The organism is Ideonella flava, assembly GCF_051857595.1.
In the GTDB taxonomy this organism is placed as follows: Bacteria; Pseudomonadota; Gammaproteobacteria; order Burkholderiales; family Burkholderiaceae_C; genus Ideonella.
In genome coordinates, this window is the sequence record NZ_JBPZHD010000018.1 from 1 (window position 1) to 55475 (window position 55475).

At 70.6% G+C, this 55475-nt stretch carries 50 protein-coding genes (1 of these 50 running past the window's edge); 28 read left to right on the forward strand and 22 right to left on the reverse strand.

Annotation, left to right across the window (positions count from 1 at the left end; all coding sequences use genetic code 11):
• Positions 1 to 478: 478 nt before the first annotated feature.
• On the forward strand, positions 479 to 1921 hold the full coding sequence (locus ACS5PM_RS30720; protein WP_439391856.1) for a sulfatase-like hydrolase/transferase: 1443 nt from the start codon (positions 479 to 481) through the stop codon (positions 1919 to 1921).
• Positions 1922 to 1943: 22 nt separating this feature from the next.
• On the opposite strand, the gene ACS5PM_RS30725 is transcribed toward ACS5PM_RS30720, so the two are convergent.
• Positions 1944 to 2858 carry an alpha/beta hydrolase gene (locus ACS5PM_RS30725; RefSeq protein WP_439391857.1) on the reverse strand — a complete coding sequence of 305 codons (915 nt, stop codon included), beginning with the start codon at positions 2856 to 2858 and terminating at the stop codon, positions 1944 to 1946.
• 249 nt (positions 2859 to 3107) lie between these two features.
• On the opposite strand from ACS5PM_RS30725, the gene ACS5PM_RS30730 reads away from it, so the two are divergent.
• Complete coding sequence (locus ACS5PM_RS30730) at positions 3108 to 3662, forward strand: ECF-type sigma factor (RefSeq protein ID WP_439391858.1); 555 nt, start codon at positions 3108 to 3110, stop codon at positions 3660 to 3662.
• 238 nt (positions 3663 to 3900) lie between these two features.
• Here ACS5PM_RS30730 and solA read toward each other — a convergent pair whose 3' ends face one another.
• The gene (gene solA / locus ACS5PM_RS30735; protein WP_439391859.1) at positions 3901 to 5022 is read right to left on the reverse strand and encodes an N-methyl-L-tryptophan oxidase; all 1122 of its coding nucleotides are present in this window, start codon (positions 5020 to 5022) and stop codon (positions 3901 to 3903) included.
• A gap of 40 nt (positions 5023 to 5062) precedes the next feature.
• Here solA and ACS5PM_RS30740 point away from each other — a divergent pair, with 40 nt between their 5' ends.
• The 7 genes from ACS5PM_RS30740 to ACS5PM_RS30770 all read left to right on the forward strand — a co-directional run bounded on the left by ACS5PM_RS30740 (position 5063) and on the right by ACS5PM_RS30770 (position 12330).
• Positions 5063 to 5410: a hypothetical protein gene (locus tag ACS5PM_RS30740; RefSeq protein ID WP_439391860.1), complete on the forward strand. Its 348-nt coding sequence runs from the start codon at positions 5063 to 5065 to the stop codon at positions 5408 to 5410.
• A 78-nt stretch (positions 5411 to 5488) separates the two neighbouring features.
• Positions 5489 to 6874 (forward strand): hypothetical protein, encoded by a 1386-nt coding sequence (locus tag ACS5PM_RS30745; protein WP_439391861.1) that lies wholly within the window; start codon positions 5489 to 5491, stop codon positions 6872 to 6874.
• Positions 6875 to 6888: 14 nt separating this feature from the next.
• Positions 6889 to 7809 carry a metal ABC transporter substrate-binding protein gene (locus ACS5PM_RS30750; RefSeq protein ID WP_439391862.1) on the forward strand — a complete coding sequence of 307 codons (921 nt, stop codon included), beginning with the start codon at positions 6889 to 6891 and terminating at the stop codon, positions 7807 to 7809.
• The gene (locus tag ACS5PM_RS30755) at positions 7806 to 8579 is read left to right on the forward strand and encodes a metal ABC transporter permease (protein ID WP_439391863.1); all 774 of its coding nucleotides are present in this window, start codon (positions 7806 to 7808) and stop codon (positions 8577 to 8579) included. Before ACS5PM_RS30750 ends, ACS5PM_RS30755 begins: the two co-directional genes overlap by 4 nt.
• 14 nt (positions 8580 to 8593) lie before the next feature.
• Entirely contained in the window at positions 8594 to 9730 is a 1137-nt protein-coding gene (locus ACS5PM_RS30760) for a threonine aldolase family protein (RefSeq protein ID WP_439391864.1), read from the forward strand.
• 15 nt (positions 9731 to 9745) lie between these two features.
• On the forward strand, positions 9746 to 10090 hold the full coding sequence (locus ACS5PM_RS30765) for a hypothetical protein (protein ID WP_439391865.1): 345 nt from the start codon (positions 9746 to 9748) through the stop codon (positions 10088 to 10090).
• 146 nt (positions 10091 to 10236) lie between these two features.
• Complete coding sequence (locus ACS5PM_RS30770) at positions 10237 to 12330, forward strand: TonB-dependent receptor (protein ID WP_439391867.1); 2094 nt, start codon at positions 10237 to 10239, stop codon at positions 12328 to 12330.
• Positions 12331 to 12390: 60 nt separating this feature from the next.
• On the opposite strand, the gene ACS5PM_RS30775 is transcribed toward ACS5PM_RS30770, so the two are convergent.
• From ACS5PM_RS30775 to ACS5PM_RS30785, 3 genes are all read right to left on the reverse strand, one after another.
• On the reverse strand, positions 12391 to 12837 hold the full coding sequence (locus ACS5PM_RS30775) for a hypothetical protein (RefSeq protein ID WP_439391868.1): 447 nt from the start codon (positions 12835 to 12837) through the stop codon (positions 12391 to 12393).
• Positions 12838 to 12968: 131 nt separating this feature from the next.
• A complete protein-coding gene (locus tag ACS5PM_RS30780; RefSeq protein ID WP_439391869.1) occupies positions 12969 to 14264 on the reverse strand; it encodes an NAD(P)/FAD-dependent oxidoreductase in 1296 nt (431 codons plus the stop codon).
• Positions 14265 to 14408: 144 nt separating this feature from the next.
• Complete coding sequence (locus ACS5PM_RS30785; protein WP_439391870.1) at positions 14409 to 15833, reverse strand: glutamine synthetase family protein; 1425 nt, start codon at positions 15831 to 15833, stop codon at positions 14409 to 14411.
• Between the two features lie 91 nt (positions 15834 to 15924).
• Between ACS5PM_RS30785 and pdxR the strand changes: the two genes are divergently transcribed.
• The 7 genes from pdxR (at position 15925) to ACS5PM_RS30820 (ending at position 24266) form a co-directional block, all read left to right on the forward strand.
• Positions 15925 to 17448, forward strand: coding sequence for a MocR-like pyridoxine biosynthesis transcription factor PdxR (pdxR, locus tag ACS5PM_RS30790; RefSeq protein WP_439391871.1), 1524 nt, complete (start codon positions 15925 to 15927; stop codon positions 17446 to 17448).
• 495 nt (positions 17449 to 17943) lie between these two features.
• Complete coding sequence (locus ACS5PM_RS30795) at positions 17944 to 19179, forward strand: PQQ-dependent sugar dehydrogenase (RefSeq protein ID WP_439391872.1); 1236 nt, start codon at positions 17944 to 17946, stop codon at positions 19177 to 19179.
• 252 nt (positions 19180 to 19431) lie between these two features.
• Positions 19432 to 21435, forward strand: coding sequence for a hypothetical protein (locus tag ACS5PM_RS30800; RefSeq protein WP_439391873.1), 2004 nt, complete (start codon positions 19432 to 19434; stop codon positions 21433 to 21435).
• Positions 21436 to 21489: 54 nt separating this feature from the next.
• Complete coding sequence (locus tag ACS5PM_RS30805; protein ID WP_439391874.1) at positions 21490 to 22074, forward strand: TMEM175 family protein; 585 nt, start codon at positions 21490 to 21492, stop codon at positions 22072 to 22074.
• Positions 22075 to 22125: 51 nt separating this feature from the next.
• A complete protein-coding gene (locus tag ACS5PM_RS30810; RefSeq protein WP_439391875.1) occupies positions 22126 to 23037 on the forward strand; it encodes a PHP domain-containing protein in 912 nt (303 codons plus the stop codon).
• Positions 23034 to 23981 (forward strand): DMT family transporter, encoded by a 948-nt coding sequence (locus ACS5PM_RS30815; RefSeq protein ID WP_439391876.1) that lies wholly within the window; start codon positions 23034 to 23036, stop codon positions 23979 to 23981. Before ACS5PM_RS30810 ends, ACS5PM_RS30815 begins: the two co-directional genes overlap by 4 nt.
• 12 nt (positions 23982 to 23993) lie before the next feature.
• The gene (locus ACS5PM_RS30820; protein WP_439391877.1) at positions 23994 to 24266 is read left to right on the forward strand and encodes a hypothetical protein; all 273 of its coding nucleotides are present in this window, start codon (positions 23994 to 23996) and stop codon (positions 24264 to 24266) included.
• A 1-nt stretch (position 24267) separates the two neighbouring features.
• Here the strand turns inward: ACS5PM_RS30820 and ACS5PM_RS30825 are convergent, their stop codons facing one another.
• The 3 genes from ACS5PM_RS30825 to ACS5PM_RS30835 all read right to left on the reverse strand — a co-directional run bounded on the left by ACS5PM_RS30825 (position 24268) and on the right by ACS5PM_RS30835 (position 28015).
• The gene (locus ACS5PM_RS30825) at positions 24268 to 24930 is read right to left on the reverse strand and encodes a hypothetical protein (protein WP_439391878.1); all 663 of its coding nucleotides are present in this window, start codon (positions 24928 to 24930) and stop codon (positions 24268 to 24270) included.
• Positions 24931 to 24956: 26 nt separating this feature from the next.
• Positions 24957 to 27425 carry a M4 family metallopeptidase gene (locus ACS5PM_RS30830; protein ID WP_439391879.1) on the reverse strand — a complete coding sequence of 823 codons (2469 nt, stop codon included), beginning with the start codon at positions 27423 to 27425 and terminating at the stop codon, positions 24957 to 24959.
• Between the two features lie 200 nt (positions 27426 to 27625).
• Positions 27626 to 28015, reverse strand: coding sequence for a hypothetical protein (locus ACS5PM_RS30835; RefSeq protein ID WP_439391881.1), 390 nt, complete (start codon positions 28013 to 28015; stop codon positions 27626 to 27628).
• A gap of 119 nt (positions 28016 to 28134) precedes the next feature.
• Between ACS5PM_RS30835 and ACS5PM_RS30840 the strand changes: the two genes are divergently transcribed.
• Positions 28135 to 28758 (forward strand): L-threonylcarbamoyladenylate synthase, encoded by a 624-nt coding sequence (locus ACS5PM_RS30840; RefSeq protein WP_439391882.1) that lies wholly within the window; start codon positions 28135 to 28137, stop codon positions 28756 to 28758.
• 1 nt (position 28759) lies between these two features.
• Here the strand turns inward: ACS5PM_RS30840 and ACS5PM_RS30845 are convergent, their stop codons facing one another.
• Both ACS5PM_RS30845 and plsY read right to left on the reverse strand, forming a co-directional pair.
• Positions 28760 to 29110, reverse strand: coding sequence for a RidA family protein (locus ACS5PM_RS30845; RefSeq protein WP_439391884.1), 351 nt, complete (start codon positions 29108 to 29110; stop codon positions 28760 to 28762).
• Positions 29111 to 29120: 10 nt separating this feature from the next.
• Positions 29121 to 29816: a glycerol-3-phosphate 1-O-acyltransferase PlsY gene (plsY, locus tag ACS5PM_RS30850; RefSeq protein WP_439391885.1), complete on the reverse strand. Its 696-nt coding sequence runs from the start codon at positions 29814 to 29816 to the stop codon at positions 29121 to 29123.
• Between the two features lie 204 nt (positions 29817 to 30020).
• Between plsY and ACS5PM_RS30855 the strand changes: the two genes are divergently transcribed.
• Positions 30021 to 32303 (forward strand): hybrid sensor histidine kinase/response regulator, encoded by a 2283-nt coding sequence (locus ACS5PM_RS30855; protein WP_439391886.1) that lies wholly within the window; start codon positions 30021 to 30023, stop codon positions 32301 to 32303.
• Positions 32304 to 32520: 217 nt separating this feature from the next.
• Here the strand turns inward: ACS5PM_RS30855 and ACS5PM_RS30860 are convergent, their stop codons facing one another.
• The 3 genes from ACS5PM_RS30860 to ACS5PM_RS30870 all read right to left on the reverse strand — a co-directional run bounded on the left by ACS5PM_RS30860 (position 32521) and on the right by ACS5PM_RS30870 (position 34827).
• Positions 32521 to 33027 carry a cupin domain-containing protein gene (locus tag ACS5PM_RS30860; RefSeq protein WP_439391887.1) on the reverse strand — a complete coding sequence of 169 codons (507 nt, stop codon included), beginning with the start codon at positions 33025 to 33027 and terminating at the stop codon, positions 32521 to 32523.
• A gap of 74 nt (positions 33028 to 33101) precedes the next feature.
• Positions 33102 to 33593 (reverse strand): aminoacyl-tRNA deacylase, encoded by a 492-nt coding sequence (locus ACS5PM_RS30865; RefSeq protein ID WP_439391888.1) that lies wholly within the window; start codon positions 33591 to 33593, stop codon positions 33102 to 33104.
• Between the two features lie 175 nt (positions 33594 to 33768).
• Positions 33769 to 34827, reverse strand: a complete 1059-nt coding sequence (locus tag ACS5PM_RS30870; protein WP_439391889.1) for an aldo/keto reductase — start codon at positions 34825 to 34827, stop codon at positions 33769 to 33771.
• 123 nt (positions 34828 to 34950) lie between these two features.
• Between ACS5PM_RS30870 and ACS5PM_RS30875 the strand changes: the two genes are divergently transcribed.
• From ACS5PM_RS30875 to ACS5PM_RS30885, 3 genes are read left to right on the forward strand one after another with little or no spacing between them, the layout of a single operon-like run.
• On the forward strand, positions 34951 to 35523 hold the full coding sequence (locus ACS5PM_RS30875) for a DUF2975 domain-containing protein (RefSeq protein ID WP_439391890.1): 573 nt from the start codon (positions 34951 to 34953) through the stop codon (positions 35521 to 35523).
• Positions 35523 to 35750 carry a helix-turn-helix domain-containing protein gene (locus ACS5PM_RS30880; protein WP_439391891.1) on the forward strand — a complete coding sequence of 76 codons (228 nt, stop codon included), beginning with the start codon at positions 35523 to 35525 and terminating at the stop codon, positions 35748 to 35750. The genes ACS5PM_RS30875 and ACS5PM_RS30880 overlap by 1 nt, the downstream gene beginning before the upstream one ends.
• Positions 35725 to 36339 carry a hypothetical protein gene (locus ACS5PM_RS30885; RefSeq protein ID WP_439391892.1) on the forward strand — a complete coding sequence of 205 codons (615 nt, stop codon included), beginning with the start codon at positions 35725 to 35727 and terminating at the stop codon, positions 36337 to 36339. The genes ACS5PM_RS30880 and ACS5PM_RS30885 overlap by 26 nt, the downstream gene beginning before the upstream one ends.
• Before the next feature lie 5 nt (positions 36340 to 36344).
• Here the strand turns inward: ACS5PM_RS30885 and ACS5PM_RS30890 are convergent, their stop codons facing one another.
• On the reverse strand, positions 36345 to 38153 hold the full coding sequence (locus tag ACS5PM_RS30890; RefSeq protein WP_439391893.1) for an acetate--CoA ligase: 1809 nt from the start codon (positions 38151 to 38153) through the stop codon (positions 36345 to 36347).
• 91 nt (positions 38154 to 38244) lie between these two features.
• Here ACS5PM_RS30890 and ACS5PM_RS30895 point away from each other — a divergent pair, with 91 nt between their 5' ends.
• Positions 38245 to 39243, forward strand: coding sequence for a tetratricopeptide repeat protein (locus tag ACS5PM_RS30895; protein ID WP_439391894.1), 999 nt, complete (start codon positions 38245 to 38247; stop codon positions 39241 to 39243).
• A gap of 1 nt (position 39244) precedes the next feature.
• Here the strand turns inward: ACS5PM_RS30895 and ACS5PM_RS30900 are convergent, their stop codons facing one another.
• Positions 39245 to 39736, reverse strand: a complete 492-nt coding sequence (locus ACS5PM_RS30900; RefSeq protein WP_439391896.1) for a GNAT family N-acetyltransferase — start codon at positions 39734 to 39736, stop codon at positions 39245 to 39247.
• 63 nt (positions 39737 to 39799) lie between these two features.
• Here ACS5PM_RS30900 and ACS5PM_RS30905 point away from each other — a divergent pair, with 63 nt between their 5' ends.
• Positions 39800 to 40744 (forward strand): alpha/beta fold hydrolase, encoded by a 945-nt coding sequence (locus ACS5PM_RS30905; RefSeq protein WP_439391897.1) that lies wholly within the window; start codon positions 39800 to 39802, stop codon positions 40742 to 40744.
• Here the strand turns inward: ACS5PM_RS30905 and ACS5PM_RS30910 are convergent.
• Together ACS5PM_RS30910 and ACS5PM_RS30915 are read right to left on the reverse strand one after the other, a co-directional pair.
• Positions 40719 to 42872: a sodium:solute symporter family protein gene (locus ACS5PM_RS30910; RefSeq protein WP_439391898.1), complete on the reverse strand. Its 2154-nt coding sequence runs from the start codon at positions 42870 to 42872 to the stop codon at positions 40719 to 40721. The genes ACS5PM_RS30905 and ACS5PM_RS30910 overlap by 26 nt on opposite strands.
• Positions 42872 to 43147 (reverse strand): DUF4212 domain-containing protein, encoded by a 276-nt coding sequence (locus ACS5PM_RS30915; RefSeq protein WP_439391899.1) that lies wholly within the window; start codon positions 43145 to 43147, stop codon positions 42872 to 42874. Before ACS5PM_RS30915 ends, ACS5PM_RS30910 begins: the two co-directional genes overlap by 1 nt.
• A gap of 86 nt (positions 43148 to 43233) precedes the next feature.
• On the opposite strand from ACS5PM_RS30915, the gene ACS5PM_RS30920 reads away from it, so the two are divergent.
• The 5 genes from ACS5PM_RS30920 (at position 43234) to ACS5PM_RS30940 (ending at position 49066) form a co-directional block, all read left to right on the forward strand.
• Positions 43234 to 43443, forward strand: a complete 210-nt coding sequence (locus ACS5PM_RS30920; RefSeq protein WP_439391916.1) for a hypothetical protein — start codon at positions 43234 to 43236, stop codon at positions 43441 to 43443.
• Positions 43360 to 44464 (forward strand): peptide chain release factor 2 gene (gene prfB / locus ACS5PM_RS30925; protein ID WP_439391901.1). Its coding sequence is split into 2 segments (ribosomal slippage): positions 43360 to 43440 and positions 43442 to 44464, totalling 1104 coding nucleotides; the frame shifts between segments, so codons are not numbered across the junction. Before ACS5PM_RS30920 ends, prfB begins: the two co-directional genes overlap by 84 nt.
• Before the next feature lie 61 nt (positions 44465 to 44525).
• Positions 44526 to 47198, forward strand: a complete 2673-nt coding sequence (gene pepN / locus ACS5PM_RS30930; protein ID WP_439391914.1) for an aminopeptidase N — start codon at positions 44526 to 44528, stop codon at positions 47196 to 47198.
• 16 nt (positions 47199 to 47214) lie between these two features.
• On the forward strand, positions 47215 to 48228 hold the full coding sequence (locus tag ACS5PM_RS30935; RefSeq protein ID WP_439391903.1) for a class 1 fructose-bisphosphatase: 1014 nt from the start codon (positions 47215 to 47217) through the stop codon (positions 48226 to 48228).
• Between the two features lie 106 nt (positions 48229 to 48334).
• A complete protein-coding gene (locus ACS5PM_RS30940; protein WP_439391904.1) occupies positions 48335 to 49066 on the forward strand; it encodes a hypothetical protein in 732 nt (243 codons plus the stop codon).
• A 20-nt stretch (positions 49067 to 49086) separates the two neighbouring features.
• Here the strand turns inward: ACS5PM_RS30940 and ACS5PM_RS30945 are convergent, their stop codons facing one another.
• From ACS5PM_RS30945 to ACS5PM_RS30965, 5 genes are all read right to left on the reverse strand, one after another.
• The gene (locus tag ACS5PM_RS30945) at positions 49087 to 49779 is read right to left on the reverse strand and encodes a DUF3047 domain-containing protein (RefSeq protein ID WP_439391906.1); all 693 of its coding nucleotides are present in this window, start codon (positions 49777 to 49779) and stop codon (positions 49087 to 49089) included.
• Between the two features lie 81 nt (positions 49780 to 49860).
• The gene (locus ACS5PM_RS30950) at positions 49861 to 50916 is read right to left on the reverse strand and encodes a YopJ family acetyltransferase (protein WP_439391908.1); all 1056 of its coding nucleotides are present in this window, start codon (positions 50914 to 50916) and stop codon (positions 49861 to 49863) included.
• 192 nt (positions 50917 to 51108) lie between these two features.
• A complete protein-coding gene (locus tag ACS5PM_RS30955; RefSeq protein ID WP_439391909.1) occupies positions 51109 to 52095 on the reverse strand; it encodes a hypothetical protein in 987 nt (328 codons plus the stop codon).
• Between the two features lie 384 nt (positions 52096 to 52479).
• Positions 52480 to 53811, reverse strand: coding sequence for an HlyD family type I secretion periplasmic adaptor subunit (locus ACS5PM_RS30960; protein ID WP_439391910.1), 1332 nt, complete (start codon positions 53809 to 53811; stop codon positions 52480 to 52482).
• Positions 53808 to 55475 carry the 3' portion of a type I secretion system permease/ATPase gene (locus ACS5PM_RS30965; RefSeq protein ID WP_439391911.1) on the reverse strand. It continues 96 nt past the right edge of the window, so 1668 of the gene's 1764 nt are visible here — the last part of the coding sequence; its start codon lies off the right edge, out of view; its stop codon occupies positions 53808 to 53810. The genes ACS5PM_RS30960 and ACS5PM_RS30965 overlap by 4 nt, the downstream gene beginning before the upstream one ends.

Genomic DNA, 55475 nt, shown 5'->3' on the forward strand with positions numbered 1-55475 from the left:
CGGCCTCGCCGGCCTGCGCGAACATGCGCCGCAGCGCCGGCTGGTAGGCCCGGTCGGACTCGGCCAGGCCCGCCAGCCAGTCCTGCCGCTGCTCGGGCGCCAGCGTCAGCGCCTGCTCCAGCAGCTGGCTCAGGCGAACCAGGTCTTGCGCACCTAACGCCATGTTTCCTGCCACCGTACGCGCCGCCCCTGGATCCACCACTGCCCCCTGCCTTGACCAACGTCAAAGGCTACGCGCCGCCTCGGCGCAAGTCAAAACACAAATGACGCCACAACCGCCAGGAGATGTCCTCAACGCCTGATGCATTGCGTCTGGGCAAACAGGGATCACGAACACCTTCCGCCTATCCGGCGCGTTAGGCCGCCTCGCTCCCCGACGCCCTCCCGGGCGACCCATCCCCAGGCGACCCGCTCTCAGCCCCGATGGCCGCGAGAAGGCCTGGCTTTGCCTACCTCCTGCTTTCAAGGGAGTGACCGCATGAACCGAACCCCTGGCGCGACCCGCGCCAAGACCCCCGTGCGCCCCACGCGCCGCGATGTCCTCAAGACCATGGCCACGGCCAGTCTCACCGGCCTGGCGGGGCTGACCAGCCTGCCCGGCCAGGCCCGCGTGAAGAGCGCCGGCGACTACAACATCCTCTGGCTGATGGCCGACGAACACAATCCCTTCGTTGCAGGCTTCGCAGGCGACCGCATCGTGCAGACGCCGGCCCTCGACGGCCTCGCGGCCAGGGGAACGGTCTTCGGCTGCGCCTACACGCCGGATCCGATCTGCGAATCCGCGCGACGGGCCTTCTGCGCCGGGCGGATGTCGTCCAACATCCGCCTCGACGAGCCCAACTACGAGGCCCTGGGGCCGTATTTCAGCCGCATGGGCCTTCGCACCGGATGGTTCGGAAAGCAGCACTGGGACGAGCTGAAGAACGCCTTCGATGAAGTGGGCGAGGACTGCGACAGGGTCGTGCGCCAGCGCTTCATCGACGCCGGCCTGCCCTACCCGGAGCAGACGCGGCTGGTCCGCGAGGCCTCGACCGCCTACTGGGGCACCGACCTGAACGAGGACACCGTGGCCACCGAGCAGGCCCTGGCCTTCCTGGACGCGAACGCTGGCCAGCGGTTCTTCCTCGGCGTCTCGTACGTGAAGCCGCACTTCCCCTACTGCATCCAGCCCGAGTACTTCGCGCGCTACGCCGACGTCTCCATCCCCCGCCCCCGCGTGACCCAGGCCATGCTGGACGACCTCAGCACGGCGATGAAGGGCGATCGCACGCTGTACGAGATCGACAAGCTCACCCGGGCTGAGGCGGACCGTGCCCGGCGGATGTACTACGGCATGGTCAGCTACATGGACGACCAGGTGGCCCGGGTGCTCGCCCGCCTGGACGCCCTCGGCCTGCGCGAGCGGACCATCGTGCTGTACATGTCCGACCACGGCGAGATGCTGGGACAGCACGGCATCTGGTACAAGAACACCTTTCTCGAAGGCTCGGCACGGGTCCCGGTGATCGTGTCTCTGCCCTCGGCGCTGGGCGCCCAGCTGCGCGCCGTGGACGTGCCGGTCAACACCATCGACCTGTTCCCCACGCTGTGCGAGCTCTGCGGCCTGCCACCGCCCGCCACGCTGGAGGGGCGCAGCCTGGTGCCGCTGATGAACGGCCAGGATGCCGGCCTGGACCGCGTCGCCTTCTCGGAGAACAACCGGCGCGACATCCCGGCCCGGATGATCCGCACCCGCCGCTTCAAGTACTGCTGGTACGGCGACGGCATGGAGCAGCTCTACGAGATGCGCGGACCGGAGCGCAACGCCGAAGCGAATGACCTCGTGGCCGATCCTGCGTACGCGAGCATCGTCACGAACCTGCGCAGGCGGGCATTGGCGGGCTGGAATCCCGCCGGCCTGTGGGACGGCGGCGGCGGTTGAGCGCCCCTGCAGCGTCGCCTCGCTAGCGCACGTATTGCAGGAAGAAGTCGACGACGCCGTCATAGGCCTGGCCCCGGGGAATCTGGTCGACCGCCGTGCAAGGCGCGGAAGGCGTCCGCAGCAGCAGCGTATGGCACATCGCAAGGCCGGAATCCGGGTGGTGCTCGGTGAACTCGGATGCCGTCACGAGCCGGCGGTAGAACGCGTACTCGTAGTGCAGCAGGATGGGGGGATTGGCCACCCCCGATTCGGCCACCGCGGACCCGAACAGCTCATGCTGCGGATGCCGGGCCTCATAGTCCGCCACGAAGCCGGCGCGGTCGGGCTCGACCAGGAAGCGCTCGGCCATCTCGTTGCCGCGGTAGGTGATCTGGGCGTTGTAGCCGTAGACCGCGTTGACACGCACTTGCGTGTCGCGCTGGTAGCGCAGGGCCGTCCACAAGGCGAGCGTGCCGCGCGAATGGCCCAGCAGGAAGACGTTGTCGGCGTCCAGGTTCAGTGATTCGGCATGCCCGCGGATCCAGCGCACGGCTTCCGCGATGTCATCGTGGGGAGGTGGGACGATGTAGTCGTCCTTCACCGGGTGGCGGTACTCCACGCTGATCACCGACATTCCGGCCGCGCGGGCCGGCTGCACCATCGTCAGGTAGGTGCCCTGGGTGAGGCCGATGTACTTGGTCGTCATCGCCGCATGGGCGTAGACGATCACCGGAGTCGGCGCCTGGTCGCGCGCGACGGGAAAGTAGTCGAGATCCTGCTTCAGGACCTGGCGCACCTCGGGCTCGAACCACTCGACGGCGCCCCAGGCCATGTTGCGGTAGCACTGGCAGCCTTCATTCCAGCCGTCCGCGGCCGCCGCCAGGGCCGGCATGGCGGCCAGGGCCCCGGCGGCCGCGAGCTTGCGCCCCAGCCGCGTATTCGTGGGGTCTCGACGCATGATGTCCCTCCTCGCCTGCGGAAACTTCGTCCTGTCCCAGTCAGACGCATTCGCGCCGTCGACGAGGACATGGCCGGGGCGAAAAAACGACGAATGGCCAGCATGACACCCGGGTTCCCACGGCGTCATGCCTGCTCGCCCTTGATCAGGTTGCACCCGCCACAAAGAAATGACACATGGACCTTTTCGGGGGACGCACAATCCGGGCATTGGCGCCCGTGGGCGGGCGCTCACGGGAGGAGGCTCCGCATGACGAGCCTGACTCAGCTCATCCAGCAGGTCGGCAGCGACCACCCCGCGGCCCGCGACGAACTCTTCGCCGCGGCCTACCCCGAGTTGCGCAAGCTCGCCCGCGCGCGCCTGCGCAGCGGCGGGCGCAACACCATGCTCGAGACCACGGCCCTGGTGCACGAGGCCTACCTGCGCTTCCTGGCCGCCGGCCACCTGCGTCTGGAAGATCGCAAAGCCTTCTTCGCCTATTCGTCGCGGGTGATGCGTTCGGTGATCATCGACACGGTGCGCGAACGCCAGGCCGAGCGGCGCGGCGGCGGCCAGCCCGACCTGACGCTGAACACCCAGATCCGCGACAACCTGCCCGGCGGCGAGACCGAGATCCTGCAGGTCAACGATGCCCTGCTCGCGCTGGAGCAGGCCGAACCACGCATGGCGGTGGTGGTGGAGATGCGCTATTTCGGCGGCTACTCGGACGACGAGATCGCCGAGGCGCTGGACCTCAACAAGCGCACCGTCCGGCGCGACTGGGAGAAGGCGCGGCTGCTGCTGTTCGCAGCATTGCGCGCCTAGGGCCTTCGGCCCTAGGCGCGCAAGCGCGCCCTCAACACAGCTCCCCCGAGCCCCCTCCGGGAGTGGGCTCCAGCGGCCTCTGGCCGCTGGCACTGGCCGAACGTTCGGCTCCCCCGAGCCCCCTCCGAGAGTGGGCTCCAGCCGGTTCGACAGCACCTCCCAGCCCTCCTCCATGAGGAGGGCTCCAGAGTGAATGACGAGGTCCTCAGCCAGCGGCTGGGAGCCAAGCTTCCGGCCTTCAGCGACGCGCGAAGCGGCTCAGGTCGACGCCGGGTTCGCCGTCGATCAGCCAACGGGCCAGTGCGAGGCCGAGGACGCTCGCGAACTTGAAGCCGTGGCCGGAGCAGGGGCTGGCGATCAGCACTTGGGGGTGCCCGGAGTGGCGGTCGATCCAGAAGTGGCCGTCCGGCGTGTTCGTGTACAGGCATACCGAGCTGGCCCGGAGCGGGCCGTCGGCGGCGGGGATGAAGCGGCGGACCAGCCGGCGCATCTCGTCGATCTCGGCCGGGTGTACCTCGCGGTCGACAGCGTCGGCCGTGGTCGTTCGGCCTTCGTGGTGGATGCCGACCTTCACCCCGTCGCCGACGTCGGGCAGGCCGTAGAAGTACCGGCTCGGCGACTTCTCCCACAGGTGCACCGGGCAGCGCGAGATGTCGAATGCCGGCGCCTGGGCGGCGGGCTCGAACCAGTGGAACACCTGCCGCTCGACGCTGACCGGCAGCACCTCGGGCGGCAGCAGCGTGCCGGCCCAGGCGCCGGCGGTGATGAGCAGTTGACCGGCCCGGTAACAGCCACGGTCGGTCTCGACCTTCACGCCTTCTCCATCGGCCTGCCAGCGGAGGACGCGCTCGCCGAAAGACATCTGCGCACCGTGTGCGCGTGCCAGCGCGAGCTGCGCCTCGACGCACGCCTCTGCGAACAGCACGCCGGCCCGCGGCTCCCAGACCGCCACCATGCCGGGTTCGGGTCGCAGGACGGCAAAGCGCCGGGTCACCTCGTCCGCATCGAGCATCTCGTGCGCGAGACCGTGCCGCTCGGCGCTCAGGCGTGCCCCCCGCACGAGGACGCCGTCCTGCGGGCCGATCATCAGGGCGCCGGTCTGGCGCAGCAGCGTGCGGCCGCTTTGCGCCTCCAGCTCGCGCCACAGAAGGTAGGCCTGCTGCACCAGCGGCACGTAGAGCGGATCCTCGAAGTAGGCCTCCCGGATGATGCGGGTCTGGCCATGCGAAGAACCCCAGGCATGCGGCGGCGTGAAGCGGTCGATTCCCAGCACCCGGGCGCCGCGCTGGGCCAGGTGAGAGGCGGCCGAGCTGCCCATCGCGCCCAGGCCGATGACGATGACGTCGAGCTTGGTGTGCATCGGCCGATCCTACGGCCGGGCGTAAGATCCGCGGCTTGCCATGAACCGCCCACTGCCTCGCCGACTGCCGCGCATCAGCCTGCCCTGGCTGCTGTGGCTGGCCCTGCTGCTGCCCCTGGCGCAGACGGCCGCGGCCTGGCATGAGCTGTCGCACGCCGCCTCCCAGGCGGCCGAGCAGGATGGCGACCAGAAGGCCGTGCACGCCGCCGCTTGCGGCTTGTGCCTCGCGTCTGCCGCGGTGCATGGCGCCGGCACTGCCTCGGCCACGCCCCACCTGCGGCATCCGGCCCTGGTGCAGTGGCTGCAAGCCCGGATCGGCCTGGCGGCCGCGGGCACCGCGCCGGTGCTGGGCTACCTCAGCCGCGCGCCCCCCGTCTTCTCCCGCTGATCGTTCGCACAACGCGCCGGCGTCGCCTCACAGCGGCGAGCCCGCGCCTTCCGATCCGTCCGCTGGAGTCGACCGTTCATGAACAAGCTGTTGCCGGTGGGCCTGGTGCTCGCCTTGGCGGCGCCCTGGAGCGCGCACGCCCAGACTTCCCCCGCCACCGCCGACCTGAAAGCGCTGCGCGAGGAGATCGCCGCCATGCGCAGCGCCTACGAGGCGCGCCTGCAGGACCTCGAGGCCCGGCTGAAGGCCGCTGAAGCGCAGGCTGCCAACGTTCAGCCGGCGGCCCCCGCGACGCCCGCGACGCCCTCGACTGCGGCTGCGCCCGCCCCGTCGGGCGGCGCCGGTGGCGCCAACGCCTTCAACCCCGCCATGTCGCTCATCCTCTCGGGCGGCTACACCCGCAGCTCGCAGGATCCGGCGCAGTGGCGCCTCAGCGGCTTCCAGCGGCCGCAGGCGGGCGAGATCGGCCCCGGCGACCGCGGTTTCAACCTGGCCGAATCCGAGCTCGGCCTGGCCGCCAGCATCGACCCCTGGCTGCGCGGAGTGGCCAACATCGCGCTCGCCCCGGACAACGAGGTCGAGGTCGAGGAGGCCTACATCCAGACCACCGCCCTGGGCGAAGGCTTCAGCCTCAAGGCCGGCCGCTTCCTGTCCGGCATCGGCTACCTGAACTCGCAGCACAGCCACACCTGGGACTTTGCCGACGCGCCGCTGGCCTACCAGGCCTTCCTGGGCGGGCAGCACGGCGACGACGGCCTGCAGCTGAGCTGGCTGGCGCCCACCGACCAGTTCATCGAGCTGGGCCTGGAGCTGGGCCGCGGGCGCGGCTTCCCGGGCGGCGACAACAGCCGCAACGGCATCGGCATGGCGGCCTTCAGCGCCCACACCGGCGGCGACGTCGGCGACAGCCACAGCTGGCGCGCCGGGCTGTCGGTGCTGAATGCCCAGGCCGACGGCCTCGGCCTGGTGGGCGACGGCGCCGACGGCAGCCCGCTCGCTGCCGCCTTCAGCGGCCACACCCGCGTCTGGGTGGCCGACGGCGTGTGGAAGTGGGCGCCCGACGGCAACGCCACGCGCACCAACTTCAAGCTGCAAGGCGAGTACATGCAAAGCCGCCGCAGCGGCGAGCTGACGCCCGACGGCGCCAGCACCGCCGCCTACCGCTCGACCCAGTCCGGCTGGTACCTGCAGGGCGTGTGGCAGTTCGTGCCCCGCTGGCGGCTGGGCGTGCGCACCGAGCAGCTCGACGGCGGCACGCCGGACTACGGCGCCAACAGCGCCCTTTACGCGCTGCCCAGCTACACGCCGCGCAAGACCAGCCTGATGCTGGACTTCAACCCCAGCGAGTTCTCGCGCGTGCGCCTGCAGTGGGCGCAGGACCGGTCGCGCCAGGGCGCGGCCGACAACCAGCTGATGCTGCAGTACCAGATGAGCCTCGGCGCGCACGGCGCCCACAGCTTCTGAACGAGGAGTCCCCGATGAAGAAGTCCTTCCTGACTCTTGCCCTGGCGACTTCCTCGCTGCTGCTTTCCCTGCCCGCCCAGGCGGCCCTGCGTGTCTTCGCCTGCGAGCCCGAGTGGGGCGCGCTCGCGCAGGAGCTCGGCGGCGACCTGGTCGACGTGAGCGTGGCCACCAGTGCGCTGCAGGACCCGCACCAGATCCAGGCCAAGCCGAGCCTGATCGCCCGCACGCGCAATGCCGACCTCGTCGTCTGCACCGGCGCCGAGCTCGAGATCGGCTGGCTGCCGGTGCTGCTGCAGCAGGCCGGCAATGCCAAGGTCCAGCCGGGGCAGCCCGGCCACTTCGCCGCGGCGGACGTGGTGCGCAAGCTCGAGGTGCCCACGCAGCTCGATCGCGCCCAGGGCGACGTGCACGCCGCCGGCAACCCGCACATCCAGACCGATCCGCGCAACATCGCCCAGGTCGCCACCGCCCTCGCCGCGCGGCTGCAGCAGGTCGACCCGGCTCACGCCGCGGACTACGCGCGGCGCGCAGCCGACTTCAGCCAGCGCTGGCAGCAGGCGATGGCCCGCTGGAACACCCAGGCCGCGCCACTGAAGGGCCTGCCCGTCGTCTCGCAGCACAAGGCCTTCGTCTACCTCTACGACTGGCTGGGCCTGAAGGAGGTGGCGGTGCTGGAGCCCAAGCCCGGCGTAGAGCCAAGCGCGGCCCATCTGCAGGGCGTGCTGGCCACGCTCAAGGGCACGCCGGCGCGGATGGTGATCCACGCGGCCTACCAGGACCCACGCCCCTCGGAGTGGCTGAGCAGGAACGCCGGCATCCCGGCGGTCAAGCTGGCCTTCACGGTGGGCGGCACGCCGGGCGCCAAGGATCTTTTCGGCCTGTTCGACGACACGCTGTCGCAGCTGCTGGCCGCGGCGGCAGGCCCGGCGAAATGAACTGGAGCGCGCTCGATGCGGGCATCCTCGGCCCGGCCCTCGCCGCCGGCCTGCTGGTGCTGCTGACCCACGTCCCGCTCGGCACCCAGGTGCTGGACCGAGGCATCGTCTTCATCGACCTCGCGATCGCGCAGATCGCCGGCCTCGGCGTGATCGCGGCCGATGCGATGGGCCTGCCCGAAGGCGGCGTGGCCGTGCAGGCGGCTGCCGTCTGTGCCGCTCTTCTGGGCGCGCTGCTGCTCACCTGGACCGAGAAGAAGCTGCCCGAGCAGCAGGAGGCGCTGATCGGCGTGATGTTCATCCTCGCCGCGTGCGCCGGCATCCTGCTCCTGGCCGGCAACCCGCACGGCGGCGAGCACCTCAAGGAGCTGCTGGTCGGACAGATCCTGTGGGTCACCACCTCCCAGCTGGCCTGGCTGGCGGGCCTTACCGCGGTGCTGGTCGCGGCCCTCGGCTTCGGGCTGGTGCGGCGTCTCGGCCGCTTCGGTTTCTACGGCGTCTTCGCGCTGGCGGTGACGGCGTCGGTGCAGCTGGTCGGCGTGTACCTCGTCTTCTCCAGCCTCATCATCCCGGCGCTGGCCACTCGCGGGCTGCAGGGCCCGCGCCGCCACTTCGTCGGCTATGCGCTCGGCGCAGCCGGCTACGCGGCCGGACTGGCCCTGTCGGCGCTGTGGGACCTGCCCTCTGGCGCGGTGATCGTCTGGGCGCTGGCGGCAGCGGGCTTGGTGGTCGCGCTGCTGATGCCATCGCGCGCGGCGCGCGCTGCCTGAAGGATGATCGATCGATGCAAGCTCCACTGACCCGAAGCGCCGCCGACCTGAACGCCGCCCGGGATGCCTGCTCGGCCTGGCTGAGCGGCCACCTGCCGCGACGCTCGATGCGCGAGGCGCTGACTGAACTCGCGGCGCTGCCGCAGGCCGAGGGCGGCCTCGACCAGTACGGCGAGGGCGCGCTGATCGACCTCCTGCAGCGCCGCGTGGCGACTCTCGTGGGCAAGCCGGCGGCGCTGTTCATGCACAAGGGCGTGGCCGCGCAACTGGCCGCCCTGCGCGTGTGGGCCGCGGATCGGCCGCACGCGCCCGTGGCGCTTCATCGCCAGTCCCACATCGAGCTGGACGAATCACTGGCCTACGAGCAGCTGATGGGCCTGCGCAGCCTGCGGGTCGGCGGCATCGACCAGCCGCTGCAGGTCGACGACCTGCGGGCCCTGGCTGTCGAGCGGCCTTCGGCGGTCGTCGCCGAACTCCCGCTGCGCCGCGGCGGCTACCGACTGCCCCCTTGGGACGATCTGGTCGCGCTGAGCCTGTGGTGCCGCGAGCACCAGGTGCCCTTGCACTTCGACGGCGCCCGGCTGTGGGAGGCCTCGCCTTTCTACGGCCGCGAACCGGCCGCGATAGCCGCCCTGGCCGACTCGGTCTACGTCTCGTTCTACAAGGGGCTGGGCGGCCTGGGGGGCTGCGTGCTCGCCGGATCCGAGGACTTCATCGCCCGCGTCAGGCCCTGGCAGACGCGCCTGGCCGGCAACCTCTACACCGTGTTCCCCTACGTGCTTTCGGCCATGGCCGGCCTGGACCGGCACCTGCCTCGCATGGCCGCCTACCGTGAGCGGGCGCTGGGCCTGGCCCAGGCGCTGGCGCGTGTGCCAGGGGCGCGTATCGCCCCTGAACCGCCGCAGACCAACTCGTTCCAGCTGCACCTGCCGGTGGAGCGGGCGCGGCTCGATGCCGCCCTGGCGTCGCAGGCCCAGGCCAGCGGCTTCTGGGTGGCGGGTCGCAGCGCCCACTCGATCTGGCCGGGCCACGCGATGATCGAGGTGGTCGTCGGCGACGCCGCCGACCACTGGACCGACGCCCAGGCGGCCGGCCACGTCGAGGCGGTCCTGCGGGTCGCCCAGGCGGGCGATGCACGGGCCTCGGGCTAGGCACCGCGGCTTGCGATGAACCCCCTGCGCTCTCGCCATCGACCCCGCATCAGCCTGCCCTGGCTGCTGTGGCTGGCCCTGCTGCTGCCGCTGGCGCAGACCGCGGCGGCATGGCATGAGCTGTCGCACGCCGCCGCGAGGGCTGCCGAAGAGGACGGCGACCAGAAGGCCGTCCACGTCGCCGCCTGCGGCCTGTGCCTGGCCTCGGCCGCTGTGCAGGGCGCCGGCCCGGCCTCGGCCCTGCCGGTCGTGCCGCATCCGCCGCTGGCGCAGTGGCTGCAGGCCCCTCAGGGCACGGCAGCGGCGGGCTCTGCCCCGTCGCTGGGCTACCAGAGCCGCGCGCCGCCCCGGCGCGCCTGACCCTCTGCGCCGCGCCTTCCGCGCGGTTTTTTCGCCATGCCCGACCGCCACGCCTCGCCGCGTGGCGCGTCGGCGAACGCCTCCGCCGCCTTGCGCGGCCCGATCACGCCGTGCCGGTGACGCCCGTCGCCGGCCCGACCACGTCCATGAACACACGCCTTCCTTTCTCCCGCGCTTCCTCCGCTTCCTCCTTCCCCACCCGCCCCCGCGCCGTGGCACTGGCCGCCGCCCTGGCCGCCCTGGTCCCCGCCGCCGGCTGGGCCCAGTCGACGGTCGCTGCCACGGCCTCCGGAGGCACCCAGACCATCGTCGTCACTGGCAACCCGCTGGCGAGCGACGACATCGCCGCGCCCTCCACCACGCTCGGCGGAGACAAGCTGACGCTGCGCCGCGGCAGCTCCCTCGGCGAGACCCTGGACGGCCTGCCCGGCGTGTCCGCCAGCTACTTCGGGCCCAATGCCAACCGCCCGGTCATCCGCGGCCAGGACGGCGACCGCATCCGCGTGATGAGCAACGCCGGTGCTTCGCTGGATGCCTCCAGCCTGAGCTATGACCACGCCGTGCCCATCGATCCGCTGGTGGTCGAGCGCATCGAGGTGCTGCGCGGGCCGGCCGCGCTGCTGTACGGCGGCAGCGCCGTCGGCGGCGTGGTCAACGCGATCGACAACCGCATCCCGCGCGAGTCGATCGACGGCGTCAAGGGCGCCGCCGAAGTGCGGCTCGGCGGCCCGGCCGACGAGCGCGGCGCCAGCGCCCTCGTCGAGACGGGCGGCAACGGCTTCGCGCTGCACGCCGACGGCTTCTGGCGCCAGACCGACGACATGCGGGTGCCCGAGTTCAACCGCCCGATGGACGACGGCAGCACCGAGCGCCGCGACCGCATCCGCGATTCGGCCAGCGAGGCCAAGGGTGGCGCGGTGGGCGGCTCGTTCGTGTGGGATCACGGCTACCTCGGCGCCGCCGCCGATGCCTACCGCAACGACTACGGTGCGGTGGCCGAGGAAGGCGTCGTCATCCACATGAAGCGCGACAAGCTGGCCCTGGCCGGCGAGGTGCGCGACCTGGACGGCTTCTTCACCACCGTGCGCGGCCAGCTGGCGCAAACGAGCTACCAGCACCAGGAGGTCGAGGCCAGCGGCGAGGTCGGCACCACCTTCAAGAACGACGGCTTCGACTACCGCGTCGAGGCCGTCCACCGCAAGCTGACCCTCGCCGGCGGCGAGCTGGAGGGCGTCTTCGGCCTGCAGGGCGAAAGCTCCACCTTCGAGGCGCTGGGCGAGGAAGGCTTCGTGCCCACCACCCACAGCCACCAGGCCGCCTTCTTCGCGCTCGAGCAATGGAGGCTGCAGGCGCTTCAGCTGAGTGCCGGCCTGCGCTACGAGCATGACCACGTCGACTCCGAAGGCGATGCCGAGGACGCCGCGCAAGAGAAGTTCGGCCCGCCGCAGCAGCGCAGCTTCTCGCCGCTCAACGCCTCGGTGGGCGTCACCTATGCGCTGGATCGCGAGTGGCAGCTCTCGTCCAACCTCTCTTACACCGAGCGCGCGCCGGTCAGCTACGAGATCTACGCCAACGGCATCCATGCCGCCACCGGCACCTACGAGCGCGGCAATCTGGACCAGGACATGGAGCGCGGCCGCCACCTCGACCTCGGTCTGCAGTGGAAACGCGGCGACACGCACTTGAAGGCCAGCACCTTCTACAGCCGCTTCAGCAACTACATTGCGCTGCAGGCCACCGGCGAGCCGGATGTCGTGGACGAAGGCGAATCCTTCCCGGTCTACGAGTTCCGCGGCGTTCCGGCCCGGCTCTATGGCTTCGAGCTGGAAGGGCAGACGCGACTGCTGGATGGCGCCCATCGGCTCGACCTCGACGGACACGCCGACTGGATCCGCGGTGACGACCTGGCCAGCCACGAGCCGCTGCCGCGGCTGGCGCCGCTGCGCCTCACGGCGGGCCTGACCTGGCAGTTCGGCGACTGGTCCGCCCGAGCCGAAGTGCAGCACGCCGAGAAGCAGGACCGGGTGCCGTCGAACGACACGGCCACTCCTGCCTGGACGATGCTGAATCTCTCGGCCAGCTACCGCGTGCGCCTGGGCCAGGCCGATGGCCTGGTGTTCGCCAAGCTGAACAACGTGACGGACGAGCTGGCCTACAACGCCACGACCATCTCCACCGTTCGCGACCTGGCGCCCCTGCCAGGGCGCGGGCTGATGGCGGGCTTGAGGATGAACTTCTAGGACCGGCGGGAAGAGGCGCAGGGGCTCGTCCCTTCCGCCCTCTTCTGCGCAGGCTGGCCGCTACTTGAGCTGCAACTCCTGCAGCTGCATGTTGCCGACCAGCTTGCGCATCACCTTGCGCTCGCCCGAGGCCGCATCCATCTTGTGGGCGTCGCTGGCCAGCATGGCCTCGATCTTCTTCTGCAGCGCCAACTGCTGGGCGTTGGAGTAGTAATCCTTGTACTCGACGGCCAGGATCAGGTCGGGCTCGTCCTTGCGTGCGTCATTGACCGTGAAGACGTGGTACGAGACGACCATGCCCTCCTTCTTGCCCAGCTCGTTGATCTTGCGCCAGTTGCCGGCGAGGTAGTCGACGTACTTCTCGAACTGGCCCGGCTCGACCTGGATGCTCGAGAACTGCCATACCGTGCCCGGTGTGTAGCTCGACTCCTGCGCAAGGGCCGACACAGACGTGATCGACAAGGCGGCGGCCAGCATGGTCGCGCCGAAATAACCCTCCAGCTTCATGGCATTGCTCCTCGGGTTGATGTGACGCGCCCGGCGGGCCGCAGGGCGCCATGGCAGTGTAGGCAGCCGCTGCGGGCGAACCAACGCCATCGGACCAGGAGGGGAATGCCGGGGGCGAAACCGGCTGCAGGTCAGACGAGGTCGCGAACCCGGTACCAGCCCATGCCGACGGCCTGCATGAGGCCGCCCAGGCGCTCGCCGCCCGGGAACGGCGGGTTGACGATGCCCTGGAACCAGTCCAGCCGCTCGGTGCGGCCCTGCATGGCCTCGGTGACCAGGGTGGCGGCGACCCGCGTGGGCACCAGGCCGTGGCCGCAGAAGCCCTGGGCCCAGAAGATGCGGTCGTCGCGGCGGCCCCAGTCCGGCATGCGGCGCATGGTGATGTCGATGTGGCCGCCCCAGGCGTAGTCCATCTTCGCGGTCTTCAGCGACGGGAAGGCGCGCAGGATGTTGGTCTTCATCGCCTCGGGCAGGTTCAGCGGCGTGCCGCCGAGGTAGGTGCACTTGCCGCCGAAAAGCAGCCGGTGGTCGGCGGTGGTGCGGAAGTACTCGAGGATGAACTGGTTGTCGTAGACCGCGTGGTTGTGCGGGATGAGGCTGCGGCAGGCCGACTCGCCCAGCACCTCGGTCACGCCGATGAAGGTCCCCACGGGCAGCATGCGGGCGGCCAGCTTGCGCTCGACCTTGTCGACATAGGCGTTGGCGCCCAGCACCAGCTGGTCGCACTTCACCGCCATGCCGCCAGCGACACGGACAGTGACGCTCCCCGGACCCTCTTCGTAGCCCTCGACACGGCTCTGCTCGAAGATCCGCACGCCCGCCGCCTCGACGGCGCGCGCCAGCCCGAGCACGTACTTCAGCGGGTGGATGTGCGCGCCTTCGGGGTCGATGATGCCGGCCTGGTAGCGCGAGGAGTTCAGGAACTTCGGCAGCTCGGCCTTGTCGACGAACTGCAGCCGGCGGTAGCCCCACTCGGTCTCGCATTCCTCGATCCAGTCGGTCAGGTCGGCTACGCGGCGCGGCAGCACCGCCACCTCCAGGTGGCCCTCGACGAGGTCGCAATCGATCCGCTCGTCGGCCATCAGGCCCCGGATCTGCTGCACCGCGCGGCGCGACTCGTCGAACATCTCGCGGGCCCGCTCCTGGCCCATCACGCCCTTGAGCCGCTGCATGCCGCAGGGAAAGCCGATGATCATCTGCCCGCCATTGCGGCCGGAGGCACCCCAGCCCACCCGACTGGCCTCTAGCACCACGACCTTCTTGCCGGCGCGCGCCAGCTCCAGCGCGCAGTACAGGCCGAAGAAGCCGGCACCGACGACGCAGACGTCGGCCGTCATCGACTCGGCCAGCGCCGGGCGCTCGACCTGCCACTCGCGCGAGGTGGCGGCGTAGTAGGTGTCGGTGTGCTGCGGGCTGCTGCGGAACATTGAAGGCTTTCTGACAAAGGCCGACTCACCGTGCATCGGAAGGCGAAACGCACAGGGAACCAAGGGCCTTGCGCGGAACCGGCTTTGCCGGGCCGCTGCAAGAGCCCCCTTGGGGGGTAGCGACCGGAAGGAAGCTTGGGGGCCTCATGCCAGTTCTATGAGGTGGACCAGGTCCCATTGCTGGCGCGGGTCGGCCAGCGCGTGGCGCTCGGCGTGTTCGTGGCGCTTGATGGCGACGTAGGCGTCGACCAGCGGCGCGCCGAAGAGCTCGCGCAGGGCCGCGCTGGCTTCGAGCGCATCGAGCGCCGCGGGCAGCGTGCGCGGCAGGGCGTGAGCCTCGTCGGCACCGGGGTGCGGTGCCTGCGCTGCACGCAGGCCAACCAGGCCCAGCCCCAGCGTGGCCGCGACGGTGAGATACGGATTGGCGTCGCCGCCGGGCAGGCGGTTCTCGACTCGGCGCGAAGCCGGGCCCGACGCGGGGATGCGGAACGCGAGCGAGCGGTCTTCGCCGCCCCAGCTGGCATGCGAGGGCGAGGCGTCCGACAAGGCGATGCGGTCGTAGGCCATGTCGTGCGGCGCGAAGAAAGCCATCGCCGCCGGGGTGTGCCGCTGCAGGCCGGCAATGAAGTGGCCGAGGGCCTCGCTCGACTCGCCGCTCTCGTGGGCGAACAGGTGCGGCCATTCGGCGCCGGCGCCGGCGCCGGCGCTGCCGCCGCGCCGCTGCACGCTGAAGTGCCAGTGCATGCCGGTGCCCGGCTGGTCGAGGAAAGGCTTGGCCGCGAAGCTCGCCAGGAAGCCATGGCGGGCGGCAACCTCGCGTGCCAGGCGCTTGAAGCGGAACACCGCGTCGGCCTGGGCCAGCGGCGCGCCGGGGTGGAAGTTCACTTCGAACTGCGACAGCGCCGATTCGTGGGCGTGGCCGGACAGCGGAATGCCGAGCGCCTCGCTGGCCGCGTAGAGCTCGTCGAAGTAGGCCTCGAAATGGCTCGCACGTTCGAGCGAGAAGGCCTCGCATGCGGCCTCGCGCGCCGGCGCACCGGGCCTGGCTCGGGCACTGGCGAGGGTGACGCGGCCGGCGGCCTCTTCGCGGTGCAGCAGGAACAACTCCAGCTCGGGCGCCACCCGCGCCTGCAGGCCGGCGGCCTCGAAGGCGGCGAGCACGCGGCGAAGCGCGGCCCGTGGCGACAGTTCGGCGGCGTCGATCTCGCGGCCGTGATGATCGGACCACCAGCGCCCTGCCGGCTCGCAGACCACCGTTGCCTCGCCGGGGCGGCCGGGGCGCGGGGCGAGCGTGGCCAGGTCCGGCCTCAGGTGCATGTCGATGTAGCTGGCGGGCAGCATCGGGCCGAACACCGCTTCCGGCTCGCCGGCCGTCAGCGTCAGACCCAGGGCGACCGAGGGCAGCCGGCAGCCGCCGAGCGACAGGAAGTCCTCACGGTGCACCCGCTTGCCGCGCGCCAGGGAGGTGAAATCTCCCAGGGCGCATTCCACGGCTTTCGCGCCGACGCGCTCCAGCGCCGCCTCGGCCTGGGCACGTTCGAAGGGGGGCAGCGGGCTGATGAAATCCATGGACAGGGGGAACGGATGACGGCGAACCCCGATGATAGGATCCAAGTGGACCAGTGTGATGGTCCACTTTCCATGAACCCGATTGGTCCATTTGAACGACGCTGAGCCCACCGACTCGCTGGCCGAATGGCTCGCCGGCCGACCCACAGCCGCCGGGCAGACGTTGGGTGCGCGCCTGGCGCAGGGGCTGCGCGAAGCCGTCCTGCAAGGCGTGGTCGCGCCCGGCCAGCGGCTGCCAGCGACGCGGGCCCTGGCCGAGCGCCTGGGCGTGGCACGCAACACCCTGGTGGCGGTGTACGCGCAGCTGGCCGCCGAGGGCTTCGTCGTCGCCGGCCAGGGGTCGGGGACCTATGCCTGCCGCGTGACGCCCGAGCAGGTGAGCGCCCGGCCCGCCAGCAAGGCAGCCCCCGCTCCGGGCCGACTCACCGCGCCCGCCCTGTCCGCCCGCGGCCGGCGCTATCAGGGCCATCCTCTGCACCGCTTCTGGGCCCGGCAGCCCTTCTGCCCGGGCGGCTTCGATGCCGAGCTGTTTCCTCACGCGCTGTGGAACCGCCTGCTGGCGCAGCCCCTGCGCCAGGCCGACGCGGCCCTGCTCGCCGCGGGTGAGCCGGGCGGCGCACCGGCGCTGCGGGAGGCCATTGCACAGCACGTTCGAACCACCCGCGGAGTGCGCTGCGAGAGCCGCCAGGTCATCGTCACCGACAGCACCGCGCAGTCGCTGGACCTCATCGCCCGGCTGCTGTGCGATCCGGGCGACGCGGTGTGGATCGAGAACCCCTGCTATTGGGGGGCCAGCCAGGCCTTGGCCGACCTGGGGCTGTCGCTGCAAGCGATGGACGTCGACGACGACGGGATGCCGGTGCCGCCCGCCCCTGCGCGAGGCGCACCCCGGCCGCGGCTGGCCTACCTCACGCCATCTCACCAGTTCCCCACCGGTGCAGTGATGCCGCTGGCCCGCCGGCTCGATTGGCTGGCCCATGCCCGCGAGCACGGCACGCTGCTGGTCGAGGACGACTACGACAGCGAGTACCGCTACACCGGCATGCCCTTCCCGTCGCTGCAGGGACTGGACAGCGACACCGCCGGTGGCCAGCGCGTGCTCTACCTCGGCAGCTTCAGCAAGACCATGTACCCCGGCATCCGGGTCGGCTTCCTCGTCGTGCCGGCCGGCCTGGCGAGCGTCTTCGGCGATGCCTCCGCCGACTTCTACCGCGACGGCGACCAGCTGGTGCAACAGGCGCTGGCCCGCTTCATCGCCGAAGGCCACTATGGCTCTCACGTCCGCGCCCTGCGCCGCGAGTACGGCGCCCGGCGCGAAGCCCTGGTCCAGGCCTTGTGGCGGGCCGTGCCGGAGTTGATGGCCGACCCCTCGCGCCTGCGATTGCTGGGCGGCGCACGGGGGGTCCATCTGGCGCTGGCGCTGCCGGCGCGTGTCGACGACCAGATGCTCGCCACTCGTTGCGCAGCGCTGGGCGTCAGCGTGATCCCGCTGTCGGCTTATTGCGTCGGCCGATCGCACCGCGGCCTGGTGCTCTCCTATGCCGGATGCGCCCCCGAACGCATAGCCCCGCTGGTCGGCCGGCTGGCGCCGGCCTTGCGGGCCACCCTCGGCTGACCGGCTATCGCATCGGCGGTGGCGAAGGCGCCGGGACTGGGGCCGGCACCGGCGGCATGGGTGCCGAGGCGGCCGAAGCGGGAGGCTGAGGCACCACCGGGGTCGGTGACGGCAACGGCGAGGGCTGCGGAACCGGGGTCGGCGTCGGCAGCGGCACCGGTGCAGGATTCGGAGTAGGCACCGGTGTGGGCGTGGGCAGGGGCGAAGGTTGCGGCGGCTGCGGCGTCGGGTTAGGACCCGGAACCGGCGAGGGAACAGGGACCGGCGCGGGGTGCGGGGCGGGGGCGGAGACGGCCGGCATCGAGGCGGCCGCCGCCAGCATCACGGCCGTCGCGATGCGAGGGATGTTTCGGGTGGCGTTCATCAAGGCCTCCATGGTCAATGACCCATGCTGCCGGCGTGCGGTGCGGCCCTCCATCGGCCTGCCGCCCGCGCCGGTGTAGGACAGCCCCTGCTGTTCCCAGGGCCACGCGGCAGTGAGACCATCGAGGCACCATGCCCGCGCTGCCTCCTGCTCCCCAGCCACCCGATGGCGTGGCACGCCGCGAATGGCTGGCCCGGGCTTCGCGGTGGGCCGCCCTGGCCGCTGGCTGGGCCTCGATCGGCAGTGGCTGCGGAGGCGGCGGAAGCGATGGCATGGCGCCGGCCCCGCCTCCGCCATCTCCCCCGCCGCCGCCCGGCTCGACCCGCGTCACGACGCTGACGAGCGCGCTGAGCGCCCCGTGGAGCCTGGCCTTCCTGCCGGACGGGCGCCTGCTGGTCACCGAGAAGGCGGGCCGCCTGCGGCGCCTGTCGGCGGATGGCCGGACCGTGGAGGCCGAGGTCACCGGCGTCCCGGCGGTGGCCAGCGCCGGCCAGGGGGGCTTGCTGGACATCGTGCTCGACCCGGACTTCGCCCACAACAGCCGTGTCTACCTCAGCTATTCCGAGCCCGGGACCGGCAACGAAACCGGCCTCGCCGGCACGGCGGTCGCCAGGGCGCGCGTGGCGGGCAACGCCTTGCAGGAGCTGCAGGTCATCTACCGCCAGGTGCCCAAGGTCGGCGGCATCGGTCACTTCGGCTCGCGCATGGCCTTCGCCTCGGACGGCACTCTCTTCATCTCGCTCGGCGAGCGTATGCAGGGCAGCCCGGCCCAGGACCTGGCGACCTCGCTCGGCAAGATCGTGCGCATCCGGCCCGACGGCTCGATCCCGCCCGACAACCCCAGCCTCGGCGCCGGGGCGCGGCCGGAGATCTGGAGCTACGGCCATCGCAACCCGCAAGGCCTTGCGATCCACCCGGACACCGGCGAGCTGTGGAACACCGAGCACGGCCCGCAGGGTGGCGACGAGCTCAACGCCGTGCAACGCGGCGGCAACCATGGCTGGCCACGGGTCAGCTACGGCTGCGAGTACGGCTCGCCGGTCGGCAATGGCTGCCGCATCGGTGGCGGCACGCACGCACCGGACTATGTGGAACCGGTGGCCTACTGGGTGCCGGTGTCCACGGCGCCGGGTTCGCTGCTGATCTACTCCGGCAGCGGGTTCCCCGAGTGGCGCGGCCATGCCTTCATAGGCGCGCTGGCCGGGCAGACGCTGTGGCGCGTGGTGTTGAACGGCCACGCCGAGGTCTCGCGCGACGAGCCCCTGAAGGGCCAGTTGAACCAGCGCGTGCGCTGCGTCCGCCAGGGGCCCGACGGCTGGATCTACCTGCTGACCGACGAAGGGCAGCTGCTGCGCGTCGAGCGCTGAGCCGGGGCCGAGCGCTCACACGGCGTTGCACAAGCGGCCTACGCGGCGGCCGCAAGCGCGCAGGACATCACGCCGGATGCACGGCGCGCAGGGCCACAATCGGGCGTCCTTCCCGGCACCAGTGGGTCGGACCTTGGTTTCCTGATGAAATGCGCCCGCAGCCCGAGCTGGCGGCGAGCCCGTCCCCGAGGGGGCTCGAGCAGTCCGGCCAGGCCGGGTCTGTTCACGAGACATAAAGACGACGCTTCCACGATGATGGATGACGCATGGTTTCGCCGCCAGGTGGGGCGGCATACCAACAGCTGGCGCGACCAGCCGCGGGAATTCGCGCGCCGCACTTTCCTGGATGCGGCGATGGCGCTCGGCACGCTGGTCGGCCTGGCGCTGCTGCTGCTGCTTTCGGCGCTGCTCACGCTGGTGGTCTGGTGGCGCTCGGACACCGGCTGGCCCTGGCTGCTGTTCGGTCTGCTGATCGCTGCCGCGGCCTGGCCGCTGGTACGGGCGGTGCGCCTGCGCGCGGCCCCCGCGCCCGGCGTGGCCATCGGGCCTGCGCAGGCCAAGGAGATCCACGCGCTGGTCGAGAAGGCGCGCGAAGCCCTGGGCGCCGCCCCTGTCGACGAGCTGCGCTTCGATGTCTCGCTGGATGTCAGGCTCCTGGCCCAGCCGCGCCTGGGCCTGCTCGGCTGGCCGCGCCAGGTGCTGGTCATCGGACTGCCCTTGATGATGGCGCTGGGCACCGAGCCCCTGGCCGCGCTGGTCATGCATGCCCTCGTCCCCCTGCGGCGCGAGTCCGACTGGCGGCGTGCGCTGAAGGAGCCCGCACCGTGGATAGAACGCCAGCGTCGCACCTGGGCTTCGCTGTCGGCCGCGTGGACGCCGTCACGGCTGCTGCCGCGGTGGCAGGACGCTGTCCTCGCCCCGTTCATGACGCGCCTCCTGCCGCGCTTCGAAGCCCGCGCCGTCGTCATAGGCCGCGACGAGGCCGCGCTCGCCGATCGCCTGGTGCTGGCCCGGTGCGGAGCGCAGCCCCTGGCCACGTCGCTGCTGGGCCCGGCCGTGCAGCAGCGCTTCCTCGACGAGGTGTTCTGGCCGCAGCGCTGGGCCGCGGCGCGCGAGTCCCATCTGCCCAACGTCCTGCCCCTGCGCGAGCTGCGTGCCCTGATCGCGGCCAGCCTGCGCCATCCTCAGGCCAAGGGCTGGCTGCACGATGCGTTGCAATCGCTGCCGCCTCGCGGCGACCTGCGCCCCTCGTTGCGGGACCGCCTGGCGCTGACCGGCGACGCCGCGCGCCTGTCCAAGCGCGCCAGCGAGGGCCGCAGCGCTGCAGATTCGCTGCTCGGGCGCCAGCTCGACAGCTGGATCGATCTGCTGGACGCCTATTGGCAGCGCGAAGTGGCCGGCGAATGGGCCGACGTGCACCACGCCCACCGGGAGCGGCAGAAGCTGCTGACCGAGCTGGCCGAAAGCCATGCCGGCCGCCCCGTCTCGCTGGACGACCACCTGCTGTGGATACGCACCGCCAGCCAGGTAGACGGGCCGGCGGCCGCCGTGCCTATCGCCCGCGAGGCGGTGCAGCGGCACCCCCGCAGTCCCGGGGCACGGCACCTGCTGGCCTGCGCGTTGCTCGATGCGCGGGGCCTGCTGCCGTCGCGTCATCTGCTGCCCGATCTGCCGCCCGATGCCAACGAGGCGCTCGGGCTGCTGCGCGACCTGTCGCAACCGGACGGAGAAGGTGACAGCGGCCCGGCCGAAAGCCACGACCGCAGCTGGGCGTTGCCCGCCGCGCGGCGCCTGGAGCGCGCGCTGATCCAGCGCGAGGGCATAGAGGCGCTGCGAGCCGTGCGGCTGCGCATCGCCGAGCTGGAGCGCGAGATGGACCAGGCCATGACGGTGCTGACCGACTTCACCGGCCCGCAGATCCTGACCACGGCGAAGATGGGCGGCCGCACCCTGCGCCCGCTGCTGGAGCGGCTCAAGCGCGAGCGGGCCGTCGGCCGCGCCTGGCTGGTGGCCAAGACCGACACCCGCGCACGCGGCTGGGTGCTGCACCTGCTGGTCATCGAGCGCTCGACATCGCTCGACCAGCCCAGCCCTCACCACGAGTGGGCCGAGTTGCGCGCGCTGCTCGATCCGCCCTTCCCGGCCCATGTGATCGACCTGGCCCATCCCGACTGGACCGGCCCGAAGCGCATGGACCTGGTGCAGCAGATCTTCGATCTCAGCGGCGGCCGCATCCACGCCTCCCGCTCAAGCTGACTCCCCCGCAGCCGGCCGGTGCGACACTCGCGCCCGGCAATCAGGAGCAAGCGGATGGGCAAGAACCGGCTGGAAGCGTTCAGCGACGGCGTGATCGCCATCATCATCACGATCATGGTGCTGGAGATGAAGGTGCCCCACGGCGACACGCTGGCCGAGCTGGCACCGCTGTGGCCGGTCTTCCTGAGCTACGTGCTCAGCTTCATCTACGTCGGCATCTACTGGAACAACCACCACCACCTGCTGCACGCGGTGGGCCATGTCAGCGGCCGCGTGCTGTGGGCCAACCTGCACCTGCTGTTCTGGCTGTCGCTGTTCCCCTTTGCGACCGGCTGGATGGGCGAGAACCACTTCGCCGCCTGGCCCTCGGCCCTGTACGGCTTCGTGCTGCTGATGGCCGCCTGCGCCTACTGGCTGCTGCAGCGGGCCATCATCGCGGTCGACGGCTCGGGCTCGACGCTGGCCCGCGCCCTCGGCAGCGATGCCAAGGGCAAGCTCTCGCCGCTGTTCTACATCGCGGGCATCGTGTCGACCTTCTTCGTGCCCTGGTTGGGCGAAGCGTGCTACGTGCTGGTCGCGCTCTGGTGGCTGGTGCCGGACCGGCGCATCGAGCACGTCCTGGGCGGCGCCGCGCACTGAGCGCAAGTCCCCGCGTCGGCGCGGCCGGGGGTGGCTTCCTACAATGCCGGGGTGCATTCGCTCAACGCCGACCTCCACTGCCATTCGACCGCGTCGGACGGCAGCCTGACCCCCGGCGAACTGGCCAGTCGCGCACGCGAAGGCGGCGTGCGGCTGTGGTCGCTGACCGACCATGACGAACTGGTGGCCCAGCACGAGGCACGCGCCGCGGCCGAATCCCTCGGCCTGGCCTATGTGAGCGGCGTCGAGGTCTCGGTCACCTTCATCGGCGAGACCGTCCACATCCTGGGCTTCGGTTTCGATCCCGACGACGAGGCCTTCGCCGCCGGCCTGGCCGCCCTGCGAGCCGGGCGTGCCGACAGGGCCCGCGAGATGGGCGAAAGCCTGGCCGCGGCCGGCATTCCCGGCGCGTATGAAGGCGCGCTGGCGCTGGCTCCCAATCCTGACCTGGTCTCGCGCACGCACTTCGCCCGCTTCCTGGTCGAGAACGGGCATTGCGCCAACGTGCACGAGGTGTTCACCCGCTTCCTCAAGGAAGGCAAGCCCGGCTTCGTGCCACACCGCTGGGCTTCGCTGGGCGAGGCGGTCCGCTGGATCACCGGCGCGGGCGGCGTGGCAGCCATCGCCCACCCTGCGCGCTATCGCTTCTCGCCGAACGAGGAGTTCGCCTTGTTCAGCGAATTCCAGGGCCACGGCGGCCGCGCGGTGGAGGTCACCTGCGGCAGCCATTTCCCCGACGAAGTGAAGCGGTACGCCGAGACGGCGCTGGAGTTCGGCCTGATGGCTTCGCGTGGCAGCGACTTCCACGCCCCCGGCGAGAGCCGCACGCCGCTCGGCACGCTGCCCGATCTGCCGCCCGGCGTCACGCCGCTGTGGACCGTCTGGGCCGACACCCTCGAAGGCCGGCGCTCGCCGCGGCCCGGCGAGCCGGGTGCGCTGGCCGCGGCCACGGCCGCCGCGTGAAGGGCAGGCTGCCCACCAGCCTGCCGCGCCAGCGCCCGCTGCTGGGCGTCACGCTGATCGCGCTGGCGGCGACCTGTTTCGCCAGCATGGACTCCAGCAGCCGGCTGCTCGGACAGGTAATGCCGGTGCTGCTCTTCTTCTGGGCGCGCTATGCGTTCCAGGCCACGGTGATGGCGGCCTGGCTGGCCTGGCGCGGGGGCCGGCGCGCCTTCGCCACTGCCCACCCGCGCTTCCAGGTGATCCGCGGCGGGCTGCTGGCCGCCACCAGCGCCATGAGCTTCTACGGCGTGCAGCACATGCCGGTGCCCGAGTTCACCGCGATCAACATGCTCACGCCTCTGCTGGTGATCGTTCTGGCCGGCTGGTGGCTGCACGAGAAGGTGAGCGCGCTGCGCTGGGCCCTGGTGGCCGGCGGCTTTGCCGGCGCGCTGATCGTCATCCGGCCGGGCTCGGGCGTGTTCGGCTGGGCCGTGCTGTTCCCGCTGGCGGGCGCGTTCTTCTATGCCAGCTTCCAGGTGCTGACGCGCAGGCTGTCGGGCAGCGAGAGCCCGTACGCGACCCACTTCTACACCGGCCTGACCGGCACCCTGATCCTCACGCCCTTCCTGATCCTGAGCCCGATCCCGGTCCTGGCCACGCTGCAGTCGGCGCCCGGATGGCAGATCGGCCTGATGCTGGCCATAGGCGCGCTGGGCACGGTGGGCCATCTCTTCCTCATCCTCTCGCTCGGCATGGCGCCCACGGCCACGCTGATGCCCTTCGTCTACCTGCAGATCGCAGTGGCCACCGTGCTGGGCTGGCTGCTGTTCCGCCAGGTGCCGGACGGCTGGGCCTTCGTCGGCATGGGCGTCATCGCCGCCTGCGGGGCGGCCGGGGCCTGGCTCAACGTGCGCGCGACCGCCCGGCCGGCCGATCCGGTGGTCGTCGATACCATGGCGGATTGACCCGCCTTTGCCATGGACGACAAGCAACCCGACAACCCGGCCATCGCCCCCGAGGTCGACCCCTTCCGCCCCACCGGCCGACGCCAGAAGCTGGTGATCGTCGCCGTCACCGTGGCCACCGTCGTCGGGCTGTGGGTGCTGCTGCTCAAGCCACCGCACGTCCAGCCGATCCCCGGCTCGCAGCGCGGCCGCTGCCTGCCGGGGCAGACGAGCGGCTGCGTCGGCGGCCAGGCGGACGTCACGCTGGTGCCGGCCCCGACGCCCTCGAGCGGCGCGTCGCGCTGAGCTACTGCGCCGTCAGCGTCCCGACCTGGATCGGGATGTCGACCATCTTCGCCTTCTCCAGCGTCTCCAGGTCGACCTGGAAGTTGCGGCCGCCGATGTCGTCGGGGATGGTCCGCGCCTTCACCACTGCGAGCGCCACTTTCGTGCCCCGCAGCAGGCTGGTGGCTTCGTCGAGCTCCACGACCACCTGCACCACGGGCTTGTCCAGCGGCTTGGCGCCGTGGGTCCGGTCCTTCTGGAAGATGCCGGTCGTCAGCAGCTTGTCGCCCTTCAGGCGCGAGGCGAAGAGCACCGGGTCGGCATCGGTGCCGGCATAGGGCTCGAAGTCCGGGTTGCTGCCCTTGAGCTTGAAGACGCCGGTGTCGTGGGCGTAGGCACCGTCGGCGAAGGTGCCGAAGTGCACGCCCCGGCCCAGGCCGAGGTTGAAGCCGACGCCGCGGCTGGTGGTGTCGCCGGGGCCCACCAGGCCCAGCACGATCCGCTGGTCGGTCGAGCCCTCCTGCCTGACCAGGCGCCAGCCGGTGCCTGTGGGGTCGGTGTAGGCAAGGGTGGTGGCCGGCTTGCGGTCGCCATCATCGCCGCCAGGACGATCGGAGCCACCGCCGCAGGCGGCCATCAGGAGGGCCAGCGCGGCGGCCGCGCCCTGGGTGAAGAGTTTCTTCATGGTGATGCGTTTTCTGTGATGGTGGTTCAGCGGAAGCTCACCGCGTTGCGCAGCGCTTCGAGGATGGCGGTCACGTCCATGCTGTCGGTGAAGCCATCGCCGACGATGCCGTGGCTGGCCTGCACCCAGCCGTCCAGCCCCCACGACAGCGCCACCGCGCCCAGGTCGATGGCGTCGAATTCGGTGTCGCCGTCGGCATCGCCGTTGATCACCCACAGCACGCCCTCGGCGTACTGCAGGGGGTCGGCCTGGCTGGTCACGCTCATCGCGTGGAAGCCCCACTCGGTGGGCGGTGTCCAGCGGCCGTCCTCGGTGGCGACGCCACCGTAGTGGCGAAAGCCGGGGTTGCCGAAGTTGCCCGGCCGTCCGCCGTTGGACCACGACACTCGCTGGTCGTCGGTGTGCTGCACCTCGGCCTGCAATTGAACGGTCGTGTTCATGCCAACGATGGGCATGCGGGCGAACAGGCTCGTGCCCCACGGATTCAGCGGCGTGCCCGGCACGTGCACCACAGGCATGTCTATCCGCACGCGCGGCGGCTGGCCTTCGGCTTCCCCCACATTGATGGCGGCGAACGCATTGCGCACCGCGGCGACGTCCGGCGAGCCCGCGCCGTACAGCGCCGTGGCGGCCTCGATGGCACCGGCGCGGGCCGTCTCGTAGTCGGCGTCCCAGGTCAGGTACTCGGTCAAGGTCTTGTACCAGATGCGGGCCGCGTGGTCGTTGCCGATGCCGCTCATGCCGCCGGGCAGGTACGGGCTGTGGTCTTCCGCGTCCTGCGTGGCCGAAGCGCCTTGCGACAGGAAGTAGAAGGCCCGGTTCATCGGACCGCTGCTGAAGTGCACGTCCAGGTACTTGATGCCGGCGTACCAGCTGTCGGCACTCAGGCCGTCGGTGCTCGGCTTCTTCATCGAGCGCAAGGCCGCGCCTATGGGGGAGACCTGCGCGCCCACCAGCCAGTCCACGCCGTCCGGCGGGATGCGGTCATCGGTGCCCGGCAGCCGCTTGGCGTAGGCCTCGACCATCTTGCCCAGGATGTCGGAGCTCGCCTCGTTCAGGCCGCCGGATTCGTTCTCGTAGGCCAGCCCCGCGGTGTGCGAGGTCACGCCGTGCGTCATCTCGTGGCCGATGATGTCCATCGAGGTCAGCGACAGGAAGCCTTGCGGATCGCCCGCCAGCTTGTCGCCGGTGAAGGGATCGACGTTCACGCCATGGCTGCCGTCGGAATAGAACATGCCGAAGACGCCGTCGCTCCAGAAGGCGTTGTCGTAGTACAGGCCTGAGAAGAACGACAGCGCGTGCACCTCGGAGATGGGCGCGGTGCCGACGCCGTCGATGCCGTCGCGGCCGAAGACGTTCTTGTAGAAATCCCAGGTGGTGGCCATGCCGTGGTGGGCATCGACCGCGGCCGTCTGGCCGTTGGCGCCGGCCTCGGTCCCGTAGGGCCACTTGGCGTACTGCTGGCCGTCGCCCCACTCGTTGACCGGGTTGCCGGTGAGCCAGTGGTCCGCGATCAGCGGCGCCCACGGGTCGGCCTCGTGGATCTCGGTGAGGGTCTGCAAGGCGACGTTCGAGATCGGGTTGCCGTCCTCGTCGGGGATCAGGTTGCCGTAGATGTCCCAGTACCAGTCGTGCAGGAAGGGGTTGTACTTGCTGGCCCGGGTGCGATCGATGAGGGCGTAGCTGCCGTCGGCGCGCCGCACCGTGTCCAGCGTGACCGTTCCGCTGTACTGGCTGCGGCCTATGCCCTTGACGGCAACGTCGCTGTCCTTGAGCGCCGGCGGGTTGGGCGCCTGCAGCGTCTTGATGCCGTTGTCGCTGCGCAGGATGGCGCCGGTGGCGGCATCCACCACGTAGCGCATGTCCTTCAGCCCGTCGAGCTTGTTGTGCGTCAGGGCCCTGACTTCATAAGCCCACACGTAGGCGTCCTTGGGCGCCACGGTCAGCGCCGACGCACGCCGGTCCAGCCCGTAACGGCCGGTGCGCGCGTCCAGCTTGAGCCTGACCTCGCCCATGTGGCGGGTCGGGAAGACGACCAGCTCGGCAGCGGTCTTCACGCGCGCGCCGCGCGAGGCGGCGAAGGCCTTGAGGGCGATGTCGGTGGCGCGGCGGTCGCTCATCGCCGGGCTGCCGGCAGGTTGCACATCCGGCATCAGGCCCTGGGGCAGCACCCGCGTGCCACCCCAGCCCTCGGAGTGGATGATGGCCTGCGCGCCCCACACGCGGTGGCCCTTGTAGGTCTGGTCGGCGTGGACCACCGTGCGGCCCTGGCCATTGGTGAAGGCATGCCGGGCGACGAGATCGCTGCCGGCGCGCAGGCCGAGCGAGCCGGCCAGGCTGCGAGCCCCGGCCAGCGCCGTCTCGGTGCTCGGTGCGGGCCGCGCGGCCCACGCCACGCCAGGAGGCAGGCCCCAGGTGGCGATCAGCAGGCAGCAGGTGATCCTGCGCAGTCGCTCTCGCGGTCTGCACGACGGGCTGGAAGGAAGTCGGCGCATCGGGAGAGTCCCGGAAGTCTAGAGGCCTGGATTTTCTCTGAGAGAACTCTCCGAGCATTCGGTGTTTTCACGGCGAGGGTTATCCCGGCCTAGAGGAACGCGATGCTTGGAAGGGAAAACGCCGCGCGCCTCGACCCTCCCGGGCCGGGGCGCGCTCTTCAGGACGGGCGGCGACCGCGTTCGGCGGTGGCCCTGGTCGACTACTTGGTCTTGGCCTGGTTCAGCACATAGCGCTCATCGAGCGCCTCGATGCTGCCGCCGGCGAACGGCAGGACGATGTGAATCTCCTTGTTGACCGCGCCATCGACCTCGAAGCGGTGGCCTTCGAGCAGCCGGGCCCGGTCACCCTGCCGGCTGATCACCTCGTAGGTGCCGCGAGGCAACATGCCCGACACCTTCCACAGGGTGGTGCCGGCGGTAGGGCCCGGGCCCATGTTGAACAGCACACTCGTGTGCTCCTGCCAGCCGGGCGCGAAGGGCGGGCTGGCCGGCATCGCCTCGGGCTGCGCCGGCCCGAGGGCCGAGCAGGCGCCCAGGGCCATCAGGAGGGCCGCGGCGGCCAGGCGGGAGGACAGGCGGGAAGTCATCATGGCTCTTCCTTCTCGGGTGGGAACCCGTTCAACGGCGAGTGGAGGCAAGGTGTTGACCGTCAACCGTTCGTGCAGGGTCACGCGCGCAAAGTTCATCCGGGCGCATCGACAATGGTCCCATGTCGCAGCTGTTCGAAGTTCATCCCGACAATCCCCAGCCGCGCCTGCTCAAGCAGGCCGCGCAGATCCTGCACTCCGGCGGCGTGGCGGCCGTCCCCACGGATTCCAGCTACGCCCTGGCGTGCCACATCGACGACAAGGCGGCGGCCGAGCGGCTGCGGCGCATCCGGCAGGTCGACGACCGCCATCACCTTACCCTGCTGTGCCGCGACCTGTCGGAGCTGGCCACCTACGCGCGCGTCGACAACCGGCAGTACCGATTGCTCAAGCTCGGCACGCCCGGGCCCTTCACCTTCATCCTCGAGGCCACCAAGGAAGTGCCGCGGCGCCTGTCGCACCCTTCGCGCCGAACCATCGGCTTGCGGGTCCCGGCGCACCGCGTGCTGCAGCTGCTGCTGGAGGAACTCGGCCAGCCGCTGATCGCCACCACCCTGATCCCGGCCGGCGAGACGGAGCCGCTGAACGAAGCCCATGAGATCCGAGAGCGCTACCAGAAGCAGCTGCAGGCGGTCGTGGACGCCGGCGCCTGCCCCATGCAGCCGACCACGGTGATCGACCTCAGCAGCGAAGAGCCGGTGCTTGTCAGGCAGGGTCGCGGCGACCCCGCCGCCCTGGGCCTCTAGATCAGACCGCGGCCGTCACGACGATCTCGACCTTCCACTCGGGTTTGGCCAGGGCCGCCTGAACGGTGGCGCGCGCCGGCGTGTGGCCGGGCACCACCCACGACTCCCACACCGCGTTCATGCCGGCGAAGTCCGCCAGGTCGGCCAGGAAGATCTGGGCCCGCAGGATCTTTGACTTGTCGCTGCCCGCGCGGGCCAGTAGCGCGTCGATCGCCGCCAGCACCTGGCGCGTCTGGCCGCCGATGTCCTGCGATGCGTCCTCGGCAATCTGGCCGGCCAGGTAGGCCACGCCGTTGTGGACGCTCATCTCGCACATGCGGGGGCCGACGTCGAAGCGTTGGATGGTGCTCATCGAATGACTTTCAGTGTTTGCGGGAGTGTTTCGAAGACGAATGCGGTGGATGGTGCGGCGCGTGGTGCGGCGGCGGATGCGCCGCGGCAGGCGCTGCCGGCTTCTGCCCCAGCTTGGATTCGGTGCCCGCGAGCAGCTTGCGGATGTTCGCGTGGTGGCGCCACACCAGCAGCAGGCTCATCACCGTGATGGGCAGCACCATGGGCGACGGGCCCCACTGCAGGAGCTGGAAGAACGGCGCAAAAGCCGCCGAGACGATGGCCGCCAGCGACGAGTAGCGGGTGAAAAAGGCCACGATCAGCCAGGTGAGCAGAGTCGCGGCGCCGAGCAGCGGGTTCAGCGCCATCAGCACGCCGGCCGCGGTGGCCACGCCCTTGCCGCCCTGGAAGCGGAAGAACACCGGCCAGAGGTGCCCGATGAAGGCCGCCAGGCCGACGAGGCCGACGGTCGTCTCCCCCCAGCCGAAGCGGGCCTGCCACCAAAGCGCGGCCAGCACCGGCAGGTAGCCTTTCAGCGCATCGAAGGCCAGCGTCAGCAGCGCGGCCGCCTTGTTGCCTGAACGCAGGACATTGGTGGCACCTGGATTGCCAGACCCGTAGGAACGGGGGTCCGCCAGCCCCATGAACCGGCTGACGATGACGGCGAACGACAACGAGCCCACGAGATAGGCCGCGACGATCGCAACAATGGAATACACGACGGGCATGCGGCGAACAGGAAGCTGGGGAGCCGGCCACGCGGCCGGGGCCGCAGTGTAAGCCGCGCCCGGGACAGAGCAGCTGTTCGGTTGGCGCGGCCACGACGCTTGGGTATGCTGGACGATCTGCGACGTCGCAGATGCGCCGTCGGGGACGGACGACCGAAGATCGGCGCCACGCACACCCGCCGCTGTAGTTCGAGGGAAATCTGCTTGCTGCGCATCAACTCGTCGCTGGTCACCCGCATGATCGTGTCGGTTGCCGCCTTCGGCGTGCTGGTGTTCGTGCTGGTCGGTGCAGTGGAGCTGTGGCGCGAACGCGGCGAGCTGACCCACGGCGCCCACCTCCGGGCCGATGCGGCCCTGAGCCTGAGCTCGCCGCCGATCGCCCTGGCGCTGTGGAACTACGACCTCGCCACGCTGGATCTGCTCGCCCGCAACCTTGTGCGCGATGGCGCGATCGTGCGGGTGCAGGTCCTGGCGGACGACGGCAAGGCGCTGGTCGATGTCCGGCGCCCCGGCTTCGAGCCGGGCAAGCCCAGCCAGACCGAGGACACGCCCTTGCGGGTGGCTTCCCGCCCCGCGCCCATCGGCACCTTGCGCATCAGCGAATCGTTTGCCGAGATCGATGCGCAGATCGAGCACCGCGCGATGCAGCGCCTGCCCTGGGAGTTGCTCAAGGTGGTGGCCATCACGCTCGGACTGTTGCTGGTGATGCACAGGCTGGTCACGCGGCGGCTGCTCGCGCTGGTGCACAACCTGCGCACTCTGAAGATCGACGATCCCCAGGCTCGCCTGCCGGTGCAGTTCGTCGCCGAGGGCAATGGCGACGAGGTCGTCGTGCTGAGCCAGGCGCTCAACCGGTTCCTCGAGGCGAGAGCCAGCGAGAGCCGGCGACGCGAAGCCGCCGAACAGCAGCTGCGCGAAGGCCTGCAGGAGCGCTCGGCCATCCTCGGTTCGCTGCGCGACGGCCTGCTGGCGCTGGACGACGCGGCCGCCGTTCGCTATGCCAACGATGCGGCGGCCAGGCTGCTCGGTCAGCCGGCTGACGAGCTGGCCCGGCGCGGCTCGCTGGCGGGACTGGCGCAGGTCGTCACGGCCAACGGCGAGCGCGATTTCGCCGACTGGCTGCTGCCCCGCCTGAAGCGGCGCGAGCCGCGCACGGACCGTCTCACGCTCCATCCCGCTGGCGGCCCGGCCTTCGAGGCGCAGGCCCAGCTGACGCCGGTCACCGGCGCCCGCGACGTGGTCTGGATCATCGTCGTCTCCGACATCTCCGACACCCTGCGCACCCGGGCGGCCGAACAGGCACGTGCCGCTGCGGAAGCGGCCAGCCTGGCCAAGACGGAATTCCTTTCGCGCATGAGCCACGAGTTGCGGACGCCTCTGAACGCGATCGTCGGCTTCGCGCAGTCGCTGGCGCAGGATCCGCAGGTGCAGTCCGACGCGAAGCGGCGCGAGGGCGTCGCCCTCATCGAGCGGGCCGGCTGGCACCTGACCGGCATGATCAGCGACGTCCTGGACCTGTCGCGCATAGAGTCCGGCAGCCTGCGCCTGTCGCTGGGGCCGGTCGACCTGGCTCCGCTGGCACGCGACGCGCTGGCCTTCGTCGCCGCCGATGCCGAACGCGAGCAGGTGCGCTGCCAGCTCGACATCGCCGAGGACGCGCGCTGGCTGCACGCCGACCCGACCCGCGTCGAGCAGGTGCTCGTCAACCTGCTCAGCAACGCGGTCAAGTACAACCGGCCCGGCGGTCAGGTGCTGCTGCGTGCACGCCGTGGCCCCAACGCCGGCTCGGTGCAGATCGTCGTGCGCGATACCGGCCTGGGCATGACGCAGGTGCAGCTCGACGGCCTGTACCAGTCCTTCAACCGGCTGGGCCGCGAGTCCTCGGGCAAGCCCGGCGCCGGCATCGGCCTGGTCGTGACGCGCACGCTGGTGTCGCTGATGCAAGGGCAGATGAGCGTTCGCAGCCAGCCCGGTGAGGGCAGCGAATTCACCGTCACGCTGCCGGTCGCCCAGCCGGCGCCGGCCGAGGTGATCGATTCCGACGAGGACTTCGCCGACGAAGGCGGCCTCGCCACCGGCCGCCAGCGCCGCCTGCTGTACATCGAGGACGACGCGGTCAACGCGCTGGTGATGGCGGCGCTGGTCGGCCGCCGCCCGGACCTGTCGCTGGAAGTCTGCGGCACCCTGGCCGAAGGCCTCGCGCATCTGCGGGCACGCCCGCCCGACCTGTTGCTGCTGGACATGCAACTGCCCGACGGGCGCGGGCTGGACCTGCTGCACACGCTCGCCGCCGACCCTCGGCTGCGTCGCATGCCGGTGGTCATGGTCTCGGCCGACGCCATGGACGAGACCGTCAACGCCGCCATCTCGGCCGGCGCCCGCGCCTACGTGACCAAGCCCCTGGCGTTCGACGAGGTGCTGCGCCAGATCGACGCCGTGATGGCCGGCGGCGCCACCACGATGGCCGGCGGGCTGGACACCCGGTAACCGCGCAGCGTTCAGTCACTCGCCGACCGGCCCCCCCATAGGCGCTCCGCAGGAGCCGCCGCCTTCAAGGGCGTGCGCGGATCCGGCTTTGCCGGTCCGCAGCGCGAGCCCCCGTGGGGGGCAGGCCCCGGAAGGGGCCGTGGGGGCCTCGTTCACCCGGTCCGCTGCGCGAGCCCCCTCGGGGGGCAGCCCCCGGAAGGGGGCGTGGGGGCCCCATTCACTCGCCTTCCCAGTAGTCCAGGGGATCCCCGCTGCGGTTCATCTGGTAGAAGCCCTCACCGCCCGGCGACTCGGCCCAGACGCCGATCTTTCCGGAGTCGGGGTATTCGCAGATCTCGGGGTCGAGCTCGCTGCTGATGGCGAGATAGCGCAGGGGCTCGTTGCCGGTGTTGATGAGCTGGTGCGCGGTGCCTGGCCCACCGGCCGGGCAGCCGATGACGTCGCCGGCGGCCACCAGGTGGCGCTGGTCTCCCAGGCGCAACTCACCGCGGCCGGCCAGGATGTAGAACATCTCGTCGTTCACCCGATGGCTGTGGAATGGATAGCCGGTCTTGCCCGGCTCGACCTCGGTAAGACTGCAGCCGAGTTTCTTCAGCCCCAGCGTCTTGCCCAGCATCGCGCGTCGCAGCTGAAAGCGTTCGGCTGCGGCCCCTGTGGGCCGGTACTCGGGTGGGCGCTCCTGCAGCGTTTGTTCGGCCAGCGCCAGCACGGGTCTCACGGTCATGGGTGTCTCCTTCGCTGTGTCCCAAAACGGCCACTCTGCCCCGACGCTGCTGACACCGCCATGTCAGCAGCGCCTCAAGCGAGAGCGCATTGAACCGGCTTCGCGCCGAGCTGGTCCGTCAGCACCTTCGGCTCTATGCCCACGAGGTAGCCGCGACGGCCGCCGTTGATCAGGATGGACGGCAAGGCCAGGATGCTTTGCTCCACGTAGACCGGCATGGACTTGCGCGTGCCGAAGGGCGAGGTGCCGCCGACCAGGTAGCCGCTGTGGCGCTGCGCCGCTTCGGGCTTGCAAGGCTCCACGCTCTTGACGCCGATCGCGCGGGCCAGGTTCTTGGTGCTGACCTGGCGGTCGCCGTGCATCAGCACGATCAGCGGCTCGCCCTTGTCATCCTGCATCACCAGGGTCTTGATGACTTCTTGCTCCGGCCGGCCCAGCTGGCGCGAAGACTCCGCCGTGCCGCCATGGTCGACGTAGTCGTAGACGTGCTCGGTGAAGACCACGCCCCGGGCCTTGAGCCACTGGGTGGCGAGCGTTTCGCTGACGTGCTTTTCTTTCTTGGCCATGGTGAATACCTGAGTTCGCCGACGGGCCGCCCCTAGTGCGAACGGTCCCCCTCGGGGGGACGGACGGGGCCTTGCCCCGGCCTTGGGGGTCGATCTTCGCCGACGGGCCGCCCCTAGGCGAACGCTCCCCCTCGGGGGGACGGACGGGGCCTTGCCCCGGCCTTGGGGGTCCAAATCACTGCGCCGGGTCGCGCATGTCGAGGCGCACAGCGTCAATCGCCGCCAGCAGCTCGCCCGACAGCGTGGTGCCCCAGGCGTCCAGGTCCTCGTCCAGCTGGGACACCGAGGTGACGCCGATGATCGTGGAGGCCACGCGCCAGTTGGTGTAGCACCATGCCAATGCCATGCGTGCAGGCGTCAGGCCATGTTCGCGGGCCAGCGCGTTGTAGCGCCGCGCCGCCGCGAGCGACGCCGGCCGGCCCCAGCGCTGCTGCTTCATGCGCTCGAACAGCGCCATGCGGCCCGGGTTGCCCGGGTCCTCGAAGCCTCGTTCGTCGTACTTGCCCGTCAACAGACCGAAACCCAGCGGCGAGTACGGGATGAGCGCGACGCCGAGGCGGTGCATGGTCTCGTCCAGCCCGTTGTCGAGCGAGCGGTTGATGAGGCAATACGGGTTCTGCACGGTCAGCACGCGCGGCAGGCCGTGCGCCTCGGCCACGCGCACGAACTCGGCCACGCCATACGGCGTCTCGTTCGACAGGCCGATGTGGCGGACCTTGCCGGCCTTCACCAGGCGGGCGAACGCCTCGAGCTGGTCGTGGATCGAGCTGTTCTCATCGTCACGAGCCGGATCAAAGTAGAGCGCGCCAAAGCTGGGCGCGTTGCGGTTGGGCCAGTGGATCTGATAGAGGTCGATCACGTCGGTCTGCAGCCGCTTCAAACTCGCGTCGCAGGCGGCGAGGATGTCGGCCGGCTTCAGGTCCGGCGCGCCGCCGCGGATCCACGGCATGCCGCGCGAAGGGCCGGCCACCTTGGTTGCCAGCACGACCTTCTCCCGCGCCCCGGGGCGGCTGGCGAACCAGTTGCCGAGGATGGCCTCGGTGGCGCCGAAGGTCTCGGCCCGCGGCGGCACCGAGTACATCTCCGCCGTGTCGAGGAAGTTGATGCCGCGTTCCAGGGCGCGGTCGAGGATGGCATGGGCAGAGGCCTCGCCGACCTGCTCGCCGAAGGTCATGGTGCCAAGGCAGATCGGGCTGACGCGCAGCTCGCTGCGGCCCAGGGTGACAAGGTTCATGGGGTTCACGTGGGTGGGTTCACCCGCAGTTTGCCTCAGCTCACCGATCGATCGCGTTCATGTTTGACGGATATTTTTTACTGTTTTACAGTAAGTTCAATGGATAAACTTCGCGCCGCTTCCATGAGCCTCAGTCCCCTGCCCTCTGCCGCGCTGGCGCAGCGCCTGCGTCGCCTCGCCCGGCTCGTCCGGGGCTTGTGCGTGCTCGCGGCGGTGGTGCTTGGAGCCTGGCCCGTGCTGCTGTTGTTCGCACCCGATTCGCTCGTGGCCGTCGGCGCCGGCCAGGCCCCTGGCATCGACATGCGGAGCCTGCTGCAAGGCGAATTCACTTTCGCCACCCGCATCCGCGTGGCCCTCGTGAGTCTGCTGCCTTGCGGACTGGGTCTGGCACTGCTGTGGCAGCTTTGGAGTCTGTTCGGCGAGTACCGGAGCGGTGCTGTCTTCAGCGTTCGCGCCCTGACGTGCCTGCGCCGCTTCGCCTCTCTGCTGGTGTTGCTCGCCCTGTCGAGCCCGCTCACCCAGGCCTTGATGTCGGTCGCGATCTCGCTCGACAACCCTCCCGGCCAGCGCCAGCTCGTGATCTCGCTCAGCTCGAACGACTACGCGCTGGTGCTCGGTGCGCTGGTATTCGTGGCCATCGCCCGCGTGATGACCGAGGCCGCGAGGGTCGCGCAAGAGAACGAAGGCTTCGTCTGATGCCCATCGTCGTGCACCTGGACGTGATGCTGGCTCGTCGCAAGATGCGCTCGCGCGAACTCGCCGAGCACGTGGGCATCACCGAGCAAAACATTTCATTGCTGAAATCCGGCAACGTCCGCGGCGTTCGCTTCGACACGCTCGAGGCGATCTGCCAGGTGCTGCAGTGTCAGCCGGGCGACCTGCTCGAGTACCGCCCCGATGATGGTGACGAGCCGTCGCGCTGAAGGGTGGCGCGGCCGCCGGCGCGGGGCCGCCACGGCCCTGGCGGTGCTCGCGATCCACCTGCTGCTGGCCACCGCCCTGTGGCACTCGATGCGGACGCGCGACGTCACCGTGGCACCCGATCGCGCCGCCTTGCTGTGGCTGTGGCCTTCGACGCCGCCTCGACCCACGGCCCCGCTGAAGCCGCCCGCCATCACACCGACTCCGCCGAAAAGGTCGCCTGGCCCCGCCGCCACCGGGGCCCCGAGCGCACGCCCCGCCGACATCCCTCACGAATCCGAGTGGGTCTCGCCGCCGGCACCGGTGGCCGCGGCGCCTTCGGCCAGCGCAGCGTCAGCGCCTCCCGCCGAGCGGCTGCTGGACACCGAGGCCACGCGCATCGCGATTCGCCAGTCCGCCCGGCAAACCTCGCTGCAGGAGCGAACCGCGCAGGCCATGGGCGAGGAGATCAGCCGCACCGACACCGGCCTGTCGGGCGGCGTGGCTTCGGCCGGCAAGCCGGATTGCGCGAAGCTGCAGGCGCCGGGCGGGCTGCTCGGCCTGCCGATCCTGGCGGCCATGGTGGCCAGCGGCAAGTGCTCCAGCAAGTGAGCGGCCTAGGTTGGCGAAACGGCCCTCGCCCGCTCTTCCTCCTGCAGCCTGAGCACGCGCCGCTGGACCTTGCCGGTGGTCGTCATCGGCAGCGCGTCTATGAACTCGATGTCCTTCGGGTACTCGTAGGGCGCGAGACGGCCGCGGACGTGTTGCTGCAGTTCGGCCACCAGCTCTTCGCCCGCCGTGAAGCCGGGCGCGAGCACGACGTAGGCCTTGACCACGGCGCCACGCTCGGCATCCGGCTTGGGCACCACGGCCGCATTCGCCACGGCGGGGTGCTTGACCAGGCAGTTCTCCACCTCGCTCGGGCCGATGCGGTAGCCCGCGGCCTTGAAGACGTCGTCGCTGCGCCCCTGGTACCAGAGGTAGCCGTCCTCGTCCATCATGGCGGTGTCGCCGGTGCGGCACCAGCTCGCGTGCGGGTCGCCGGTGAACTTGGCGCGGGTCGCGTCCTCGCGCTTCCAGTAGCCCAGGAAGAACACCGGGTCGGGGTCGCCGTGCACGTCGAGCCGGTGGACCGCCACATCGCCCGGCGTGCCGCGCGGGCATTCGCGGCCCTCGTCGTCGATCACGGCCACGCGGTGGCCCGGATAGGCGCGGCCCATGCTGCCGGGCCGCGCCGGCCAGCCCACACGCGGATGGCCGTCGGCGCCCATCGTCTGGCTGCAATTGCCCACGATGTAGTTGATCTCGGTCTGGCCGAACATCTCGTTCACGACGAGGCCGAGCTCGTCACGGCACCAGGCGAAGACCGCGTCGCCCACCGCTTCGCCGGCGCTCATCACCGCACGCAACTTCAGGCCCGGGAAGCGCTCTCGCGGATGCGGCACGGCCTTCATCATGGCCTTGAGCGCCGTGGGGAACAGGAAGCTGTTCGTGACGCGGTGGCGTTGCATCAGCTCCAGCGCCCGCTCGGGCGCGAATCGGCCCTGGAAGGCGACGATGGGCACGCCGAAGTACAGCGAAGGCAGCAGCGCATCCATCAGCCCGCCGGTCCAGGCCCAGTCGGCCGGACTCCAGAAGACCGCGTCGGCCGGCGCGCCGCCGGGGCCCAGCTTCTTCTTCGGCGGCTTGCCGCTGCCACTGAGCGCCCTGGGGGCTCCACGCAGCCAGTTCTGGCTGCAGACGAAGCCCGAGAGGTTGCCGATGAGCGCGCGGTGCGGGATCAGCGCGCCCTTGGGCGGGCCGGTGGTGCCGCTGGTGTAGATCAGCACGGCCGGGTCTTCGGCCTTCGTGCGACGTGCGGTGAAGGTCGCTGCCTCGCGGGCCAGGGCGGCCTGCCAGTCGATATCGCCCTGCCCCGCCGCGGCACCCACGGCCATCACCGTCTTCAAGCCAGGGCACTGCGCACGCGCCTCGAGAAGATGGGCGATGGCCGATTCGTCGACGATCGCCACCGCGGCTTCGCTGTCCTGCAAGCGGTACTGCAGGGCCTCGGGGCCGAACAGCATCGACAGCGGCATGGCCACCGCGCCGAGCTGGTACAGCGCCATGTGCGCCACCGCGGTCTCGAAGCGCTGGGGCATCACCACCGCCACGCGATCGCCGGCCTTCACCCTCAACCGGCGCAGTGCATTCGACAGGCGATCCGCCTGGGCTTGCAGCTGGCCATAAGTGTGCAAGGTGAGACGCCCGTCCTCGCGCTCGGCACGGATGGCCACCGCATCCGGCCGCTCGCGAGCCCAGCGGCCACAGCACACCTGCGCGATGTTGAAATGCGCCGGTACTTGCCAGCGGAAGCCGCGGTGCAGTTCGGCATGACCGTCGGCAGAATTCGTCGCGTCAACGAGGGCGCTGCGGGTGTCGTTCATCCCGCCAAGCGTAAGCCGCCGCGGCGCTTCGCTTCCATCGGGCCGACCCCGCGCCTGCTTCCATCCAGATCGATCCACTGACCAGACTCCAATGCGCCTGCACCGTCCTTTCTTGCTGATCGCGCTGGTCGCGCTCACCACCACCCTCCCCGTTCGCGCCCAGAGCCTGCGAGACCCGGCATGGGAGGCGCTGCTCGAGAACGACCGGCACGCCGAACTCGAGAACCAGGCGCGTCAGCGCCTGAAGGCCGAGCCTGGCGACCCACAGGCCACGCTGGCCCTCGGATTCGCGGTGCTGGCGGAGGCCCGCCCCGCCACCGTAGACGCCACCGTGCCGCTGGTCGAGGCCTGCATCGCCCGCCATCCCGAGGCCGCCGAGTGCCACTACATGCTGGGCAACCTGCTGGGGGTGCAGGCCTTGCGCGGCGGCATGCTGAAGGGCATGAGCCTGGCCGGCCGGATCCGCGAATCGTTCCAGAAGGCGGTCGACCTCGGCCCGGACGTCTTCAACCACCGAATCGGCCTGATGCAGTTCTACCTGGCCGCGCCGGGCATCGCCGGTGGCGGCGTGGACAAGGCCCGCGAGCTGGCCAGGGCCACCGAGGCGCGCCAACCCGAGCAGGCCCGGTGCCTGCGGGCCCTGGTGGAGATCGGCGAGGAGCACTACGCCGAGGCCGAGAAGCTGCTGTGGGCGGTGCAGCCCGGAAACGACAACGCGCTGCGCTCCACGGTCTATGCCTCTCTCGCTCAGCTCGGCGCGCAGAAGCTCAACGCGAAGCAGCCGGCGCAGGCGCAATCGCTGTTCGAGCGCCTGGTGCAGGCCGACCCGAGCCGCGCGTTCGCTGTCTACGGCCTGGGCCGGGTGAAGGCGGAGACGGGTGCCCCGCAGGAAGCGATCCGCTACTACGCCCAGGCCCGCGCGCTGCGCGGCCAGGCCGGCCTGCCGATCGACTACCGCGAGGCGCTGGCCTGGCTGCTGCTGGGCGACACCGCCAAGGCCCGGGCGCTGCTGCAGCGCTTCGTCGCCGCCGGCCGCGGCCACCCCAAGAACGTCGAGGACGCCAAGGAGCGTCTGGCCAAGCTGGGCTGAGTCAGCCTGTGCCGAAGTTCTGCAGCGCCTTGCCGGTCACGCGGCAGATGCGCCAGTCGGGCATCACGGTCGCGCCCATCTTCTCGTAGAAGCGGATGGCGTTGACGTTCCAGTCGAGCACGCTCCATTCGAAGCGGCCGAAACCACGCTCCACGGCGACGCGGGCCAGGTGCTCCAGCAGGGCCTTGCCGATGCCGGCGCTGCGGTGAGCGGGGCGCACGTAGAGGTCTTCCAGGTAGAGCCCCGGCTTGGCCAGGAAGGTGGAGAAGTTGGTGAAGGTGAGCGCGAAGGCGACGAGTTCGCCGCCCGGCAGTTCGGCCACCCAGCATTCGGCCACCGGCTTGGGGCCGAACAGGTGCGGAGCGAGCTTGTCGGGCGTCACCTGCAGCAGGTGGGTGAGCTTCTCGAATTCGGCCAGTTCGCCGATCAGGCCCACGACGGCGGGCAGGTCGCGCGGCTCGGCCGCGCGCAAGGTGAAGTCGGTGTTCATCATCGGACCATTCTGGCTGTCACCCCCGCGGCAAGACAATCTCGGGTTGGGCCCTACATTGCAACGATGAGCACACCCGCCTACACCCCGCTGCGCGCGGGCACCGACCACTTCGTGCCGGTGCGCGGCCTCGAATACCACGTCATCACCTGGGGCCAACCCTCGCTCGCCACGGCCAGCCGGCCCCCCTTGTTCATGGTCCATGGCTGGATGGACGTCGGCGCCTCGTTCCAGTTCGTGGTCGACGCCCTGGCCGAGCTCGAAGGCGAGTCGCGTTACATCGTGGCGGCCGACTGGCGGGGCTTCGGGCTCACGCGCGGGCCTTCGGTCGACAGCTACTGGTTCGCCGATTACCTGGGCGACCTCGACGCCCTGCTGCACCACGAGGCGCTGGGCCTGGCCGGCGCCGACACGCCACTGGACCTGCTGGGCCACAGCATGGGCGGCAACGTCGTCATGAGCTATGCCGGCGTGCGCCCCGAGCGCATCCGGCGCCTGGTCAACCTCGAGGGCTTCGGCCTGCCTGAAACCAGGCCGCACCATGCGCCCAAGCGGCTGCGACAGTGGCTGGACGAACTTCGCACGCCAATGAACCTGCGCGACTACGCCAGTGTCGAAGCCGTCGCCGAACGACTGCTCGCCAACAACCCCCGGCTCGACGCCGCTCACGCCGCCTGGCTCGCCCGGCATTGGGCCGAGGAGAGAGCCGACGGCCGCTGGCACATCCTCGGCGATCCGGCCCACAAGCGGGCCAATCCGGTCCTCTACCGCAAGGAGGAGATCCTGGAGGCCTGGAAGCTCATCAGCGCCAAGGTGCTCTGGGTCGAGGGCCGCGAGACGGACGTGACGAAGTGGTGGGGCAACCGCTACCCGCGCGAGGATTTCGAGGCGCGGCTGGCCGTGGTGCCGCAGGTCGAGATGGTGATGCTGGCCGACTGCGGCCACATGCTGCACCACGACCAGCCGCAGGCCCTGGCCGCGCGTCTCAAGGCATTTCTCGACGAGGCGTGACCTCGGCCGCGGTCGCCACCGGCTCGACGGGCAACTGGCGCGCATAGCGCAGCCCTTCGACGAAAGCCACCGTCATCGGCGCAGGCCGGGGCGTCAGCAGGCTCACCACCACCGTCACCGCCAGGCCCACCGGCACCCCGAACACCCCGGCCGAGATCGGCTGGATGCCCCACCACAACTGAACCGGGCCGTGCAGGTGCAGGACCTCGCGCAGCCAGGGCTGGGTCGTGGCCAGGTAGTAGATGCTCACGCAGAGGCCTGACAGCATGCCGGCGACCGCGCCCCAGCGATTGGCGCGCTTCCAGAAGATGCCCAGCACCAGGGCCGGGAAGAAGGCCGAGGCTGCGAGCGAGAAGGCCGCCGTGACGAGGAACAGGATGTCGGCAGGCCTGCGAGCAGCGACGAAGGCTGCCGCCAGCGCCACCACCAGCAGCAGCACCTTGGAGATCATCACCTGCCGCGCCGGCGAGGCACTGGGGTCGATCACCCGGTAGTAGAAGTCGTGCGACAGGGCGTTGGCGATCGTCAGCAGCAGGCCATCGGCCGTGGACAGCGCCGCCGCCAGCCCGCCGGCAGCCACCAGGCCCGAGACGAAATAGGGCAATCCCGCCAGCTCGGGCGCGACCAGCACGATGATGTCGCCGCCCATCCTGATCTCGCCCAGCTGCAGCACGCCGTCGTGGTTGATGTCGATCACCGACATCAGCTGCGAGTCGACCTTGGCCCAGTTCGCTATCCACGAAGGCAGCTGGTCGAAGGGGGTGCCCACCAGCGAGTTGAAGACCTCGTACTTCACCAGCACGGCCAGGGCCGGCGCGGTGAGGTAGAGCACGCTGATGAACAGCAGCGACCACACCACCGACTCGCGGGCCTCGCGCACCGAGGGCGTCGTGTAGTAGCGGGCCAGGATGTGCGGCAGCCCGGCCGTGCCGACCATCAGGCAGAAGACGAGCGCCAGGAAGTTGCGGCGCGAATCGTCGTAGGCGCGGCGCGCGTTCTCGTCGCCCGCCGGGTCGCCGGCGAAAGGCCGGGCATGCGGCGGCATGCCCCCCAGCGGCCGGGCCCGGTCCTCCAGCTCGGCCTTTTCGCGGGCCCAGCCTTCCGCCGCTGCGACCGGCTCGCGCTGCAGTGCGGTCAGGGCCCGCTCGGCCGCCTGGATCTGCCGCTGCGGCGCGCCTATGGCCTTGAGCGCGTCGATGCGCTCGGCGATCGCCGCCCGCTCGTCGGCCAGGGCCTTGGGCACGTCCTGCAGCCGCTCACCGAGCTCGGCGGCGCGCTGGCGGAAGGCGGCGATGACCTCCTGCTCCTTCGGGTCGGCCATCAGGCGCGCCTCGGTCTCGGTGACCTTCTGCAGCTGCTCGCCGTAGATCGCCTGCGGCACCGGCACGCCGGTCTGCTTGACCGACAGCCACACCACCGGCACCAGGTAGGCCACGATCAGCACGATGTACTGCGCCACCTGGGTCCAGGTGACCGCGCGCATGCCGCCCAGGAAGGAGCACACCAGGATGCCGCCCAGGCCGAGGAAGACGCCGATCTCGAACGACGCGATGCCGGTCAGCCGCGTGGTGATGAGGCCCACGCCGTAGATCTGCGCCACCACGTAGACGAACGAGACGAGGATGGTGGCGCCCACGCCGATCTGCCTCGCGAGGTTGCCCTCGTAGCGCATGCCGAGGAAGTCGGGAATCGTGTACTGGCCGAACTTGCGCAGATACGGCGCCAGCAGCAGCGCCACCAGGCAGTAGCCGCCCGTCCAGCCCATGACGAAAGCCAGGCCGTCGTAGCCGGTGAGGTAGAGCGTGCCTGCCATGCCGAGGAAGGAGGCAGCGCTCATCCAGTCGGCTCCGGTGGCCATGCCGTTGTACATCGCCGGCACGCGGCGGCCCGCCACGTAGTACTCCGGCGCCTCGGTGGTGCGGCAGACGATGCCGATGACGGCGTAGACGACGACCGGCGCGGCCAGGAAGACGAAGCCAATCCAGTTCTTCGGCAGGCCGTAGCGCTCGGCCAGCGCCATGCTGGCGAGGAAGACCAGGAAGCACATCGTGTAGCCCACGTACAGCCTGTGCAGCCGGCGGCGGAAGGCCATGCTGGTGATGCGGCTGGCCAGGGGCGGGTGCGCCATCAGTCCTGCTCGTCCAGGTCGGCGGACTCGTCCAGCTGCCGGGCCACGCGCGCATACAGGCTGACCAGCGCCAGGTACACCAGCACCGAGCCCTGCGCCCCGACCCAGAAGCTGAAGGGCCAGCCGAAGAAGTTGAAGCTCAGGTTCCGCGCCTCGTAGGCCACGCCGAAAGTGACCACCGCCCAGGCGAGCAGCAACAGCACGGTCCACACCTTCAACACGCGCCAGTGGCGGCGGCGCGTGCGCTGCGCGTCGGTGGCGGGCGGCGGTGTCATCGCGCCCGATTCTGCCGGCCCTTCCGGCACCCGCCCATTCGCGCACACCCTGCCCGGAACGGCCCCTTGCCGCCGTCCGCCGGGGCTTGAGCGAAAATCACCGGTTTGACGCCCTCAAGGGCGCGGCCCTCGAGGGCCGGGCCATCGCCCGGCCCGCCCCCCACAAGGGGCGACAACCCGGCCGCGGCCCTTCATTCCTGAGAGAACACACCATGGACATCGAACGCATCAACGCCATCGGCACCACCCTCGCGGACCTGACCGAGCGCACCGAAGCGCTACGGGGGTATCTTTGACTACGATCGCAAGGTCCTGCGGCTGAGGGAAGTCAACGCCACCCTCGAGAACCCCGACATCTGGAACGACCCCAAGCGGGCCCAGGAGCTCGGCAAGGAGAAGAAGGCGCTCGACGAAGTGGTCGAGACCATCGACCACCTGACGAGCAACCTGTCGGACAACACCGAGCTGTTCGAGATGAGCCGCGAAGAAGGCGACGAGGCCGGCATGATCGGCATCGAGGCCGATGCGGCCAAGCTGCGCGAGATCGTCGAGAAGCTGGAGTTCCGCCGGATGTTCAGCAACCCGGCCGACCCCAGCAACTGCTTCATCGACATCCAGGCCGGCGCCGGCGGCACCGAGGCCTGCGACTGGGCCGGCATGCTGCTGCGCCAGTACCTCAAGTACTGCGAGCGCAAGGGCTTCAAGACGACGATGGAGGACGAGACGCCCGGCGACGTGGCGGGCATCAAGAGCGCCACCATCAAGGTCGAGGGCGACTACGCGTTCGGCCACCTGCGCTCCGAGACCGGCGTCCACCGCCTGGTGCGCAAGAGCCCGTTCGACTCCGCCGGTGGCCGCCACACCTCGTTCGCCTCGCTGTTCGTCTACCCCGAGGTCGACGACTCGATCGAGATCGAGATCAACCCTTCGGACGTGCGCACCGACACCTTCCGCGCCTCCGGCGCCGGCGGCCAGCACATCAACAAGACCGACTCGGCGGTGCGGCTGACGCACATCCCGACCGGCATCGTCGTGCAGTGCCAGGACGGCCGCAGCCAGCACAGCAACCGCGACGTCGCCTGGAAGCGCCTGCGTTCGAGGCTGTACGACCACGAGATGCGCAAGCGGATGGAAGAGCAGCAGAAGCTGGAAGACACCAAGACCGACGTCGGCTGGGGCCACCAGATCCGCAGCTACGTGCTCGACCAGAGCCGCATCAAGGACCTGCGCACCAACGTCGAAATCTCCAACACCCAGAAGGTGCTGGACGGCGACCTCGATGCCTTCATCGAGGCCAGCCTCAAGCAAGGGCTCTGATCGCGATCCGATCGGCAGCCGCCCCACCCCACCCCCCGACAGAACTGGACCGCCCATCATGATGCGTGAAGGCGTTGCCCCCCTGATCCGCCGCGAGGACTACCTCGCGCCGGCCTACTGGATCCGCCGCGTCGACCTGACGCTGGACCTCGATGCCGCCAAGACCATCGTGTCGAGCAAGCTGGCCATCGAGCGCAACACCGCCCAGCCGGTGCAGGCGCTGCGCCTGCACGGCGAGGATCTGAACCTGCTGCGCGTGCTGGTCGACGGCCAGAGCGTCTCCTTCCGCCACGAGGACGGGATGCTGGTGATCGACGCGCCTGCGGCGGACGCCTTCACGCTCGAGATCCGCAACACCATCTGCCCGGAGAAGAACACCCAGCTCTCCGGGCTGTATGCCTCGGGCTCGGGCCTGTTCACGCAGTGCGAGGCCGAGGGCTTCCGCCGCATCACCTACTTCCTCGACCGGCCGGACGTGATGGCGGTCTACACCGTCACCCTGCGGGGCGACATGAAGAAGTACCCGGTGCTGCTGTCCAACGGCAACCTGGTCGAGCAGGGCGAGCTGGGCGCCGGCCGTCACTTCGCCCGCTGGCACGACCCCTTCCCCAAGCCCAGCTACCTCTTCGCCGTGGTGGCCGCCGACCTCGTGGCCCGCGAGCAATGGGTGCGCACCCGGGGCGGCAAGGATCACCTGCTGCAGGTCTACGTCAAGCGCGGCGACCTGGACAAGACCGAGCACGCCATGAACTCGCTCATCGCCTCGGTCGTGTGGGATGAGGCCCGCTTCAAGCTGCCGCTGGATCTCGAGCGCTTCATGATCGTCGCCGTCGACGACTTCAACATGGGCGCGATGGAGAACAAGGGCCTGAACCTGTTCAACACCAAGTACGTGCTGGCCAGCGCCGCCACCGCCACCGACGCCGACTTCGACGGCATCGAGAGCGTGGTGGGCCACGAGTACTTCCACAACTGGACGGGCAACCGCGTCACCTGCCGCGACTGGTTCCAGCTCTCGCTGAAGGAGGGGCTCACCGTCTTCCGCGACCAGGAGTTCTCGATGGACATGACCGGCACGGCTTCGGCCCGGGCCGTCTGCCGCATCGCCGACGTCCGCATGCTGCGCGAGCGCCAGTTCCCCGAGGACGCGGGCCCCATGGCCCACCCGGTGCGGCCCGACACCTACCAGGCGATCGACAACTTCTACACCGCCACGGTGTACGAGAAGGGTGCCGAGGTCGTGCGGATGATGCACACGCTGGTCGGGCGCGAGGGCTTCGCCAGGGGCATGACGCTGTACTTCCAGCGCCACGACGGCCACGCCGTGACCTGCGAAGACTTCGCGCAGGCCATCGCCGCCGCCAACCCCGGCAGCACGCTGGACGCGCACCTCGACCTGTTCAAGCGCTGGTACTCGCAGGCCGGCACGCCGCGCCTGTCCGCCCGCGGCATCTACGACTCCGCAGCCGGCACCTACACGCTGACCCTGTCGCAATCCAACCCGCCGTCGTCGGGGCAACCGGTCAAGCTGCCGAACCTGATCCCGGTGGCCATGGGCCTGCTCGGCCGTGACGGCCGCGCCCTGCCGCTGCAGCTGGAGGGCGAGACGGTGCCCGCGGGCACCGAGCGCGTGCTGGTGCTGACCGAGAGCCAGCAGAGCTGGGTCTTCACCGGGCTGGACCAGGAGCCGGTGCCATCGCTACTGCGCGGCTTCTCGGCCCCGGTCATCCTGGACGACGGCCTGTCCGACGCCGACCGCCTGACCTTGCTGGCCCACGACGCCGACCCCTTCAACCGCTGGGAGGCGGCGCAGCGCCTGGGGCTGGCACGCATCGTCGCCGCCCTGGATGCCGGCGCCGCGCCGACTCTTGACGAGGCCTTCGTCGGGGCCATGCGCTGCGTGCTGCGCGACGAGACGCTGGATCCGGCGTTCAAGGAGCTGGCGCTGACCCTGCCCACCGAGGGCTACGTGGCCGAGCAGGTCAACCCGGTCGATCCCCAGCGCATCCACGCGGTGCGCGAGGCGCTGGTCGACGACCTGGCCAGGAAGCTGCAGGCCGACTGGGCCTGGGCCTACGAGTCGCACCAGGTCCGCGCCGGCTACCGGCCGGACGCCGAGCAGAGCGGCCGGCGCGCCCTGGCCAACCTGGCGCTGGCGATGCTGGTGCGCCAGGCGGTCCACGCCGGCGACACCGTCTGGCCCGGCCGCGCCTACCAGCGCTTCAAGGACGCGTCCAACATGACCGACCGGCTCGGCGCGCTGGAAGCCCTGGTGTACGCCTACTCCGAGCTGGCCGGCCCGGCCCTGGAGCGCTTCCACGCGCAGTTCCGCCACGACCCTCTCGTGCTGGACAAGTGGTTCATGCTGCAGGCCCGCGCGCCCGAGCGCGAAGGCCGTGTCTTCGCCAAGGTGAAGCAGCTGATGAAGCACCCCGACTTCACGCTCGGCAACCCGAACCGGGCCCGCGCGCTGATGTTCTCGCTGACCCTGTCCAACCCGGCGGCCTTCCACCGGGCCGACGCGGCGGGCTATGTCTTCTGGGCCGAGAAGGTGGTCGAGCTCGACGCCATGAACCCGCAGCTCGCCTCGCGCTTCGCCCGTTCGCTGGACCGCTGGCGCGCCCTGGCCGAGCCCTACCGCTCGGCCGCGCGCGAGGCCATCGCCCGCGTCGCCGCCCGCAGCGACTTGTCGCCGGACACGGCGGAGATCGTCAACCACGCGTTGCAAGACTGAAAAGGCCACCGACCACATGACTTCACGAATCAGCCTCACCCAGTACCTCGTCGAGCAGCAGCGCGAGCACGGGCACATCCCGGCCCAGCTGCGCCTGCTGATCGAGGTGGTCGCGCGAGCCTGCAAGCGCATCGCCATCTCGGTCAACAAGGGCGCGCTCGGCGAGGTGCTGGGCTCGGCCGGCTCGGAGAACGTGCAGGGCGAGGTGCAGAAGAAGCTCGACATCATCTCCAACGAGGTGCTGATCGAGGCCAACGAGTGGGGCGGCCACCTGGCGGCCATGGCGTCGGAGGAGATGGACTCCATCCACGTCGTGCCCAACCGCTATCCGCAAGGCGAGTACCTGCTGCTGTTCGACCCGCTCGACGGCTCGTCGAACATCGACGTGAACGTGTCGATCGGCACCATCTTCTCGGTGCTGCGCAAGGTGAACAACCAGCGCGGCATCAGCGAGGAGGATTTCCTTCAGCCGGGCAAGCAGCAGGCGGCCGCCGGCTACTGCGTCTACGGCCCGCAGACCACGCTGGTGCTGACCGTCGGCCGCGGCGTGGCCATGTTCACGCTGGACCGCGAGCAGGGATCCTGGGTGCTGACGGCCGAGGACGTGCAGATCCCGGAAGACACCAAGGAGTTCGCGATCAACATGTCGAACATGCGCCACTGGGATGCTCCGGTGAAGCGCTACATCGACGAGTGCCTGGCCGGCAAGGAAGGCCCGCGCGGCAAGGACTTCAACATGCGCTGGATCGCCTCGATGGTGGCCGACGTGCACCGCATCCTCACCCGCGGCGGCGTCTTCCTCTACCCCTGGGACAAGCGCGAGCCGGACAAGCCCGGCAAGCTGCGCCTGATGTACGAGGCCAACCCCATGGCCTACCTCGTCGAGCAGGCCGGCGGCTCGGCCACCAACGGCCGCCAGCGCATCATGGACGTGGTGCCCGGCAAGCTGCACGAGCGCGTGAGCGTGGTGCTCGGCTCCAAGAACGAGGTGGATCGGGTCACCGACTATCACCTCGACTCCGCCCGATGACCTCCTTCGCTCGGCTGCGCCCCGCGGGCCGAGCGACGGGCCGCTCCCTAGCCGGCCCGCATCCCCTCGGGGGATCGGCCGCGGTACCCCGCGGACGAGGGGCTTCATGAACACGGATTACATCTACTGGACCTTCACCGCGGCAGCGCAATGCGTGGCGACCTTCGTCGCGCTGCTGCTGACCGGCTACGCGCTGGTGCTTTCGCAGATCGAGGCGGCGCGCGAGCGCGACGACTCGCTGCAGGAGCTGCACGCCGTGCTGCGGGCCAGCTACCACGCCCGACTGAAGGTGCTGGCCTGGATCACCGCCGCGGCGGTGGTGCTGAGCCTGTTCGTGGTCTGGGACAACCGGTCCACCGTGCCCGCCTCGAACTGGGTCATGGGCATCGCGGCGGCACTGGACATCGTGGCCATGGTGGCCGGGCTCGCCTTCGTCGTGACCATCATCGACCCGGCCAAGTACCAGAAGGCCGCGGAGCGCGAACTCGAGCAGCGCCAGCAGCAGCAGCAGGAGGCCGCCGCGCAGCAGAAGGAGACCTCCGCCGACGACTTCTTCAAGGCCTTTCGAGAGATGGAGAAGGCCCTGCGGCAGTTGGTGGGGCGATCCCGGATGGTGGTCGGCGAGCCGCGGGAGGATGGCGGCAAGGGCAATCCGAGCGTGCGTCAGATGGCCATCGCCCTGCTGGACAACGGCGTCATCGACGACAGCTTCCACGCCGAGTTGCTGCAGATCGCCAAGTACCGCAACCTGCTCTTCCACGGACATGTGAAGAAGGCTGATGCCGGCATGGTCGAACGCACGTCGCGCGCCGCGGCGCTGGTGCGGCAGCTGGGCTGAGTCAGCCCTTCATCCGCGCTTCACTGCAGCTCGACCGGCCCGTACCACGCCCGGGCCTGCGAGCGGGTGTTGTCGCTGTCGGTCATGAGGGCAACCGAGGTCAGCGGCCCCGGCTCCTCCGAGAACGCGTGGCGGAAGTCCGCCGCCAGGTCGCGGCGATGGTCGCGCCAGCGGCGCAGTTCCGCAGGGCCGGAGTCCACCACGATGGAGCGGACGCGGTCGCTGCGCGGGTTCACCACCACCGTGCCCACCGGCAGGTGCGCATCCCACACGTACATCAGCGTCGCGTAGGGCGGCTGCTCGCCCGTCAGGGCCTGGGCGACCTCGAAGAGCATGCGGGTGCGCAGCGGCAGCGAGCCGACGTCGCCGTCGAAGGCGAACATCACGCGCGCCGGTGCATCGCCCCGGTCGGCATCGGTCAGGTCCGCGCCGGCGATCACATCCTGTATCCACCACGAGAAGCGCACTTCGCCGACCGCCTGCCGCACGGGCTGCAGGCGCTTGCGCCACATGCTGGCGGAACGCTCGGACCGGGCCATGATGGCGCGCCGCCCGTCCTTCTCGCTCCACTCGTAGCGGGTCTTCTCCTTGCCCGGCAGGGGCATGGGCATCCAGTCGTCCGCCCCGACGGCCGCCGGCTCGGGCGGCGGAGCCGATGCACAACCGGCCAAGACAGCCGCCATCACGACAACCGACAGCAAAGGTGAACGCATGGGGGTACTTCGGAAACAGCCCGCCAGTTTGGAGCCGGCAGCGCGCCGGCACGCGGTGGCGATCCGGCAAAAAGTCGCACTTCAGGCCTCGGGGATGACGGCCGCGGTCAGGTGGTGCAGCGCGGTGCGGACGAACTCGATGCGCTTGGCCTCGAACGAGTTGCTGTAGGTGAACAGCCCGCGCGTGATCAGGTGCCTGGAATGACGATCGCGCAGCGTCTCGCCCTGGCGGTTCACGGCCGCATCAGCCTCGGCCAGGGACGATCGGTCCAGGTAGGCGTCGATCACCGTGCCGGAGGTGGCGTGCTTCATGAACGGCACCGGCAGTTCGTCCGGCCCCACGAGGTGCACGCCGATCGCCGGCCCTTCCCCGGCCATCGATTCGAGGGTCTCGTGATGCAGCTGGCCGACGAAGTCCTCCGAGGCCATCTTCTTCAGGGCGGACATGGCGAAGATGCTGCAACCCGAGAGCGTCTTCTGGGTGGACGCGCCGACTGTCGTCAGGTGCACGCGGACCGGGGGAGCGTCGGGCTCGAGCGTCTTCTGGAGGGCGCTGGCGATCGCCGCAAGCGCCCTTCCCCAGTGAGCGGTGCCGTCTTTCATCAGCTCCGGCGAGAAGCTGTCGACGAGCAACATGGAAACGTCGTTGGAGCCGGCGGCGCAGCGGATGCTGAGCGCCGCGCGATGCCCTTCGCTGTCGAGCAGCAGGCGTGCGGTCCGACCGGTGCCGAGGTGCGACTGCAGGCACCGCGCGAGCGGGCTCGTCGCCAGATCGCTCGCCTGCCATCGGGGCGAGAACTCGCAGCGCTGCGCCGCCAGCGCAGGGTCGGCCGCGTTCAAGCCCTGCAGGATGTCGTCCAGGTATGGGTGGTCGAACACCGCGGGCTCCCGGTTCTGTCGGTACGCCCGCTCCAGCTCATCCAGGTAGGCCGTCAGCTCGGGGTGGCGCCGCAGCGCCAGCTCGCGGTCGTACTCGGGCCCCATGGGCTTGCTGCCGAGCACGGCGGAGGCCGCCGAGGCGACACTGCCCGCGCCCTGGCGATGCGCACGGTGGAACTGCTCGATCTCCTGGACGTGGGCTTGCCATTCGTCCCATGCCGCTGCAGCGAGTTCGGAGCGTGGGCGAACGGCTCCCACCACGGGATCCGGGTTCGGTTGCCCGCACGGCCGCAGTCCTTCCGGCGGGCCTGAAGCCGGCGGTGACGAAGCTTCCGCCCGCGACCTGTCGAGGGCGTCATGGGCATCGGCCCGGCCCGCCCGCGGCGGCCGGAAGCAGCAGAGCAAGGAGTCCAGGGCGCGGGGCATGGGGCAACAGCTCGGGCCCGATGGCTACGCGCGCCGCGATGCCGACCACGCGGGGTCGGTCGGCGCGTCCTGCGCAAGCAGTTCGTCCCGCGCCTGCAGGATCGCCTGAACGGTGTCGGCGCGCACCGACTCTGCCACCGGCAGGCCCAGGGATTGGGCGACTCCGGCGGCCAAGACCTCGGCCGACAGGGCCGGCTGTCTGGCTGCCTGTACGGAGGCCTCGTGCAGGAACGCCGGCTTGAGGTTGATCGGCACCGACTCCTCCGCACCGGCGACGCCGTCGCTTTCGAGCTTCTCCCAGGTCAATTCCGCAGCGGGCTGGATCAGGGCGATCAGCGCCGTGTCGTGCTCCAGCTGGGTCGACATGCGATCGATCACGCTGGCCATCCAGGCCGTGGCGACAGGGTCGTCCAGTTCCAACCGGGTCTGCGTGAGGGCGTCGCCGAAGTGCGAGTCCTCGCGCAGGTGGGCGGGCGTGCGCATCCAGGCGTCCAGCATGACATCGTCGCTGCGCAGCTCGCCCGCCGTGCCCAGCGCCTCGGCCCAGGCGTGGTCGACGGCGTCCGACCGGGCGATGCGGATGGCCGCCGGCGCGTCGGGCAGGCGTGACCGGGCATCGGCCACGACCCGGGCATGCTCGCCGCAGTTGCCCGAGGCGAGCAGGCGCGCGGCGATGGCCTTGGTCATGTAGTCCAGCGCACGCTCGGCGGCGCCTGCGTCCGGGAACCGGCGGGCGAGGTCACGCGCGAAGCCCGCAGGCCAGGCCTGGGTCAGGCCCATCATCCTGCGGGCCAGGGGCGTGGGCCGCGAAGTGGAGGCGGCCTCGTAGGTGACCGAGCGCTTCAGGAATGCGACGGCGTCCCGCTGCACCTGCACGCAGACGTAGGACCCACCGCCGCTCGCGGCGATGTCGGACACGACGTTCCCGCGCCCTGTGTGCAAAGCGGCGATGCCATCCGCCAGGGCCTGCTGGCCGGCGCGCAGTTCGTCGATGACGACGGCGTCGTCCACCCGACGGCCGATGCTCGCCCGCGCCATCAGATAGCCGGCGAGCGGCCGTTGCGCAGGATCCAGGCCGCTCGCGGACGGCCCGGGCTCGCTGTCCGCAGTCCGAGCGAACGAGGTCCGCGGCGCCATCGGACCGGCGGGGGATGACGTCCTCGAGGGAAGCGGTGGCGGCGTGGGAATGGCGCGGCCGGCCGAGGCGGCTGGTGCTGGCGCGACCGGCCCGCCGCCAGCGGCCGGACCGCGGGTCGCCGGCGAGCCTTGGACACGGCCCGTGGTCGTCGTCATCGCCGAATCTCCATCGGAGCCATCCTGCCGGCACGCTCCGATGGCCAGCGACGCCCATGCGAAGCGGCGACCTCCCACGAGAAGCGCCGCCGCCAGGTCGGGCTAACGTTCGGCCAGCACGCCGTTCAGCCGCTTGGTCAGGGGGTCGACGAGGTAGGCCAACATCGTCCGCTGGCCGGTGGAGACGAGCACCTGCGCCGGCATGCCGGGCTGCAGCGCGGGTACGCCGGCCTCGCGCAAGGCCTCCGGCGAGACCTTCACCTTGACCAGGTACCAGCCCTCGGGATTCATCGCGTCGGCGCTGCGGTCGGCGGCCACGTAGACCACCTCGCCCAACGCCGGCTTGGTCAGGCGCTGGTCGCGCGAGGTGAAGCGCACCTGGGCGGCCAGGCCGTTGGACAGGCCATCCGCCAGGCGCACGGGCACCTGGGCCTCGACGAGCAGCGCTTCATGCGCAGGCACGACGTCGAGCAGGCGTTGTCCACCGCTCACCACGCCGCCCACGGTGTGCACGGCCAGATCGACCACCGTGCCGTCCACCGGTGCGGCGAGGATGCAGCGCGCCAGCTCGTCCTGCACGGCCGAGCGCTGTTCGCGCAGCTCGGCGATGCGGGACTGGACCTCGCTCAGCTGGGTCTCGATGTCGCGCCGCAGCTCGGATTGCCGCTGCGAGCGCTTGGCCTCGGCCTCGAGGACGCTGCCGTCCACGCGGGACAGCGTGCCCAGGTCCTGGCTGCGCTGGCCCTTGAGCGCCATCAGGTTGCGTTCGATCTCGAACAGCCGGGCGCGGGCCACGTAGCCCTTCTCCTGCAGCTCGCGCCAGGTCTTGAGTTCCTCTTCGAGCGAGCGGATCTGGTCCTCGCGCGAGCCGGTCTGGTCCTTCAGTCCGCTGCCGTAGGCGCGCAGAGAATCCATCGCCGCGCGCTGCGCCGCTTCATCCTGCGCCATCGCCGAGCGCCGGGCCTCGAACAGCCGTTGCTGCGCGGCCATCGCCTCGGCTGCGGCCGGCTCCCGGGCCTCGCGCAGGGCCGACGGATAGACGATGTGGTCATGCCCGTCGCGCTCGGCGAGCAGGCGGGCCTCGGTGGCCAGGGCCGGCCACCAGCGGGCATCGACGATGCCGAGCCGGGCCTGCACGTCGCCGTCGTCCAGCTTCAGCAGCGGCTGGCCGGCACGCACGACGTCGCCGTCCCGCACCAGGATCTCTCGCACGATGCCGCCGCGGGCGTGCTGCAGGTTGCGGCGGCTGCCTTCGGTCTTCACGATCCCGTCGGCCGGCACGCCTTCGGCCAGCGGCACGGCCGTGGCCCAGCCCAGCAATGCCGCGACTCCGAGGGCCAGGGCCACGAGGCCGAAGCGCAGAGGACGCTGCAAGTCCAGCGGGAGCGGCGGTGCGCCGAGGTCGGTCGGGTTCAAGGTTCGGGTCTCGTTCATGCCGCCTCCGCCGCGTTCGAGCGAGCCACGGGCTGCTGCGGCGAGGGCGCCGCCCCGAAGCGCGCGAGCACCTCCTGCTTGGCCCCGAAGGCCAGCGCGGTGCCTTCCTGCAGCACCAGCAGCTTGTCGGCCAGGCCCAGCACGCCGTTGCGCTGGGTGATGACGAACACCGTGGCGCCGCGCGCCTTCAGGCCGATCAGCGCGGTGTGCAGTGCGGCTTCGCCGTCGGCATCCAGGTTGGCATTGGGTTCGTCGAGCACGACCAGCCGCGGCTCGCCATGCAACGCCCGGGCCAGCGCGACACGCTGCTTCTGGCCGCCGGACAAGCCCGCGCCGTCCGGCCCGAGGGGCGTGTCGTAGCCCTGCGGCAGCTTGAGCACCAGGTCGTGCACGCCGGCAGCGCGTGCCGCGGCCACGATCTTCTCGGCATCGATGGGCCCGAAGCGGGCGATGTTCTCGGCGACGGTGCCTTCCATCAGGTCCACCGCCTGCGGCAGGTAGCCGATGAAGGGGCCCAGCGCCTCGCGCGGCCATTGCGAAAGCTCGGCGCCGTCCAGCCGCACCTGGCCCGCGGCCGGTGCCTCCAGCCCGATGAGCAGGCGGCCCAGCGTCGACTTGCCCGAGCCGCTGGGCCCGATCACGCCGACGATGTCGCCCGGCATGGCGGCGCAGGAGACGCCCACCAGCACCGGCCGGCCCTGGCCCGGCAGCGAGCCCGGGGCCAGCGCCGAGACCTGGTTCACCGTGAGATGACCTTGCGGCGCGGGCAGTGCCATGCGGGGCGCGGCGGTGCCGGCCTCGTGCAGCAGCGCGTCCAGCCGGTCCCAGGCGCCACGCACCTGCACCAGCTGGCGCCAGAGGTTGAGCACCTGCTCGACCGGGCCCAGCGCACGGCCGACGATGAGCGAGACGGCGAAGATGCCGCCGGCCGACAGCTCGCCGTCCAGCGTCAGCCAGGCGCCGATCGCGAAAACCATGGACTGCAGCGCCATGCGGGCGAAGCGCGTGCCCGCCCCCAGCGTTTCGGCCGCCTGGCTGGCCCTCGCCTGCCAGCCCAGCATCGCCAGGTGGCGGCGCGTCCAGCGCTCGCGCAGCGGCGCCTGCATGCCCAGCGCGCGGACCGTCTCGGCATGGCGCGCCGTCTCGGCCAGGCCTTGCTGGGCCAGCACGCCTTCAATGCTGGCGCGGCCCAGCGGCGCGGCGCTGCGCCATTCACTGAGCCAGGTGAGGGTGGCCAGCAGCAGCGTCGCGCCCAGCACGTAGGCCCCGAGCCAGGGATGCAGCAAGGTCGCGGCCGCCGCCATCAGCGGCAGCCACGGCAGGTCGAACAGCGCATGCAGCGCCGGTCCGGAAATGAACTGGCGCACCGTCGCGAGATCGGCCAGCGCCGCGTTGCTGGCCAACGCACCCGCACCGGGCCGTCCCAGCGCCGCGTCGTAGACCGGCTGGCGCAGGCGCTCGTCGAGCCGCATGCCGGCCACCACCATCAGCTCGCCGCGCGCCCAGTCGAGCGCCGCGAGCAGGCCGTACAAGGCCAGCGCGATCGCCGTCAGCGCCAGCAGCGTGACGCCATGTCGGCTGGACAGCACGCGGTCGTAAATCTGCATCGAATACACCGAGGGCACGAGCAGCAGGACGCTGGACACGCCGCTGAAAAGGCCGCA

Bases quoted from the DNA above. Each gene is read 5' to 3' on its own strand.
- ACS5PM_RS30890 (WP_439391893.1), bottom strand. From the start codon at position 38,153: ATGAACGACACCCGCAGCGCCCTCGTTGACGCGACGAATTCTGCCGAC.
- ACS5PM_RS30725 (WP_439391857.1), bottom strand. From the start codon at position 2,858: ATGCGTCGAGACCCCACGAATACGCGGCTGGGGCGCAAGCTCGCGGCC.
- ACS5PM_RS30720 (WP_439391856.1), top strand. From the start codon at position 479: ATGAACCGAACCCCTGGCGCGACCCGCGCCAAGACCCCCGTGCGCCCC.
- ACS5PM_RS30860 (WP_439391887.1), bottom strand. From the start codon at position 33,027: ATGACCGTGAGACCCGTGCTGGCGCTGGCCGAACAAACGCTGCAGGAG.
- ACS5PM_RS30940 (WP_439391904.1), top strand. From the start codon at position 48,335: ATGAACACGGATTACATCTACTGGACCTTCACCGCGGCAGCGCAATGC.
- plsY (WP_439391885.1), bottom strand. From the start codon at position 29,816: ATGCCCGTCGTGTATTCCATTGTTGCGATCGTCGCGGCCTATCTCGTG.
- ACS5PM_RS30960 (WP_439391910.1), bottom strand. From the start codon at position 53,811: ATGAACGAGACCCGAACCTTGAACCCGACCGACCTCGGCGCACCGCCG.
- ACS5PM_RS30835 (WP_439391881.1), bottom strand. From the start codon at position 28,015: ATGATGACTTCCCGCCTGTCCTCCCGCCTGGCCGCCGCGGCCCTCCTG.
- ACS5PM_RS30755 (WP_439391863.1), top strand. From the start codon at position 7,806: ATGAACTGGAGCGCGCTCGATGCGGGCATCCTCGGCCCGGCCCTCGCC.
- ACS5PM_RS30770 (WP_439391867.1), top strand. From the start codon at position 10,237: ATGAACACACGCCTTCCTTTCTCCCGCGCTTCCTCCGCTTCCTCCTTC.
- ACS5PM_RS30760 (WP_439391864.1), top strand. From the start codon at position 8,594: ATGCAAGCTCCACTGACCCGAAGCGCCGCCGACCTGAACGCCGCCCGG.
- ACS5PM_RS30775 (WP_439391868.1), bottom strand. From the start codon at position 12,837: ATGAAGCTGGAGGGTTATTTCGGCGCGACCATGCTGGCCGCCGCCTTG.
- ACS5PM_RS30800 (WP_439391873.1), top strand. From the start codon at position 19,432: ATGATGGATGACGCATGGTTTCGCCGCCAGGTGGGGCGGCATACCAAC.
- ACS5PM_RS30830 (WP_439391879.1), bottom strand. From the start codon at position 27,425: ATGCGCCGACTTCCTTCCAGCCCGTCGTGCAGACCGCGAGAGCGACTG.
- ACS5PM_RS30750 (WP_439391862.1), top strand. From the start codon at position 6,889: ATGAAGAAGTCCTTCCTGACTCTTGCCCTGGCGACTTCCTCGCTGCTG.
- ACS5PM_RS30745 (WP_439391861.1), top strand. From the start codon at position 5,489: ATGAACAAGCTGTTGCCGGTGGGCCTGGTGCTCGCCTTGGCGGCGCCC.
- ACS5PM_RS30840 (WP_439391882.1), top strand. From the start codon at position 28,135: ATGTCGCAGCTGTTCGAAGTTCATCCCGACAATCCCCAGCCGCGCCTG.
- ACS5PM_RS30825 (WP_439391878.1), bottom strand. From the start codon at position 24,930: ATGAAGAAACTCTTCACCCAGGGCGCGGCCGCCGCGCTGGCCCTCCTG.
- ACS5PM_RS30730 (WP_439391858.1), top strand. From the start codon at position 3,108: ATGACGAGCCTGACTCAGCTCATCCAGCAGGTCGGCAGCGACCACCCC.
- ACS5PM_RS30880 (WP_439391891.1), top strand. From the start codon at position 35,523: ATGCCCATCGTCGTGCACCTGGACGTGATGCTGGCTCGTCGCAAGATG.
- ACS5PM_RS30740 (WP_439391860.1), top strand. From the start codon at position 5,063: ATGAACCGCCCACTGCCTCGCCGACTGCCGCGCATCAGCCTGCCCTGG.
- ACS5PM_RS30895 (WP_439391894.1), top strand. From the start codon at position 38,245: ATGCGCCTGCACCGTCCTTTCTTGCTGATCGCGCTGGTCGCGCTCACC.
- ACS5PM_RS30780 (WP_439391869.1), bottom strand. From the start codon at position 14,264: ATGTTCCGCAGCAGCCCGCAGCACACCGACACCTACTACGCCGCCACC.
- ACS5PM_RS30785 (WP_439391870.1), bottom strand. From the start codon at position 15,833: ATGGATTTCATCAGCCCGCTGCCCCCCTTCGAACGTGCCCAGGCCGAG.
- ACS5PM_RS30865 (WP_439391888.1), bottom strand. From the start codon at position 33,593: ATGGCCAAGAAAGAAAAGCACGTCAGCGAAACGCTCGCCACCCAGTGG.
- solA (WP_439391859.1), bottom strand. From the start codon at position 5,022: ATGCACACCAAGCTCGACGTCATCGTCATCGGCCTGGGCGCGATGGGC.
- ACS5PM_RS30905 (WP_439391897.1), top strand. From the start codon at position 39,800: ATGAGCACACCCGCCTACACCCCGCTGCGCGCGGGCACCGACCACTTC.
- ACS5PM_RS30820 (WP_439391877.1), top strand. From the start codon at position 23,994: ATGGACGACAAGCAACCCGACAACCCGGCCATCGCCCCCGAGGTCGAC.
- ACS5PM_RS30805 (WP_439391874.1), top strand. From the start codon at position 21,490: ATGGGCAAGAACCGGCTGGAAGCGTTCAGCGACGGCGTGATCGCCATC.
- ACS5PM_RS30910 (WP_439391898.1), bottom strand. From the start codon at position 42,872: ATGGCGCACCCGCCCCTGGCCAGCCGCATCACCAGCATGGCCTTCCGC.
- ACS5PM_RS30795 (WP_439391872.1), top strand. From the start codon at position 17,944: ATGCCCGCGCTGCCTCCTGCTCCCCAGCCACCCGATGGCGTGGCACGC.
- ACS5PM_RS30885 (WP_439391892.1), top strand. From the start codon at position 35,725: ATGATGGTGACGAGCCGTCGCGCTGAAGGGTGGCGCGGCCGCCGGCGC.
- ACS5PM_RS30845 (WP_439391884.1), bottom strand. From the start codon at position 29,110: ATGAGCACCATCCAACGCTTCGACGTCGGCCCCCGCATGTGCGAGATG.
- pepN (WP_439391914.1), top strand. From the start codon at position 44,526: ATGCGTGAAGGCGTTGCCCCCCTGATCCGCCGCGAGGACTACCTCGCG.
- ACS5PM_RS30900 (WP_439391896.1), bottom strand. From the start codon at position 39,736: ATGATGAACACCGACTTCACCTTGCGCGCGGCCGAGCCGCGCGACCTG.
- ACS5PM_RS30945 (WP_439391906.1), bottom strand. From the start codon at position 49,779: ATGCGTTCACCTTTGCTGTCGGTTGTCGTGATGGCGGCTGTCTTGGCC.
- ACS5PM_RS30870 (WP_439391889.1), bottom strand. From the start codon at position 34,827: ATGAACCTTGTCACCCTGGGCCGCAGCGAGCTGCGCGTCAGCCCGATC.
- ACS5PM_RS30915 (WP_439391899.1), bottom strand. From the start codon at position 43,147: ATGACACCGCCGCCCGCCACCGACGCGCAGCGCACGCGCCGCCGCCAC.
- ACS5PM_RS30875 (WP_439391890.1), top strand. From the start codon at position 34,951: ATGAGCCTCAGTCCCCTGCCCTCTGCCGCGCTGGCGCAGCGCCTGCGT.
- ACS5PM_RS30935 (WP_439391903.1), top strand. From the start codon at position 47,215: ATGACTTCACGAATCAGCCTCACCCAGTACCTCGTCGAGCAGCAGCGC.
- ACS5PM_RS30765 (WP_439391865.1), top strand. From the start codon at position 9,746: ATGAACCCCCTGCGCTCTCGCCATCGACCCCGCATCAGCCTGCCCTGG.